The following is a 57,175-nucleotide window of genomic DNA, read 5'->3' on the forward strand; positions in this document are numbered from 1 at the left end:
AAACACTATCAATAAGTTGGAGTCATTACCGCCGTTTCTTTGTTCCAGAACGGCGTGGCACGTGTGTGGATATGATTTTGTGGAATCTGAAGCATGTCCTTCCCTCTTCCAGTCGGTAGGATGCGATTGTGAGTAAACCGCTGTTCCAGAAAGGTTACGCTTCATAACTGGCATTTTAAATACCATTTATTGGTTACTTTTTGCAGGACGCCAAAATGGACTATTCATTGGGATACCGAAACAAAAAGCCCGCCTGTGCGGCGGGCCTCCTGGCTTACGACTGCAATGTCGCCAGCCGCGCGGCGAAACCGACAAAAATCAGGCCGATTAGCGAGTTTCCGACCTTCGCCAGTTTCTTTTTGGTACGAATGTACTGCGTAACAAAGGCCCCCGAAACGATCAGGAAGCTCAGGTAGCAGAAGCTCACCACTTCAAGCGTGGTCGCTAAGATGAAGAATGACAGTCCCGCATGTGGGGCATTCACATCAATGAACTGCACAAAGAAGGAAACATAGAACAGAATAGCTTTCGGGTTCGTCAGGCTCAGCACCAACGCACGTTTAAAAATGGCGCCAAAGGGAACCGCCTCTTCAGCAGCGTCGCCGCCTTTTGCTTTAAGCGTGGCATAGAGGATTTTTGCGCCCAGATAAAGCAGGTAAAAGGCACCGAGATAGCGGACGATATTAAACAATACTGGCGTTGTTTTAATCAGCGTTGCCACCCCGGCATACGCCAGAAACATGAGCACCGCATCGCCAATAAATACGCCGCTTGCCGCAAGGTACCCGCCCTTCATTCCACGTCCGACGCTGTTTTTCAGCACAAATATCGTGTTCGGTCCAGGGACGAGGACAATAAAAATAGCCCCGACCAGATAAGTCCAATAATTCAGTACACCATACTCTGCAAACACGTTAACCTCTTCTTCCTGAAACCACTTTTTCGCTTAACCGCGAAACAATATGCTAACGGATGCCCCTGCTCAAGGGAAGCGCTTTACCGACGCCTTTATTTCAGTGAAAAGGTTGGATAGCGCTCGGCAAAATAGTGGCGTAAGAATTCCACCGTAATACGCACTTTGGCCGATGTGGCCAGTCGTGAAACATACACCGCCCAGATATTGGCCGGCTGGTAATATTCCGGCAGAACATGCACCAGATGACCGCTGGCAATGTTATCACAGACATCCCACCAGGAGCGCAGCGCAATCCCCTGCCCGTCGAGGCACCATTGGTGCACAATTTCGCCATGATTTGATGACAGCGGCCCGGTCACCTTAATGACGTGCTCCCCCTCTTTATTTTGCAATTGCCAGATCCCAAAGGGGTGGTCGCGCTCTTTGATCACTAAGCAGGAGCAGGTGGCAAGATCGGCAAGCTGTTTTGGCGTACCGTACTGCGCCAGGAACGCGGGAGAAGCGCAGAGGATTCGATAGTTCGTCCCCAACCGGCGAGCGATCAGGTTCGGCGCAATGTCATCGCCAATGCGGATGTCGAGATCGACGCCTTCATTGGCCAAATCCACCAACCGGTCTTCCACATCAAAACGCAGCTCCAGTTGCGGATACTGCCTTGCCAGTGCGGACAGCGCAGGTGCCACAACCTGCCGGCCAAACCCAAAGCTACTGATGATTCGCAACATTCCTTGCGGAACCTGACGGACATCAGAGAGTTCATCCATCATCTGATCGACATCGTGCAGAATGCGCTGCGCCCATTCATAGATGCGCTCGCCCTCTTCCGTAATGGTGACGCGACGCGTAGTGCGGTGCAGCAAAACCACATTCAGGTTCTGTTCAAGCAGCGCAATACGTTTACTGACATAGGCCGGTGAAACACCCAGTTCCTGGGCAACGGCGGCAAATCCCGCCCGTCGGGCGACCAGAATAAAGACGCGCAAATCAGTCAGCAAAGGAGGATTATTCATGATCTGTGTTTTATGTTTCACCAGTTGAAGAGATTAACTGTCGATCAGTCAATTATAGGATAAGGAGGAAGTCAATTTCGCTACCCTACAAGTGAGAACTGGTATGAAGAAAACCTGTCGTATTGCCGCGATTCCCGGTGATGGTATCGGTAAGGAAGTGCTGCCAGAAGGCATTCGCGTTTTGCAGACGGCCGCCAGACGTTGGGACCTGTCGCTCAGCGTGGAGACGTTCGAATGGGCCAGCTGTGATTATTACCTTGAGCACGGGAAAATGATGCCGGATGACTGGCGCGAGCAGTTATCCTCCTTTGACGCCATTTACTTTGGCGCCGTCGGCTGGCCGGACACGGTTCCGGACCATATTTCCCTGTGGGGTTCGCTGCTAAAATTCCGTCGGGAATTCGATCAGTATGTGAATCTGCGCCCGGTTCGCCTCTTCCCCGGCGTGCCCTGCCCGCTGGCCGGCAAGAAGCCGGGCGACATTGATTTCTACGTCGTGCGTGAAAACACCGAAGGGGAATATTCTTCGCTGGGCGGACATATTAATCCGGGCACCGAGCATGAGGTGGTCATCCAGGAATCCGTTTTCACCCGCCGGGGCGTGGATCGAATTCTGCGTTATGCGTTTGAATTAGCTCAAAGCCGTCCGCGAAAAACGCTGACGTCAGCGACCAAATCCAACGGTCTGGCGATCAGTATGCCGTTCTGGGATGAACGCGTGGAGCTTATGGCGCAGCACTATCCCGATATCCACTGGGACAAGCAGCACATTGATATTCTTTGCGCCCGCTTTGTGATGCAACCGGAGCGCTTCGATGTGGTGGTTGCCTCGAACCTGTTTGGCGACATTCTTTCCGATCTCGGCCCGGCGTGTACCGGCACCATCGGCATTGCCCCCTCGGCTAACCTGAACCCTGAGCGCACTTTCCCGTCGTTATTCGAACCGGTACATGGTTCCGCCCCGGATATTTATGGCAAAAACCTCGCCAATCCGATTGCGACTATCTGGGCTGGGGCGATGATGCTCGATTTCCTCGGCGCAGGAGATGCGAAGTACACCGCCGCACACGACGGGATTCTGGCGGCGATTGAGCAGGTGATCGCCAGCGGACCTAAAACACCGGATTTGCAGGGGAGTGCCTCAACACAACAGGTCGGTGAAGCGATCTGCGCGAGGATATAAGGGTTCAATGCCTGATGGCGCTGCGCTTATCAGGCCTACGGTTGAGAGTCTGTAGGCCTAATCAGGCGTAGCCACCATCCGGCAAAAACATTAAAGCGGATACTCTGCCAGCAACGCGTTGAGCGTCGTCGCCATCAACGCCGCCCGCCAGCCAGAAATCAATTCAGGCTCTGTATTCTGCGGTTTTAACTTCCAGTGCCAGTTGAGCAACTGGTTGATCTGACGGCGCGACGCCAGCAGCTCTGCGCTGACGTTATGTTCCGCACTCACTTGCGTGACAAGCGCCTTGATCGCCTTAAACGCTTTACGATAACCCGGCATGTCCATCAGATTCAGCAGCGGTTCCGGCAGGGCCTCTTCCGGCAGCGCCTGCGCTTGAGCCACCAGTGAAAGCAGCGTCTTACCGTGGAAGCGAATTTCACTGCCGGAAAGCCCCAGGCTATCGAGTTCGCCCATGCTGCCAGGCATATAACGCGCCACGGACCACAGATGCTCTTCGCGAACCACGAAGTTCACGGCCAGATCGCGCTCACGCGCTTTACGCAGACGCCAGTTGGCGAGCAGTTGCAGGCAGGCCAGTTGGCGCGTGCGTAGCTGCCAGGCGTTAGTGATGTCGCGCCAGGCGTCCTCGGGCGCGAGGATTTCCTGACGACGCGTTTGCATCAGGCGGCACTCATCCAGCGCCGCAGACAACCAGCCCGCAGCCTCGGTTTCCGCCATCAGTTTTCCGGCAATCGGCAACAGATACCAGACATCCGCTGCGGCGTATTCACACTGACGCTCAGTCAGCGGTCGCGCCAGCCAGTCAGTACGCGACTCGCTCTTATCCAGCGCCACGCCGGTGTACTCTTCCACCATCGATGCAAAGCCCCACGACAGCGGGCGGCCGCAAAATGCGGCCAGGATTTGCGTGTCAATCAGCGGTTGCGGCAGTTCGCCGAACGCATTCAGAAAGACTTCCAGATCTTCACTACCCGCGTGCAGAAATTTGGTAATGGCGGTGTCGCGCAGAATCGCTTTCAGCGGCGACCAGTCGCTAATGCCGTGCGGGTCGATCAGTGCAACATGTTCGCCGTCAAACAGCTGGATCAGGCCCAACTGCGGATAATAGGTACGGGTACGAACAAACTCAGTATCCAGGGCAATCGCAGGAAACGCACGGACCGCTTCGCACAGGGTTGCCAGCGCGTCGTCAGTGGTGATCATTTGGTAATTCAAATTGCATTCTCTTCGGTTTACGCCAAAAAAAACGCCGGATTCACCCGGCGTCAGATTGCTGACAAAGAAGGGAAAAAACGTGGTTTTTCCTTCTTTGTGGTTATCAGCCGAAAATCAATAAATTGATTTTCCTGGTTTTAATAAGGTGATCTCTGCTTGTCCGGTATCGGAGCAAGGTTTGCGATCACTCTCACGCCGGATTCACCCGGCGTTTGACGTGTTGCTTAACGCTCAGCCCTTATTGTCCACTTTGGCGCGGGCTTCGTCACGCAATTCTCGACGTAAAATTTTGCCGACGTTTGATTTCGGCAGTTCATCGCGGAATTCAACCAGTTTCGGGACTTTATAGCCCGTGAGCTGACGGCGGCAGAAGGTGACCAGCGCTTCCTCAGTGAGCGAAGCCTCTTTTTTCACCACAAAAATCTTCACCGCTTCGCCACTGCTGCCGGACGGAACGCCGACGGCAGCCACTTCCAGCACCCCCGGATGCTGCATCACCACATCTTCTATCTCATTCGGATAAACGTTAAAGCCGGAGACCAGAATCATATCTTTCTTACGGTCGACAATGCGCAGGAATCCTTCATCATCCATGACCGCGATGTCGCCCGTGTGCAGCCAGCCGTTCTTGATGATCTCATCCGTCGCGTCAGGACGCTGCCAGTAGCCCAGCATCACCTGCGGTCCTTTCACGCACAGTTCACCCGGCTGATCCGGAGAAACTTCGTTGTCGTCGTCATCCACCAGTTTGGCTTCGGTCGACGGCACCGGCAAGCCGATGCTGCCACTGTGATAATCAATATCGTGCGGGTTAACACTGACCAACGGCGCACATTCGGTCAACCCGTAGCCTTCAAGCAGATACTGTCCGGTCAGCTTAACCCATCGTTCAGCCACCGCCTGTTGTACCGGCATACCGCCGCCCGCAGAAAGATGCAAAGAGGAGAAATCCAGCTGCTGGAACTCTTTATTGTTCAACAAGGCGTTAAACAAGGTATTCACGCCGGTCATGGCGGTAAACGGATACTTCGCCAGCTCTTTTACCAGACCCGGAATATCGCGCGGGTTGGTGATAAGCAGGTTCTGTCCCCCCAGTTCAATAAACAGCAGGCAGTTCATGGTCAGGGCAAAAATGTGGTACAGCGGCAGCGCGGTCACCACCAGCTCTTTACCCGGGTGCAAAAGTGGCCCGTAAGTGGCTTTCACCTGCTCCAGGTTAGCCAGCATGTTGCGGTGCGTCAGCATCGCCCCTTTCGCCACCCCGGTCGTCCCGCCGGTGTACTGCAAAAACGCCAGATCCGCAGAAACCACTTCCGGCTTCACATACTGCATACGGTAACCGGCGTGCAGCGCACTGCGAAAAGAGATCGCATCCGGCAGATGATATTTCGGCACCAGTCGTTTGATGTACTTCACAACGAAGTTCACCAGCGTGCCTTTGGCCGTGGAAAGCTGGTCGCCCATACGGGTCAGAATGACGTGCTTAACGCTGGTTTTATCAACCACTTTTTCCAGGGTATGGGCGAAGTTGGAGACAATCACAATCGCCGCCGCGCCGCTGTCGTTTAGCTGATGCTCCAGTTCGCGCGGGGTATAAAGCGGGTTGACGTTCACCACGATCATCCCGGCGCGCAAAATGCCAAACAGCGCCACCGGATATTGCAGCAGGTTTGGCATCATCAGCGCGACGCGGTCGCCTTTTTTCAGCCCCAGCCCCTGCTGCAGGTAAGCAGAGAAGGCGCGACTACGCTCCTCCAGCTTGCGGAAGGTCATCACCTCCCCCATGTTCATAAACGCCGGCTGATCGGCATAGCGCGCGACAGCATGTTCAAACAGTTCCACCAGGGATTGATAACGGTCAGGATTGATCTCCGCAGGCACATCCGCGGGATAACGGTTTAACCAAACCTTCTTCACTGCATCACCTCTAAAATGAGTGTTCGTCGTCATCTCAACCCCAGATAATAAACAAGTCGTTAACATAATATTAACTCAGCGTACCAGTTTATTAATCACTCAACTGAAAGGTTGCGAAGCGCGTCACTATTTATTTTTGTTATGACGTTAATAAAACAGAAACAGCGGACCAGCCGCTGTTTCTTTTACTGATAATACAACGCGTTACTCTGTGACTATCGTTTGAACCTGTGCTGGGCCCGGGTTATACCATCCCCAACCGCCATAGCCATACGGCCAGCCTCTTCTCCCGCCGTAGAACCATGGGTCGATCGGTTGCGGTGGCATCACCACCTGCTGAGCAAGCCGCCAGCGCTTGTAACCCGACACGTCCATCGTCATGAATTTGTACGGCGTATTACCCACTTTGCCTTCGACGGTACCGGTAATCGGTCCCACAACGGTCACCAGTTGCCCCCGGAAATCGACCGGATCAAGGAACCCATTCACATTGGCGTAAATACGCCCGCGCGAGGGTTCGCCCAGAATGGGGCGCGCACCGCTATCGAGCGGAACGGTCGCAATTTCCAGCCGGGTTTTCCCCTGCTGGTTTTGAATGTCCACCACTTTGCCGCCAAAGCGCGCTTCCTGACCCACGTACAGTTGCGGGGCATTCATCACTCGTACCAGATCGTCTTGTGGCGTGGGGCTGGAGCCCTTAATCGCATCCGGAACCGTGACGCACCCGCTCAACATGAGCGCAATCGCTCCCGCGAGCAGGCCTTTAACAACTTGTTTTTGAACCGCCATACTGCGACTCCTTTTCTCAGCGCATTGACCCGGTTTTTACTGGTCATGCTACTGAGATTCATTCTTTTCCGGGAAGTTTCTTCCAGGCTACGTTGTTACGTAAATAAACCGGTTCAGCGTGCTCGACCGCCACGGTTTTGCCGTCGGCGAACATCTGACAGGCGATCGGCAGCATATCTTCCGCCGCTGGCAGCAGGACGTCACCGTCACGCAGCGTCGATTTGCTCTCTTTACCGAGTTCAGGCCAGGCAGGCCAACCCGTCCCGACGGTCACCCAGTCACCGGAAAGCTGTTGTAAACGTTCGGACACCTGCTCAGGTTTCAACACGGCCTCCGTCTCTTCACCGTGCCAGACGCCATGTTCATCGCGCTGATACTCGGCCCAGTAGACCTCACCCATTCGCGCGTCAATGGCCGCCAGGACACGGGTAGCACCGGTTTTACGCCACGCGCCCTGCGCCATCGTCATCAGCGTGGAGACGCCAATCATCGGCAGGTCTGCACCTAACGCCAGCCCCTGGGCAATGCCAATCCCAATGCGCACACCGGTGAAACTACCCGGTCCACGCCCGTAGGCCAGCGCATTAAGTTCCGTCAGAGAGGTGCCGTTAGCGGCAAGGATATCCTGCACCATTGGCAGGATGCGTTGAGTATGTTCTCGTGGGCAAAGCTCAAAATGAGCAGAGTGAGTACCGTCGTTCCACAGAGCCACAGAGCAGGCTTCTGTGGCGGTATCAATAGCCAGAATTCGCATGAGTCTTCGTGCTTAGATCAATAAAATGGCCCGCATCTTACCATACTCCGTAACAGATTACTCGGAGGATGGTATCGCGAGGAATCGCACGGCACGGGCGATATCCCGGGTGCGCGGTGCCGGTGGCAGACTGGCAAGAAACGTGGCGCCGTAAGGTCGCATCACCAGCCGGTTATCACAAATCACCAACACGCCGCGATCGTCAGCATCACGGATCAAACGCCCAACTCCCTGCTTTAGCGTAATCACCGCGTCGGGCAGTTGCACTTCATCAAACGGGTCGCCACCGCGTAAGCGACAATCTTCCATCCTCGCCTTCAGCAGCGGATCGTCCGGCGACGTAAACGGCAGTTTGTCGATGATCACCAGCGACAGCGTATCGCCGCGCACGTCCACCCCTTCCCAGAAGCTACTGGTCGCCACCAGCAGGGCATTTCCCGCACTGACGAACTGTTGTAGCAGTTGGCCTTTGCTGGTTTCCCCCTGCAGCAGTACCGGAAGCGTCATGGTGGCGCGGAACTGTTCAGCCAGATCGCGCATCATCGCGTGCGAGGTACAGAGCATAAAGCAGCGCCCGTTGTTCGCCTCGATGATCGGTCTTAACATTGCTGCCAGCTGTCGCGCCGCGCCCGGCTGATTGGTTTGCGGCAGATAGCGCGGCACGCAGAGCAGCGCCTGGCGGGTGTAATCAAACGGGCTCGGCAGCAGCATCGATTCCGCCTCGTCGATCCCCAGACGCGCCGTAAAGTGATGGAGGTCGTCATTCACCGACAGCGTTGCGGAGGTGAAAATCCAGCTCCCCGGCTTCTGTGCCATCACCTCTTTGAACTTATCCGCCACCGTCAGCGGGGTCAGCGCGAGGGTGAAATTGCGCGAGGTACATTCATACCAGTAGCTGTAGCCGGGTTGGTTGATCTCTTTCAGCCGCTTAAGACGTGCGCGATACAACGTGGCGCGCTCAAACGCGGCATCGAGCAATGCCGAACGTCCGAGGGACAATTTCGCCACGTCATAACACAACTCCAGCGTGTCATCGAGCAGTAAAAAAGCCCGCTGCACCCGCGGATCGGCCAGCAGTTCACGCAGGTTGCCGCGATATCCCGGTTCGCCCAGTTGCAAACGAAAATCCTGCGCGCTTTGCGCCAGACGGTCGGCGCATTTCTGTAACTGCTGGGTATCTTTCAGTTCGGTACGATAGGCAATGGTGATGTCCTTCGCCAGATCCATGAGCTGACGGCTGGAGAGCGACTGACCAAAATACTGGCTGGCGATATCCGGTAGCTGATGGGCTTCATCGAAAATCATCACCTCCGCTTCCGGGATCAGTTCACCGAAACCGCTCTCTTTGACCACCATATCGGCCAGAAACAGATGGTGGTTCACCACCACCACGTCTGCGTCCATCGCCTTTTTACGCGCTTTCACCACAAAGCAATCTTTATACAGCGGGCAGTCGCTGCCGAGACAGTTGTCGTTGGTACTGGTGACCAGCGGCCAGGCCTGAGAATCCTCGGCTACGCTGACGCAGGTGCTGATGTCGCCATCTACGGTCTGATTCGACCACGACCGCAGCAGGATCACATCGCTTAAGGTCTGAACGGGGAGATCGCCGCCCGCCAGCGCCTGTTGTTCGAGGCGCTCCAGGCATAAATAGTTTGAACGTCCTTTCAACAGGGCCAGTCTTCCGGTGTACTTCAGCGCTTTAGCCACCGTCGGCAGATCGCGACTATAAAGCTGATCCTGCAGCGCCTTCGAACCGGTCGAGATAATCACTTTCTTTTTTGCGCGCAGCGCCGGTGCCAGATAGGCGTAGGTTTTCCCCGTCCCCGTTCCGGCTTCGACCACCAGAGGCTGTGATTTTTGAATGGCCTGAGCGACGGCCACCGCCATCTGCCGCTGCGGTTCGCGCGGTTTAAATCCCGGTATCGCTTTAGCCAGTTGACCGTCTGGTGCAAAATCGTCCGTCACACTACCCCCTGTTGATTTGAACAGGGATTATGTCAGGCCGCAGCGGCTTACGCCAGTTGAAGAGATGACGAGGCCCTGACAATATGGCAGTCTTGCCATTTTATGCAGAACGTTAAGAGGAAGGCTTTATGACTATCATCCGTATCGATGCCGAAGATCGTTGGTCTGACGTGGTTATCCATAACAATACGCTCTACTACACTGGCGTACCGGCAAACCTCGATGCCGACGCCTTTGAGCAGACCGCTAACACGCTGGCGCAGATTGACGCCGCGCTGGAACAGCAAGGCAGCAGCAAATCACGCATTCTGGATGCCACCATTTTCCTCGCCGATAAGAACGACTTTGCGGCGATGAACAAAGCCTGGGACGCCTGGGTTGTAGCCGGTCATGCGCCGGTACGCTGCACGGTTCAGGCTGGGTTAATGAACCCAAAATACAAAGTTGAGATTAAGATAATCGCCGCGGTGTAAGCCGGGGTTACTCATCTTCTTCATCTTCAAAACGCGCCACAATCCGCTCGCCGGTATGAGTGGCGCGCAGTTCTCCTGCCACTAAGACAATCGCCTCGCCGCTGCTCATTCCCTGTGACATGAGCTCCTGAATACGCTCAACCGCTTTCTGTTGCTGCTCATGACTGAGTGAAGGTAAACCTGCAAACATCGTTAACTCCTGCTAAATTGTCAGCGCTAATTATTTCATGCAACCCGGAACATAGCCAGTACAGTCAGGATCAATGAAGACGTTATCTCCCGCTATTATCACGCTCCCCTGGCGCCAGGACGCCGCCGAACATTATTTCGCGCCAATAAGTCATCTGCCGTGGGCGATGCTGCTGCATTCCGGTCACGCGGATCACCCGCATAGCCGCTTTGACATCGTGGTGGCCGATCCGGTTTGCACCGTGAAGACGCACGGCGAGACCACACAGGTTTGCGATGCGCAAGGCTGTCGTCTTACTCACGACGACCCGCTGGCGGTATTGCAAAGCGCGCTGACTGCGCTGAACCTCCAGCCGCCGGTCAACGCCGATATACCGTTCCAGGGCGGCGCGCTGGGGTTATTCGGCTACGATCTGGGACGCCGCTTCGAAATCCTGCCCAGCCATGCCCGGCAGGATATCGCGCTGGCAGACATGGCGATCGGCCTCTACGACTGGGCACTCATTGTCGACCACCAGCGCCAGACCGTGACCCTGATCAGTCATTCGGACGTCCAGAAAAGACTCGCCTGGCTCGAAAGCGAGCAATCCCCTGTACGTGCGCCGTTCAGGTTAACCGCAGACTGGCGCTCGAATATGACGCGTGAACAGTATGGCGAGAAATTCCGCCAGGTACAGGCGTATCTGCACAGCGGCGACTGCTATCAGGTCAATTTGGCCCAGCGTTTTCAGGCGTCTTATCAGGGTGATGAGTGGCTGGCCTTTGAGCGATTGAATCAGGAGAACCGCGCCCCGTTCAGCGCATTTTTACGCCTGGATGAAGGCGCTATTCTGAGCCTGTCGCCAGAACGGTTTATTCTTCTGGCCGACGGCAACATTCAGACTCGCCCGATTAAAGGCACCCTGCCGCGACTCCCACAGGAAGAGGCAGACCGGGAGCAGGCGCAGAAACTGGCGAACTCACCGAAGGATCGGGCGGAAAATTTAATGATTGTCGATCTGATGCGTAACGACATTGGCCGCGTGGCAGTGCCCGGTTCAGTGAAAGTACCGGAGTTGTTCGTCGTCGAACCCTTCCCGGCGGTGCATCATCTGGTCAGTACCGTGACCGCGCGGTTACCGCCCACACGGCATGCCAGCGACCTGCTCCGCGCCGCGTTTCCGGGCGGTTCGATTACCGGGGCGCCAAAGGTGCGCGCAATGGAAATTATTGATGAACTGGAGCCCCATCGGCGCAACGCCTGGTGCGGCAGCATCGGTTATCTGAGCGTCTGCGGCAATATGGATACCAGCATTACCATCCGCACCCTGACCGCCGTGGCCGGTCAACTGTACTGTTCCGCTGGTGGCGGCATCGTGGCTGATAGCGAGGAACAGGCGGAATATCAGGAAACCTTTGATAAAGTTAATCGTATCCTGCAACAACTGGAGAACTAAAACGTGGATAACAAGAGCCTGACGTTGGATGATTTTTTATCGCGCTTCCAACTTTTGCGCCCGCAGATTAATCGCGAATCGCTGAACCTGCGACAGGCCGCCGTGCTCATTCCCGTGGTTCGCCGGCCACAGCCGGGACTGCTGTTGACCCAGCGTTCAGTGCATTTACGCAAACATGCCGGTCAGGTGGCCTTCCCCGGCGGCGCGGTTGACAGCACCGATGCCTCGCTCATCGCCGCCGCGCTGCGTGAAGCAGAAGAAGAAGTGGCGATCCCGCCAGAAGCCGTTGACGTGATCGGCGTACTGCCGCCTGTTGACAGCGTGACCGGGTTCCAGGTCACGCCGGTGGTTGGCATTATCCCGCCCAATCTGCCTTACCGTGCCAGCGAAGATGAGGTTTCTGCAGTCTTTGAAATGCCGCTGGCGCAGGCGCTGCATTTAGGCCGCTATCATCCGCTGGATGTCTGGCGTCGCGGTGATTCGCATCGCGTGTGGCTTTCATGGTATGAGCATTATTTCGTCTGGGGCATGACCGCCGGAATTATTCGTGAACTGGCACTACAAATTGGCGTGAAGCCCTGACTATACTTATCTTTACGCGCTGACGACACAACCTGAAGCTCCCGTCACAACATTAGTAAAAACGCGGTTACCCATTAGTTTAATTCATGTGAATAGTTAAGCCGATCCCCGCGTTCCCTCTTACACTATGCGCAGTTATTACATCGTTTCTGGAAGTTTCCAGTCACCCTGTCAGGAGTATTATCGTGATTAGTCTATTCGACATGTTTAAGGTGGGGATTGGTCCCTCATCTTCCCATACTGTAGGGCCTATGAAGGCGGGTAAACAGTTCGTCGATGACCTGGTCGAAAAAGGATTACTGGATAGCGTTACTCGTGTCGCCGTTGACGTGTATGGTTCACTGTCGCTCACGGGTAAAGGTCACCACACCGATATCGCCATTATTATGGGTCTGGCAGGTAATGAGCCCGCCACCGTGGATATTGATAGTATCCCTGGTTTCATCCACGACGTTGAGACGCGCGGTCGCCTGCTGCTGGCACACGGTCAGCACGAAGTAGATTTCCCACAAAACGACGGCATGCGTTTTCATAACAGCAACCTGTCGCTGCACGAAAACGGCATGCAGATCCATGCGTATAACGGCGATGCCGTCGTTTACAGCAAAACCTACTATTCCATCGGCGGCGGTTTTATCGTCGATGAAGAGCATTTCGGTCAGGATGCAGCGAATGAGGTGAGTGTCCCTTATCCGTTCAAATCCGCAACCGAGCTGCTGGAGTACTGTAACAGCACCGGCCTCTCTCTTTCCGGACTGGCGATGCAGAACGAGCTGGCATTACACGACAAGAAAGAGATTGAAGAGTACTTCGGTCACGTCTGGCAGACCATGCAGGCCTGTATCGATCGCGGCATGAATACCGAAGGCGTTTTACCGGGCCCGCTGCGCGTCCCGCGTCGTGCCTCTGCGCTGCGTCGGATGCTGGTTTCCAGCGATAAGCTCTCTAACGACCCGATGAATGTGATCGACTGGGTGAACATGTTCGCCCTCGCCGTCAACGAAGAGAACGCGGCGGGCGGTCGTGTGGTCACCGCGCCGACCAACGGTGCATGCGGTATCGTGCCAGCCGTGCTGGCCTACTACGATCACTTTATTGAATCCGTCAGCCCGGATATCTATACCCGCTACTTCCTGGCGGCGGGCGCTATTGGCGCGTTGTATAAAATGAATGCCTCGATTTCGGGTGCAGAAGTCGGCTGCCAGGGCGAAGTCGGTGTGGCCTGTTCAATGGCAGCGGCCGGTCTGGCAGAACTGCTGGGGGCAAGCCCGGAGCAGGTGTGCGTCGCCGCTGAAATTGGCATGGAACATAACCTGGGACTGACCTGCGATCCGGTTGCGGGTCAGGTACAGGTGCCGTGCATTGAACGTAATGCGATTGCCTCTGTTAAAGCGATCAACGCCGCGCGGATGGCGATGCGTCGTACCAGCGCGCCGCGCGTCTCACTGGATAAAGTCATCGAAACGATGTACGAAACCGGTAAGGACATGAATGCCAAATACCGCGAAACCTCGCGCGGTGGTCTGGCGATCAAAGTTCAGTGTGACTAAACCAGTCACCCTGCGCCACTAATACCTCACGCTCGCCCATCTGCAACGGATGGGCGAAATTTGCCCCCTTCCTCGTCTGTTCGCCATTTCCCCACTACACTTGCTCTGTTACGGTTGGCTTTTGTGGCTGACGGTTATCAGGTGGCCGCATGCAGACAGCACAACGGATCATAAATAAATATCGTCGCAATCGTTTTATTCTCTGTACTCTTTGTGCGCTTGTTACGCTCATCCTGACCCTGAGCGTCCGATTTATTTCGGAGCGGAATTTAAATCACCACCACACGGCGACCTTTGCCTCCCGGGCGGTCGCCACGCTCGATGAAGTACTGCGTCCGTTGCAAAATGGCCGCGATATTCTGTTGCCGCTGATTGGTCTTCCCTGTTCCGTTACGCATCTTCCACTGCGCAAACAGGCCGCCAGACTGCAAACGGTTCGCGCAATCGCCCTGGTCCAGCGCGGTATACTCTACTGCTCCAGCGTCTTTGGCTATCGCAATATCCCGGTTCACCAACTCCAACCTGAACTACCCACCGCAAATGCGCAGCTGCTGCTGTCCACCGACCCGCTGCTCATTAAAGGCAGCCCGATTCTCATCCAGTGGTACCCGGCTTCTCCCGACGGTAAGGACGGTGTACTGGAAATTGTCAATATCGACCTGCTTACCACCTTGCTACTGGAACCGCGTAAACCGCTGATTACCGGAGCCAGCCTGACGGTCGGCAACCGGCATTTGATTTACGGGAACGGCGTGGTGGAGACTCTGCCCACGCTCAAAGATGAACAGCGTTATCAACTCGCCTCGCAACATTATCCTTTTACCATTAGCGTGACCGGGCCTGCCGCAGAAGCACTGGCGCTCAAAGCCCTGCCCGCGCAACTGCCTCTGGCATTGATGCTCAGTCTGCTGGTGGGGTATCTCGCGTGGCTGGCCACTGCCAACCGGATGAGCTTTTCCTGGGAGATTAATCTCGCGCTGGCACAACGCGAATTTGAGCTTTTTTGCCAGCCGTTACTGAACGCGCGGACTAAACAGTGCGTGGGGGTGGAGATCCTGCTGCGCTGGAATAATCCTCGTCAGGGGTGGATTTCGCCTGACGTGTTTATTCCTATTGCCGAAGAACATCACCAGATCGCACCGCTAACGCGCTATGTGATAGCAGAAACCATTCGACAACGTCATTATTTTCCCATGAGCAGTCAGTTTCATATTGGCATTAATGTTGCTGCCAGCCATTTCCAACAGGGTGAATTACTGAAAGATCTCGAACAGTACTGGTTCAGTCAGCACCCCATTCAGCAACTGGTGATTGAACTCACCGAGCGGGATGCGCTGCGGGACGTTGATTATCGGATCGTTCGCGAGTTGCAACAGCAAAACATCAAGCTGGCGCTCGATGACTTTGGTACCGGCAACAGTTCGCTGTCATGGCTGGAAAAGTTGCGTCCTGACATTCTGAAAATTGATAAGTCCTTTACCAACGCCATTGGCACTGATGCCGTTAACTCGACGGTTACCGATATCATTATCGCCCTCGGGCAGCGTCTGCATATCGAACTGGTCGCGGAAGGGGTTGAAACACAGGAGCAGGCGCAGCATTTGCGCCGTCACGGTGTGGATTTGCTGCAGGGATTTTTATTTGCAAAGCCAATGCCGCTGCGCGACTTTCCGCAGTGGCTGGCGGGCAGTCACCCGCCGCCACCCAGGCATAACGGACGCATGACGCCCGCTGTGCCTCTGCGTTAGAGGAGATTACTCCTCTTCTTCATGCGCAGGTTGCTCTTTAACAATTCGCACCAGATCCACGCGGTAATCATTGGCGTCGATAATGGTAATACTCAGCGGAGGAACCTCAACCACATCACCCGTACGGGGAATGTGACCATTAACGGCAATCACCAGTCCCGCAACCGTCGCGATGTCTTCATCTTCATCGACCAGATTATCCACTGCCAGCGCCTGTTGCAGAGCATGCAGATCGGTACCGCCTTTGACTAACCAGCCATCGCCGTCAACGGTAATTTCTGGTGTTTCATCAGCATCCGGGAACTCACCGGCAATGGCTTCGAGGACATCCAGCGGCGTAACCAGCCCCTGTACCACGCCAAACTCGTTGGTGACGATAACAAAGCTACCGCGTGCACGACGCAGAACGCCCAGCAGGTTGATAGGATCCAGCGTTTCCGGCACCACAATGGCCGGTGAAGCAGACGCGATAGCCGCTACGTCGACACCCTCTTCCAGCGCCACCAGCAGCTCTTTCGCCCGTACGATACCGATTATCTCATCCAGTTCACCACGACACACCGGGAACAGGCTGTGTGGAGAAGAGAGCAACTGTTCGCGGATCTCATCGACGCTCAGACTGGCATCCACCCAGCTAATTTCACCTCGCGGGGTCATGATGCCGCGCAGCGAGCGCTGTGCCAGCGTCAGAACGCCGTTAATCATATAGCGTTCTTCTTCCGCAAATGCCCCTTCCGGGATCGGAACGGCAGCCTGGCTTTCGGATTCATGCGAGACCGCAGCCTGACGCTTTCCGCCCATCAGACGCAGGATCGCGTCAGCCGTACGCGCACGCAGCGGCAATGTTGACTGATGACGAATAAAGTTGCGACGCGCAATCTGGTTAAACACTTCTATAATGATTGAGAAGCCAATCGCGGCGTACAGATAGCCCTTCGGAATATGGAAACCAAAACCTTCAGCGACCAGGCTCAGACCAATCATCAGCAGGAAGCTCAGGCAGAGCACTACCACCGTCGGATGTTGGTTGACGAAACGCGTCAGCGGCTTGGATGCCAACAGCATCACCGCCATCGCAATCACCACCGCTGCCATCATCACGGGCAGATGGTTCACCATGCCGACGGCGGTAATGACGGCATCCAGCGAGAACACGGCATCCAGAATAACGATCTGCGTCACAACGACCCAGAAGCTGGCATACCCTTTGCCATGCCCGGAGTCATGTTCACGGTTTTCCAGCCGTTCATGAAGTTCCGTCGTGGCTTTGAACAACAGGAAGATCCCCCCCAGCAGCATAATCAGATCGCGACCGGAGAAGGTGAAATCCATGACGGAGAATAGCGGTTGGGTCAGCGTGACCATCCACGAAATAATGGATAGCAAGGCCAGACGCATCACGAGCGCCAGGGATAAACCAATCAGGCGCGCTTTGTCACGCTGCTTTGGCGGCAGCTTATCCGCAAGAATCGCAATGAAGACCAGGTTATCGATACCCAGGACAATTTCCAGGACGACAAGCGTGAGCAAACCCGCCCAAATCGAGGGGTCCATTAAGAATTCCATGACAAGCTCCTGCTTAAGGAATGGTTAACAGGCGATAAAACACGGTGCAGACAAAACGTGTGGCAAGAAATGCCAGACTGGCAGGCGCGATGCGGCCTGAAGGTGAAATGACGTCGGTGACGATCCATACAGCGGGCTAGTGCCCTATACTCCTGGTAAGTTAAACAGAACGTAAACATAACAGAGGCAATGTGTTTTTGGCAAAGATTTACCTTCCTTTGCAAAGAGTTGTAACAGAGATATTTTACTCTACGAAATTTCTCATTGGCGAAAGCTAAATTACGGATCTTCATCACATAAAATATTTTTTTCGATATCTAAAATAATTCGCGGACATCATATGTTTTTCATTGTAACCCTTATCTGAATCGATTCTGTTGCGGACGGCGATTCAAATACATCTCTCACGTTGATGTGTTAACGATAATAAAGGAGGTAGCAAGTGACCATTGCTATTGTTATAGGCACACATGGTTGGGCTGCAGAGCAGTTACTCAAGACAGCAGAAATGCTGTTAGGCGAGCAGGAAAACGTCGGCTGGATCGATTTCGTGCCCGGCGAGAATGCTGAAACGCTGATTGAAAAGTACAACGCTCAGTTGGCAAAACTCGATACCAGTAACGGCGTGCTGTTTCTCGTCGATACATGGGGAGGCAGTCCATTCAACGCTGCCAGCCGCATTGTCGTCGACAAAGAGCAGTATGAAGTCATTGCCGGGGTGAACATCCCTATGCTGGTCGAAACGCTGATGGCGCGTGACGACAACCCGAGCTTCGACGAGCTGGTGGCGTTGGCAGTTGAAACCGGTCGCGAAGGCGTGAAAGCGCTGAAAGCGAAACCGGTAGAAAAAGCCGCCCCTGCCCCTGTCGCAGCAGCCCCCAAAGCCGCGGCCCCGGCAAAACCGATGGGACCGAACGATTATATGCAAATCGGTCTTGCCCGTATTGATGACCGTTTAATCCACGGTCAGGTGGCTACCCGCTGGACCAAAGAAACCAACGTTACCCGTATTATCGTTGTCAGCGATGAAGTGGCTGCAGACACCGTGCGTAAAACGCTGTTGACGCAGGTAGCGCCTCCTGGCGTGACTGCTCACGTGGTCGATGTTGCCAAGATGATTCGCGTTTATAACAACCCGAAATATGCTGGCGAACGTGTGATGCTGCTGTTCACCAACCCGACCGATGTTGAGCGCATTGTCGAAGGCGGCGTGAAAATCACCTCCGTTAACATTGGCGGTATGGCTTTCCGTCAGGGCAAAACGCAGGTCAACAACGCCATCTCTGTCGATGAAAAAGACATCGAAGCCTTTAACAAACTCAATGCCCGCGGTATTGAGCTTGAGGCGCGTAAAGTGTCGACCGATCAGAAACTGAAAATGATGGATTTGATTGCCAAAGTGGGCAAGTAACCCCCTGGCATTGAATGAGCTTTCACACTTAAGGCTGTTATAGCAATAGGAGAAGTACAATGGAGATTACCACTCTTCAGATTGTGCTGGTGTTCATCGTCGCATGTATCGCGGGTATGGAGTCGGTACTCGATGAATTTCAGTTCCACCGCCCACTGGTGGCCTGTACGCTGATTGGTGCCGTTCTCGGAGATATGAAAACCGGTATTATCATCGGTGGTACCCTGGAAATGATCGCCCTGGGCTGGATGAACATCGGGGCTGCCGTTGCACCTGATGCCGCACTAGCGTCCATTATCTCTACCGTTCTGGTTATCGCGGGTCACCAAAGCATCGGTGCCGGTATCGCGCTGGCTATTCCGCTGGCCGCAGCAGGCCAGGTTCTGACTATTATCGTTCGTACTATCACCGTGGCATTCCAGCACGCCGCGGATAAAGCGGCGGAAAACGGTAACCTGACGGCGCTCTCCTGGCTGCATGTCTCTTCCCTGTTCCTGCAGGCGATGCGTATCGCTATCCCGGCGGTTATCGTTGCGATTTCCGTAGGGACCAGCGAAGTTCAGGGCATGTTGAATGCGATTCCGGAAGTGGTGACAGGCGGTCTGAACATCGCCGGTGGCATGATCGTTGTGGTCGGTTACGCGATGGTTATCAACATGATGCGTGCAGGCTACCTGATGCCGTTCTTCTACCTCGGCTTCGTGACTGCCGCATTTACTAACTTCAACCTGGTTGCTCTGGGTGTGATTGGTGCGGTAATGGCCATCCTCTACATCCAACTGAGCCCGAAATATAACCGCGTGGCGGGTGCACCAGCGCAGGCTGCGGGTGACAACTCCCTCGATAACGAACTGGACTAGCAGGTGAGCGAAATGGTTGATATGACTAAAACTACCACTGAGAAAAAACTCACACAGAGTGACATTCGTGGCGTGTTCATTCGTTCTAACCTGTTTCAGGGTTCATGGAACTTCGAACGTATGCAGGCGCTGGGTTTCTGCTTCTCCATGGTACCGGCTATTCGTCGCCTGTATCCCGAGAACAACGATGCGCGTAAGCAAGCCATCAAGCGTCACCTGGAATTCTTTAACACCCACCCGTACGTTGCGGCGCCAGTTCTCGGCGTAACGCTGGCGATGGAAGAACAGCGTGCTAACGGCGCAGAGATTGATGATGGTGCCATCAACGGTATCAAAGTGGGTCTGATGGGGCCGCTGGCAGGCGTGGGTGACCCGATTTTCTGGGGTACTGTGCGTCCGGTGTTTGCTGCGCTAGGTGCGGGTATCGCGATGAGCGGCAGCCTGCTGGGTCCGCTGCTGTTCTTCATTCTGTTCAACGCCGTCCGTCTGCTGACCCGTTACTACGGTGTCGCCTACGGTTACCGCAAAGGTGTCGATATTGTTAAGGATATGGGCGGCGGCTTCCTGCAAAAACTGACTGAGGGGGCGTCAATCCTCGGCTTGTTTGTCATGGGGGCGTTGGTGAACAAATGGACGCACGTGAACATCCCGCTGGTGGTCTCAACCATCACCGGTCAGGATGGTCAGACGCGCGTTACCACCGTCCAGACCATTCTCGACCAGCTGATGCCGGGTCTGGTTCCGTTACTGCTTACCTTCGCCTGTATGTGGCTGCTGCGTAAGAAAGTCAACCCGCTGTGGATTATCGTTGGCTTCTTCGTCATCGGTATCGCGGGATATGCGGTCGGCCTGTTGGGTCTGTAAGACTGTAGTACACTACCGGGGCCTTAACGGCCCCGTTTTTTTTATCTGGAGGAACAAGGATTAATGACTATTACGGACCTGGTGCTGGTTTTCTTTATTGCCGCGTTGCTGGCTTACGCCATTTACGATCAGTTCATCATGCCACGCCGCAATGGCCAGACTCTGCTTGCCATCCCCCTGCTACGCCGAAGCCGCGTGGACAGCGTCATCTTCATCGGCCTCATCGCGATTCTTATCTACAACAATGTCACCAGCCATGGGGCTATCATGACCACATGGTTATTATGTGCACTGGCGTTGATGGGGCTTTATATTTTCTGGATCCGGGTACCGAAGATCCTCTTCAAACAGGGTGGATTTTTCTTCGCCAACGTATGGATAGAATATAACCGCATTAAAGAGATGAATTTATCGGAAGATGGTGTTCTGGTGATGCAATTAGAACAAAGGCGTTTGCTTATTCGCGTACGAAATATCGACGACCTGGAAAAGATATATAAACTTCTCGTTTCCTCTCAGTGAGTTAGAAACATAGCCTGTGCTTTGTTTTTCGCAATTTAATTGTAATTAAAAACATAGCTAAGGCTATAACCCAGGCGTAAAGATGTTATTTATTTTAACGTTCTATCTACCAATAAATCTAAATGAAAATCGTTTTCAATTAGAAGTCAAATAATATTTCTCCGCAGTTGTTTTATATTCTCAAAATATGTTAAGGTTGCGCCGTCATTTGGGGAGTAGCCGATTTCCAGACTCCGGAAATGTACGTGTCAACATACTCGTTGCAAAACGTGGCACGTACGGACTGAAATCTCTTTCAGTCAGGCGAGACCATAGGCACATCAACTGCTATGCATACTGTATGAACGCCTGTGTTCAGGTGTGCATGTTTACTGGGGGCAGTGGTGTGTTTTATGGAAACCCCGGTCAGGACGCTGTCATGAATATCACTGCCACTATTATTCTCGCTTTCGGCATGTCGATGGATGCTTTCGCGGCATCAATTGGCAAAGGCGCCACCCTGCATAAACCCAAATTCTCTGAAGCGCTACGCACCGGTTTGATCTTCGGCGCAGTCGAAACATTGACGCCGCTGATCGGCTGGGCGCTGGGCATGTTAGCCAGCAAATTCGTACTGGAATGGAATCACTGGATTGCCTTCATTCTTCTGGCCTTTCTGGGCGGGCGAATGATTATAGAAGGATTTCGCGGCGCGGATGATGAAGACGATGAACCGCTGCGCCGTCACGGTTTCTGGTTACTGGTCACTACCGCCATCGCCACCAGCCTCGACGCCATGGCGGTCGGTGTAGGGCTGGCGTTCCTGCAGGTCAACATTATCGCTACCGCACTGGCTATCGGCTGTGCCACGTTGATTATGTCCACGCTGGGGATGATGGTCGGTCGCTTCATTGGCCCGCTGCTTGGCAAACGGGCTGAAATTCTGGGCGGGGTGGTGCTGATCGGTATCGGCGTCCAGATCCTCTGGACACACTTTCACGGTTAATCCGCGCGCTGCCAGAGGTGAAGACGAAAATCCGTCTGGCAGTCAAACGTTTCTCTACTCGCCAGGTGTTCCCAAACCTCTGGCTTCGCCCGCCATGCAAAAGGTGTCATCTGCAATAGCGCCACCGCTTCCTTCCCACTCAGGCTCATCGGGTACGCCAGCGCGATATCTTCCAGCAGGTTGAACCCTTCCAGTTGCTCGGTATGCGGCGCATGGAGTCGGACCTCATCGTAAATCAGCCCTTTCAACTCCATTAAATGCCGCGCTCCCGGCGTTGCAGTGAGAACCCATCCGCGCGGCTTGACCACACGCGCCAGTTCTTCTGCTTTACACGGCGCGTAAATCCGCACAATCGCGTCCTGACTGGCATCAGCAAACGGCAGACGATGACTCGATGCAACGCAGAATGTCACCTGCGGATAGCGCCTGGCCGCCGCTTTGATGGCGACCTTCGCCACGTCCAGTCCATAAGTGGTCGCCGCAGGCAGCGCATCAGCAAAGGCGTGAGTGTAATACCCTTCACCACAACCGATATCAAGAATCGAGGCCGCCGACGCGTCGAGGCGCATGGAAAGTTGTTCAACGATGGCGTCACGCAGCGGCTGATAGTGTCCGGCATCAAGAAACGCACGCCGTGCCTGCATCATCTCCGCACTGTCACCCGGATCGCGCGAACGCTTATGCTGCACCGGCAACAGGTTGACGTATCCCTCTTTTGCCACATCAAACTGATGCCGCTGCGGACAGATAAAACTGTTATTGACGTGCGCGAGAGGCTGGTGACAAAGGGGGCAGGAAAACGACATAACAACTCCGGCAGGTGAATTCAGGGCGCAAGTGTAACGCGATTTACGCCCAGGGAGAATCACTTAGCGCACAGGGAATGTCTGCGGATTGCCATGCATTACCAACAGATGACTGGAGTCGGCGGGCATGCCATCCGGTTTGACGTTTTCCAGTCGCAACACATCGCCCATAATCTGGCTAAAAACGGGTGCCGATACGGCACCGCCGTAATAGGCGCCGTTCTGCGGATCGTTAATCACCACCACCAGTGCAAACTTCGGGCTGCTGGCTGGCGCCACGCCTGCGGTGTAGGCCACATATTTATCCACGTATTTACCGTCATCACCGATTTTCTTCGCAGTCCCGGTTTTAACCGCCACGCGATAATCCCGAACCGCCGCCTTCGTTCCGCCGCCACCCGGCAGAGCAACACTTTCCATCATATGTTCTACCTGTCTGACCAACGCTTCGGACATCACGCGTTTGCCGATGACCGGCGGATCGATACGCGTGATGGAGAGCGGTCGGTAAAGGCCAAAACTGCCAATCGTGGCATAGACGTGCGCCAGTTGAAGCGGTGTCACCATCAGGCCGTAGCCAAAGGCAAATGTTGCACGATCCAAATCGCTCCAGTAGTGACGCTGTGGCATCAGCCCCTGACTCTCCCCGGTGAGTCCCAGTCCCGTGGGCTGACCAAAGCCAAAACGCTGATATGTATCCACTAACTGCTGAATGGGCATCGCCAGCGAGAGATGCGATACTCCGGTGTCACTCGATTTTTGCAAAATACCGGTCAGCGTCAGTTCCGGATAAAAACCCACGTCGCGGATGCGATGCCCGTCGAGAAAAAATGGATGGGTATCGATTACGCTGTCAGGCTGCACAATCCCCTGCTCAAGCGCCGTCATGATGACCAGCGGTTTCACCGTCGATCCCGGTTCGAAGGTATCGCTAATCGCTCGATTGCGAAAATCGTCAAGCCCCGCACCATCCCGATTATTCGGGTTAAAATCGGGGAAACTGGCCATCGCCAGAATCTCACCGGTGGCAATGTTCACCAGCACGGCGGCTCCGGATTCCGCTTTATTCCAGCTAACCGCATTGTCCAGCGCATCTTCGGTAACCGTCTGCAGTCGCTCATCAATGCTAAGCTGAAGTTCATGAGCCGGTACAGGATTGACTTCCGTGATGTTTTCAATCACATGGCCGAATTTATCCTTGCGGACCAGACGGGAACCCGGTTTACCCATTAACTGTGCGTTAAAGCTTTTCTCAATGCCTTCAATACCCTGCCCGTCAATGTTGGTAAAACCAATCAGATTCGCCGCGACATGTCCTGCCGGGTAAAACCGCCGGGATTCTTCACGCAAGTTGATCCCGGGCAAATTCAGTCTCTCTATCCACTTCGCCTGTTGAGGAGAGACCTGACGCGCAAGGTAGATAAACCGTGCCGACGGATCGTGGTTAACGCGCGCCGCCAGCGTTGTGAGCGAGAGATGCAGCGTATTCGCCAGCGCCTGCCAGCGTTCGTTGGCGCCAACGCCGCCTTTACTCAACAAGGTTTGCGGATCAACCCAGACCGCATTCACCGGTACGCTCACCGCCAGTGGCCGTCCCTGCCGGTCAGTAATCATTCCGCGCGGCGATGCCGTGGTGACTTCGCGCAACGAGCGCATATCTTCTTGCCTGACCAGGGAATCGGGTTCAACAATCTGCAACCATGCGACGCGTCCCAATAGCATTCCCAGACTCAGCAATATGGCTATACAAAGTAGTGCAAAGCGTAGCGGTGTGAAACTTCGCGCCGTACCATCACTTTTCTTTTTCACCTGTTCTCCGGCAAACATGATATTCAGGTGACTGATTTAACGGGAATAACGGCGGGAAAGCGGGGAAAACTATGCTAATAACATCACGGCTTTGCAACAAAGCGCTAACGAAGAAGGTATTCAGACATACTTTGAAGGAAGATGCATGAAAAAGCCCCGCATCAGCGAGGCTTTAAATCTGAGGTTGATGCGCAGACGCGCTTCAAATCAGTGGTGTCGATCAGATAGCTGTTACGTTAACAGCAGCCGGACCTTTCTGGCCGTCCTGAATTTCGAACTCAACGTTCTGGCCTTCAGCCAGAGTTTTGAAGCCATTACCCTGGATAGCGGAGAAGTGTACGAACACGTCTTTGCTGCCATCAGCCGGAGTAATAAAGCCAAAACCTTTAGACTCGTTGAACCACTTAACTTGACCTTTAATCTTTGCCATTTGCAAAATTCCTTAGAGTGTTTTCTTAGCCCGCAGGCCTAACATAGATAAAACTGAGACATTACTGCTTGAGGCACTAATATAAGGTTCGGCAGAGAAGCGGTATTCAACGACAACGTGTTTACTCAGGACTTCTTTACTGAAAATGCCACACATAAACAGAACTGTACCTCGTTTAACCCAAAACGTGTTATCACATACAACGTTAATTATGGCAAGCCATTTTTAAACGTGTCTCGATCGGTCGCACAAATCTCACCAGTCGACACAGAGTATCTGCACAGTTATGCGTCAATTCTCAAGCCGATATATTCCCGCGTTCTTGCTGAGCCCTTGTCAGACCAGCATCGCAACGGGGACTTTTCAACCATAGCTCAATAACTTCATGACTTCCAGATCATCGCGATGATGAAACGTGGAGTCAGGCCGTTATCACAAATTCTGCTTTGTTATGCATAATTTGTCTCAACACAAAATGGCCCGTTATCATAATAACAACACATTTCGGTCCAACCTGATATCCACTGTTCTTATGCACTCATTTAATGAAAGAATGATGACAATGCACAAAAATAGGGAAAGAAACGTTTCGATTATTATAAAGCCGATCATTCTCACAAAACGGGGAAGTTCACATTATTAACGTATGGAAAAATATAATTAAGTGTGTGCAGACAATAACCAACGGAATGACTCAGGAAGGAACGGATATAGCGAAGAGATATGTAACTGCACTAATAGCGTGCAGGATAATGACCCAGGAAGGAAAGACCGGCGGGATGCCAGTCCATTCGCTTCCTGTTTTACAAAGGATTAACGCTCTGCGACCAGACGGATGATGTCATCATCCTCTTGCGGGTCATTGGCCTTCAGCGATGCCTCAGCCACTTTTTCCGGTTCGTTCGCTTCACAGAGACGACGCAATAAGGCATTTTGTCGCTTCTGCTGATCTAACAACGCTTCAAGCAGCTCAATCTGCTCATTGGTTCGCGAGCTTGCACGGTTGATAAAGAACCACAGCACCAGCCCAACAACCAGAACCCCCACCGATACAATCAACGACGCAAAATTAAGCACGCCGGAATTCACTACTTCGTTCATTTCACCACCTCAATGTAGACGCATCATTTTACCACCGCGCCACAGGAAGGTAATCAACAGATGAAAAAATGATCTCACCAGGGGATAAATTTATTGATGGCGCAAATTCCGCTGAAAAATTGTACATCCTGGTCACACATGATGTTGAACACTTGGGCCCATAGCAACAGGCACACAAGCACCACCACCACCAGAATTATCCATCGAAACTTTTTCACTCCACTCTCCGCATCAACATCTTATGCCACCAAAATATCATGTGTATCTTAAACCAGGACTAACTACAGAGAACATTCGCGATTTTTTAAGAATCATTTACTTGTATCAATGCGCGTAGACGCTAAGCTCAGTCTAACTTATAGAAGAAAAGAGGTCATAATGCGTTTGATTATTCGCGCTATCGTGTTGTTTGCGCTTGTCTGGATTGGATTATTACTCAGCGGATATGGTGTTCTGATAGGCAGTCAGGAGAATGCGGCCGGATTGGGGCTGCAGTGTAAGTATCTCACCGCGCGAGGAACCGCCACCGCGCAATATGTTCATACCGATAGCGGTATCATTGGGTTAACGGATTGCCCGCTATTGCGTAAAAGTACCGTGGTCGTCGATAACGGTTAAGATCCGCCGCCGTGATGACCGCAACGCGTAATCCTAAGCAGGATGTCATCAGGATAAAACTGCCGGCGCGAAAGTCGGCAGTTTCTTAATATCGCCATCATGACGTCATCAGAATGGATAATGGTTGTAACCCATCTGTTCAGAAATTTTACGCGCCGCAGTATGCAGCATCGAAACGTAGTCATGCAGGTTTTCTTCGGAAAAACGCAGCGTCGGGAAGGAGATGCTCAGGCCAGCAATCACGACACCGAAACGGTCAAATACCGGTACGCCAATGCAGCGTAAACCTTCTTCTTGTTCTTCGTTATCTTCGCCATAACCCTGTTCACGAACTTTATCCAGCACGGGCAACAATGCTTCCGTGGTGGTGATGGTGCGCCCGGTACTGCGTTTGTACTCAACGCCGTCCAGAATCTGTTTCACTTCATCACGATCGCGCCAGGCCAGCAGCACTTTACCAATCGCGGTGCTATAAAGCGGGTTACGACGACCGACACGCGAATACATGCGCAGATTGTACATCGAATCAATCTTATGGATGTATACGATGCTGTCTTCATCCAGCGCACCGAGGTGCACGGTCTCTTTAGTCAGACGAGAGAGTTCACGCATCTGGATGTCCGCACTGCGGATAAGGTCAACGTTCTGTAGCGCACGCGCGCCCAGTTCAAACAGTTTCAGCGTCAGAGAATACTTCTCGGACTCCCCTTCCTGCGACACATAACCCAGCGTTTTCATGGTCTGTAAAAAGCGATAAACGGTGCTTTTTGACATCATGACGCGTTGTGATAACTCGGTAATCCCTATTTCGCGCTCTTCACCCAGCGCCTGCAGAATGCCAAAAACTTTCAGCACGGAAGATACAGAATCAGGCTGTTTATCCAGATCTGCGTTAGCCATCTATCACCTCATTACGAGTGTTTTATAAAAATCAGAACGATTTTTTATTATAATTTCATGGTCAGGCGCCCGCAATCCATCTTTGCTAACTTCGTTACAAATCTGCGACATAAAGCCTGAATATCAATGCTAGAATCACTACCCTGATCATATTCTTCGCAGAAACTATCAATCACATGAATAAACCCCAGGCCGACGGCCTGCCGCTTCCGCAGCGATATGGCGCCATTTTAACCATTGTTATTGGTATTTCGATGGCCGTACTGGATGGTGCCATTGCCAACGTGGCACTCCCCACCATTGCCGATGATTTACACGCCTCCGCCGCCAGCTCAATCTGGGTCGTCAACGCCTATCAGATTGCCATTGTCGTCTCGTTACTGTCGCTGTCGTTCCTGGGCGATATGTTTGGCTATCGACGCATCTACAAATGCGGACTGGTCGTCTTTCTGCTGGCTTCACTGTTCTGCGCACTCGCAGACTCGCTGCAGGTGTTGACGATGGCGCGTGTCGTGCAGGGGTTTGGCGGCGCGGCGCTGATGAGCGTCAACACCGCGTTGATCCGTCTGATTTATCCTCAGCGCCATCTGGGACGCGGGATGGGCATCAACTCCTTTATCGTTGCCGTCTCTGCAGCCGCTGGCCCCACCATTGCCGCGGCGATCCTCTCAATCGCCTCCTGGAAATGGCTGTTCCTGATCAACGTGCCATTAGGAATTATTGCGCTAATTCTGGCGATACGATTCCTGCCGCCCAATGGTTCACGCAGCAATAAACCGCGTTTTGATATCCCCAGCGCCGTGATGAACGCACTGACCTTTGGTCTGCTGATCACCGCACTGAGCGGTTTTGCACAGGGGCAGTCCCTGACGCTGGTCGGTGCTGAACTGGCGGCGCTGGTCGTGGTGGGCTACTTCTTTATCCGTCGTCAACTCTCACTACCGGTGCCGCTATTGCCGGTCGACCTGCTGCGTATTCCCCTGTTTTCACTGTCGATAGGGACATCAATCTGTTCCTTCTGCGCACAGATGCTGGCGATGGTCTCCCTTCCCTTCTACCTGCAAACGGTACTGGGTCGCAGTGAAGTTGAAACGGGTCTGCTGCTCACTCCCTGGCCACTGGCAACGATGGTCATGGCACCGCTGGCCGGGTATCTGATAGAGCGCGTCCATGCGGGATTGCTGGGGGCGCTGGGCCTGTTGGTGATGGCTAGCGGACTGTTTGCGCTGGTGCTGCTTCCTGCCGTACCGTCCGATCTCAATATCATCTGGCCGATGATCCTCTGCGGTGCCGGGTTTGGTTTGTTTCAGTCACCCAATAATCACACAATCATCACGTCAGCGCCGCGCGAACGCAGCGGTGGCGCGAGCGGCATGCTGGGAACCGCTCGTTTGCTGGGACAAAGTTCAGGCGCGGCGCTGGTCGCGCTGCTGTTGAACCAGTTCGGGGATAACGGCACGCATGTTTCTCTGCTGGCTGCGGGGATTCTGGCAACCGTGGCGGCGGTGGTGAGTGGTTTACGCATCACACAACCTCGAGCGCAGGGATAAAAAAAGCGCGTCCGTGGACGCGCTCTCTCTCTTTTGCCGACAGGCTTACTTCAGGTATTCCCCACTTCGCAGCGCTTCGATACGTTTATCCAGCGGCGGGTGAGTCATAAACAGTTCACTCAGTGATTTACCTTTACCATTAATGCAGAAGGCCATCATGCTGGATGCTTCCTGCGGTTCGTAACTGGTTTTCAGACGCTGCAGCGCGGCAATCATTTTTTCACGACCAACCAGTTTGGCGGAACCCGCGTCGGCGTGGAACTCACGATGACGAGAGAACCACATGGTAATAATGCTCGCCAGAATACCGAAGACCAGTTCCAGTACCATCGCGACAGCAAAATAGATCATCGGGTTGCCGTTGCTACCCTCGCCTTCATCACGGTTGCCACCGAGAAAACCCGCGGCGATCTGCGCCAGAATGCGCGAGATAAAGATAACAAAGGTGTTCACGACCCCCTGAATCAGCGTCATGGTGACCATGTCACCGTTCGCGATATGGCTAATTTCATGAGCAATAACCGCTTCAGCCTCATCCGGGCTCATGTTTTGCAGCAAGCCGGTACTGACCGCGACCAGAGACGCATCACGACGCGCCCCGGTGGCAAACGCGTTAATGTCCGGCGCATGGTAAATAGCAACCTGCGGCATAGCAATACCGGCCTGACGCGCCTGCGTGGCGACCGTATTCATTAACCAGCGTTCTCTTTCGTTACGCGGCTGCTCTATCACTTCCCCACCGACGGAACGTAACGCCATCCATTTGGACATCAGCAGTGAAACGAAGGAACCACCAAAACCGAACAGCAGCGCCATAATCATCAGGCCCTGAACGCTGCTCGACTGAATCCCTGTCAGGCTCAGCACCAGCCCGAAAACGACCATGACGGCAAGGTTCGTCAACAGGAAAAGCGCGATTCGCATCATAATTTTCTTTTAACCTCAACTTAACAAAACGCACTATGCGATTACCCACATCGTATGGGTCGTACCGCTATTTTCAAGTATCAATGCCCGGTAAGTCACCAGAAAGACACAACTTTACATTTTGTTGTACCAGACTGACGACTTCATGCGCTTGTTAAAAAAAACAGGCACAATTTCTTGTGCCTGTCTGAGGTTACTTCGCCGCAGCGGGTTGTTCCGCGGGCTTCGCTTTCTCAAGCGTCGCCAGATCCAGCGCAATCTTCACCGTTTCATCAAGATACGGATCCGGCTCCTGGTAATCTTTTGGCAGGTCGTCCAGTTTCTTCAGAACCGGTTTTCCTTCACGTTTAAACCGGTCATTGATTCGCGCCAGACGCATCGCATCATCTTCGTTATTCTCTTTTTCACGCTGCGCGTAATTCAGAGACGCGATGTTACGTTTGTCCTTCATCGCATTGAAACGGGCGATATCCTTCATGATGTACTGGAACTCAGGATCCTGCGCAATACGCGCGTTGTGATCTTTGAGTAACTCAGGACCGAACGGCGTCAGATCGTCTGATTTCACATACGTTGCGGCGTCGATGCTATCCCACGGCAACGCATTATCTTCAAACTTCTCGCCGGTTTCTGTCTCTTCATTCCCTGTTGGCATGATGATATCGGGCGTGACGCCTTTACGCTGGGTACTGCCGCCGTTCACGCGATAAAACTTCTGGATCGTGTACTGGACGGAACCCAGTGCAGGCCATTCCGGACGCAGCATCTGATCGTAAATACGGTTCAGCGAACGATACTGCTGCACGGTACCTTTACCGAAGGTCGGTTCACCGACGATCAGCGCGCGACCGTAATCCTGCATGGCGGCTGCAAAAATTTCCGATGCCGACGCGCTGAAGCGATCGACCAGCACCACCAGCGGACCTTTGTAGTAAACAACGCCATCCGTATCGCTGTCCTCACGGACTTTGCCATTATTGTCGCGAACCTGAACCACCGGACCAGAAGGAATAAACAGACCCGACAGCGAAACCGCTTCCGTCAACGCTCCGCCACCATTGCTGCGCAGATCGATTACGATGCTGCTGACATTCTGTTTTTCCAGTTTCTGCAACTGAACTTTGACATCGTCAGTCAGGCCAACATAGAAGCCCGGGATATCCAGTACGCCGACTTTCTCTTTACCCACCGTCTTCACAGACATCTTAACCGCACGGTCTTCCAGACGAATGCGCTCACGCGTCAGTGTGACCGTTCGGGTTTTTGTTCCTTTGCCGGCAGGCAGAACTTCAAGACGAACCTTGCTGCCTTTTGGCCCTTTGATGAGCGCAACAACGTCATCCAGACGCCAGCCGATCACATCGACCATGCTTTTGCCCGTCTGACCCACACCGACAATGCGATCGCCAACGCTAATCGCTTTGCTCTTCGCCGCCGGACCGCCGGCTACCATGGAGTTGATGACCGTATAGTCATCGTCCATCTGCAACACGGCACCAATCCCTTCAAGGGACAGGCTCATTTCAGTATTAAACTGTTCGGTGTTTCGTGGTGAGAGATAGTTGGTATGTGGATCAATTTCGCGAGCAAACGCCGTCATCGCCAGTGAGAAGACGTCTTCACTGTTGGTTTGCGTCAGACGACGGATCGCGGATTTATAACGACGGGTCAGCGTCTCACGAATTTCTTTGTCGTCTTTGCCGGTCAGTTTCAGACTTAACTCATCGAACTTCACCTTACCGTCCCACAGCGCATTAAGCTCAGCCTCGTCTTTCGGCCAGGGCGCTTTGCTGCGATCGAGATTAAAGGTATCAGTCCCGGTGAAATCCATCGGACGTTCCAGCACTTTCAGTGCGTACTGAAAGCGCTCGAAACGGCGCTTTTGCGCCAGATTATAGAGATCGTAAAAAACGTCGAGCTTACCCGAGCGCAGTTCGTCGCCCAACTGCCCTTTCTTCTTCGCAAACTGCTCGACATCCCCCGCCAACAGCACGTTGTGGCTGTAGTCGAGTAAATTCAGATAGCGGTCGAAAATTTTGGCGGAAAAGGCCGAATCGAGATCGAACTGACGATAGTGAGAACGCGTAAAACGCGACGTAACGCGTTCACTCACCGTCGCGTGCTGTGTCTCTTCCTTAAGAACAGGAATCTGATCGGCACGCGTAATGTCGTCCACAGCGAAGGTCTGGCCTGCTATTGCAAGCAGGCCAGCTAACGCGGTAAGCCTAAAAAATGTGTTCATGCCAGGCCTGGCCTCCGTTTCAGAACACCAGGTGTTCTGCGCGTACAATCAAAGACATACCCGAATTCAGCTGTACACGGACGCCATCTTTGGTGATTTCTAATACGGTGGCATCCATCGCATCATTGCCCGCTTTCACCTTCAGAGACTGTCCAACGCTCAGCGCTGAAATATCCGAAACCGGAGTCAATTTCTCTTCACGAGGTGCGCGCGGCGCTTTCGCGGCCGGTTTATCAGCACGCGGTTTACGCTCAGTCGCTTCTTTGCGGCGTGGTGCAGGACGCGGCTTACGTTCACGGCGAGGTGCGTCTTCGGTTTCACCTGCGGCAGCGGCAGCTTCGCGTTTTTTCGCTTGCTGTTCAGCACGCTGCGCCTGAACGCGAGCTTTCGCTTCTTCAAGCTGTTTACGCGCATGTTCAACGTGCTGCTCATCCAGCTCCCCACAAGGGTTGCCGTCGAGATCGACACGCGTTGCGCCCGGCTTAACGCCGTACAGGTAACGCCAGCTCGAAGTATAAAGACGTAAAGCGGAACGAAGTTGCGTTTTGCTGAGGTTCATTTCGCCCTCAATACGCTCTACCAGATCCTGAAAAATGCCAATTTTCAGTGGGCGCGCTTCGCCTTCCGCACTAAAGCACTGCGGAAAACGCTCGGCCAAAAACGCGATTACTTCTTTACTGCTATTCAACTTAGGTTGATTTTCCATGAAATTTCCTGATTACAACGGACGTAGCCAACAAGCCGCAGGCATGAACAGGCGTCATTATAATGACGCCATCAGTAATTGCTACGGTATCCGTTGATTATCCTGCGATGCTCGCAAAGAATTTTTTGTAATCCGTCATTGCAAGCACGGTTTCAAGCTGCGCGACGAGCCGGCAAAGACCTTGTTCATCCTCAGCGGTGAAGCGCCCAAACGCCGTACTGTCGATGTCCAGCACGCCAATAATATGGCCCTTAACGGTTATTGGCAGGACAATCTCCGCATTACTGGCCGCATCGCAGGCAATGTGGCCATCAAACGCGTGAACGTCGTCAATCCGCTGCACCTGGTTTAGGGCAACAGCTGTGCCGCACACGCCGCGACCCACCGGGATCCGTACACAAGCAATTTTGCCCTGAAACGGACCTAATACCAGCGTATCGCCCTCAAGCAGGTAAAATCCCGCCCAGTTCACTTGCGAAAGACGTTCGTACAACAGCGCGCTGGTGTTTGCCAGCGTGGCCAGAAAACTGGTTTCTCCTGCCATTAATGCCTGAAAATCGCGGTTCAGATCCGCGTATAGCTCTGTCTTGTTCATTATATAATCACTTAGTTGTCTTACTCTGATACTGCCAGCCTATTAAAATAAGCATTAAATGCGTTAATGCTCAAGATCATTCCCGTCATGAGTTAAGATTACATAATTCTAACACTTTGATTCGCGATACATGGCTCTCAAGACACCCCAGATCACGCCAACGAAAAAAATAGCGATCCGATCCATCAGCGAAGCACTGCCTAGTGCGCACTATCAGCGTTGCCCTCAGTGTGACCTGCTGTTTAGTCTGCCGAAGATGCGCTCTCACCAGAGCGCGTACTGTCCCCGCTGCCAGGCGAAAATTCGTGATGGTCGCGACTGGTCGCTGACGCGCCTGGGGGCGATGGCTGTCACCATGCTGTTGCTGATGCCCTTCGCCTGGGGCGAGCCTCTGCTGCATATCTATCTGCTGGGCATCCGCATTGATGCCAACGTGATGCAGGGGATCTGGCAGATGACGCAGCAAGGCGATCCCATTACCGCGACGATGGTGCTGTTTTGCGTTGCGGGCGCGCCGCTGATCCTCGTGAGCGCGATTGCCTACCTGTGGTTCGGCAATATTCTCGGCATGAATTTGCGCCCGGTGCTGCTGATGCTGGAAAAACTCAAAGAGTGGGTGATGCTGGACATCTATCTGGTGGGCATTGGCGTGGCATCGATCAAAGTTCAGGATTACGCCTTTTTGCAGCCTGGCGTGGGGCTTTACGCCTTCATCGCACTGGTGATCCTTAGCATCCTGACGCTGTCGCATCTGAACATTGAACAGCTGTGGGAACGCTTTTATCCGCAGCGACCGGCAAAACGCCCGGACGAGCAGTTGCGTATTTGCCTCGGTTGTCATTTTACCGGTTATCCGGACCCGCGTGGACGCTGCCCGCGCTGCCATATTCCCTTGCGTGAGCGCCGAAATCAGAGCGTACAAAAATGCTGGGCGGCGTTGTTGGCATCGATTGTTTTGCTGCTGCCTGCTAACCTGATGCCTATCTCGGTTATCTACGTGAACGGTGGACGACAGGAAGACACGATCATGTCCGGTATCCTGTCGCTGGCGAACAGCAATGTCGCCGTGGCCGCCGTGGTCTTTATCGCCAGTATTCTGGTGCCATTCACCAAAGTGATCGTCATGTTTACGCTGTTGCTCAGCATTCAGTTCAAATGCGAACAGGGTTTACGCACGCGTATGCAACTCTTGCGCCTGGTCACGTGGATCGGTCGCTGGTCGATGCTGGACCTTTTTGTTATCGCCTTAACCATGTCGCTGATTAACCGCGACCAGATTCTTGCTTTTACTATGGGACCGGCTGCGTTTTATTTCGGCTCAGCGGTCATTTTGACTATTCTTGCAGTGGAATGGCTGGACAGCCGCTTACTTTGGGATGCACATGAGTCAGGAAACGCCCGCTTCGCAGACTGAAGCGCAGATTAAAACTAAACGCCGTATCTCACCATTCTGGCTTCTCCCGCTGATTGCGTTAATGATCGCGGGATGGATGATTTGGAACAGTTATGAAGATCGCGGTAACACCGTGACCATCGATTTCATGTCTGCGGATGGCATCGTACCGGGCCGTACGCCCGTTCGCTATCAGGGCGTAGAGGTGGGTACGGTTCAGGACATCAGCCTGAGTCAGGATCTGCGAAAAATTGAGGTGCGAGTCAGCATTAAGTCGGACATGAAAGATGCCCTGCGCGAAGACACGCAGTTCTGGCTGGTGACGCCCAAAGCGTCGCTCGCGGGGGTTTCAGGCCTTGATGCGTTGGTTGGCGGTAACTATATCGGCATGATGCCCGGTAAAGGTAAAGAGCAGGATCATTTCGTCGCCCTTGATACCCAGCCGAAATATCGCCTGGATAACGGCGACCTGATGATCCATCTTAATGCGCCCGATCTGGGGTCGCTGAACAGCGGTTCGCTGGTCTATTTCCGTAAGATCCCGGTCGGCAGGGTTTATGATTACAGCATTAACCCAAACAAACAGGGCGTCACTATCGATGTTCTGGTTGAACGCCGCTTTACCAACCTGGTGAAGAAAGGCAGTCGTTTCTGGAATGTTTCAGGGGTCAATGCCGACATCAGTCTGAGCGGTGCGAAGGTCAAACTGGAGAGTCTGGCTGCCCTGGTCAACGGGGCCATTGCCTTTGACTCCCCGGACGACTCAAAGGTCGCGGATCAGGATGATACCTTTGGCCTGTACGCCGATCTGGCGCACAGCCAACGCGGCGTCATTGTTAAGCTGGAACTGCCCAGCGGCGAAGGGCTGAAAGCGAACGCCACCCCGCTCATGTATCAGGGGCTGGAAGTCGGTGAACTCACCAAACTGAATTTAGAGCCGGGCGGTAAAGTCACCGGCGAAATGACCGTTGATCCCAGCGTTGTGACGCTGCTACGCGACGGCACTCGCATTGAACTGCGCAGTCCCAAACTGTCGCTAAGTGACGCTAACATCAGTTCGTTGCTGACGGGCAAAACCTTTGAACTGGTGCCCGGTACCGGTGAATCGCGCAGCGAGTTCGTGGTTGTCCCTGGTGAAAAAGCCCTGCTTCATGAACCTGACGTTCTGACGTTTACCCTGACCGCGCCCGAAAGCTACGGTATCGAGGCGGGTCAACCGCTGATCCTCCACGGTGTCCAGGTAGGCCAGGTGATCGAACGTAAGCTAACCAGCAAAGGGGTCGAGTTCACCGCGGCGGTCGATCCACAGCATCGCGACCTGGTTAAGGGTGACAGTAAATTCGTGGTCAACAGTCGTGTGGATGTCAAAGTGGGTCTGGATGGCGTTGAATTTCTTGGTGCCAGCGCCAGCGAATGGATAAGCGGCGGTATCCGCATATTGCCGGGCAGCAAAGGAGAAATGAAGTCCAGTTATCCGCTGTATGCCAACCTGGAAAAAGCGGTGGAGAACAGTCTGAGCGATCTGCCGACCACCACCCTGAGTCTGCGTGCGGAAACGCTGCCGGACGTGCAGGCCGGTTCCGTGGTGCTGTACCGTAAATTTGAGGTGGGCGAAGTGATCACCGTACGCCCCCGCGCCGACGCCTTTGACATCGATCTCCACATTAAGCCTGAGTACCGCAACCTGCTGACCAGCAACAGCGTATTCTGGGCGGAAGGCGGGGCTAAAGTGCAGCTCAACGGCAGCGGTCTGACCGTGCAAGCCTCTCCCCTGTCGCGCGCGCTGAAGGGTGCAATCAGCTTTGATAACCTGAGCGGCGCCAGCGCCAGCCAGCGCAAAGGCGATAAGCGTATTTTGTACGCCTCTGAAACCGCCGCGCGTGCGGTCGGGGGGCAAATTACACTCCACGCTTTTGATGCCGGGAAACTGGCTGCCGGGATGCCGATTCGCTACCTCGGCATTGATATCGGACAGATTCAGACGCTTGAACTGCTCACCTCGCGCAACGAGGTACAGGCGAAGGCGGTACTGTATCCGGAGTACGTGCAGACCTTTGCCCGTGGCGGGACGCGCTTCTCCGTGATTACACCGCAGATCTCGGCCGCTGGCGTGGAGCATCTCGACACTATCCTGCAACCCTACATCAACGTCGAGCCGGGTCGGGGTAATCCACGTCGAGACTTCGAACTGCAGGAAGCGACCATTACTGACTCGCGCTACCTTGACGGGCTGAGTATTGTGCTCGAAGTCCCCGAAGCAGGCTCGCTGGCGATCGGTACGCCGGTGCTGTTCCGTGGGATTGAAGTCGGTACGGTAACCGGCATGACGCTCGGCACATTGTCTGACCGCGTGATGATCGCCTTGCGCATCAGTCAACGCTATCAGCATCTGGTCCGCAATAACTCCGTCTTCTGGCTGGCCTCCGGATACAGTCTGGACTTTGGCCTGACGGGCGGCGTCGTGAAGACCGGCACCTTTAATCAGTTCATTCGCGGCGGCATTGCGTTCGCCACGCCGCCAGGCACCCCGCTGGCACCGAAAGCGCAGGCCGGGAAACACTTCCTGCTGCTGGAAAGTGAGCCGAAAGAGTGGCGTGAATGGGGCACCGCGCTGCCACGTTAATATCAGGCTCCGGCGTGCTCGCGCCGGGGCCTTTATGCTACACTGCGCGCTTGTTTTACTGCCGGTGGTGCTCCCCCGTGACTCAACACGCTGTTTATTTTCCTGACGCCTTTTTGACGCAAATGCGCGAGGCAATGCCTGCACACCTCTCTTTTGATGATTTTCTCGCCGCCTGCCAGCGCCCGTTACGCCGCAGCATCCGCGTTAATACCCTTAAGATTTCGGTTGCCGATTTTCTCACTTTAACCGCCCCGTATGGATGGTCGCTGACGCCGGTTCCCTGGTGTGAAGAGGGCTTCTGGATTGAGCGCGACGACGAAGAAGCATTGCCCTTAGGCAGTACCGCCGAGCATCTGAGCGGCCTGTTTTATATTCAGGAAGCCAGTTCCATGCTGCCGGTTGCCGCCTTGTTTGCCGATGATAATTCGCCGAACCGCGTGATGGACGTTGCCGCCGCGCCGGGTTCAAAAACCACGCAAATCGCAGCGCGCATGGGCAACCGCGGGGCGATTCTTGCGAACGAGTACTCCGCCAGTCGGGTGAAAGTGCTGCATGCCAATATCAGTCGTTGCGGGATCAATAACGTGGCGCTGACCCATTTTGACGGCCGCGTATTCGGTGCAGCACTGCCGGAAATGTTCGACGCGATTTTGCTTGATGCCCCCTGCTCGGGTGAAGGCGTTGTGCGAAAAGATCCGGATGCGCTGAAAAACTGGTCCGTGGAAAGCAATCATGAGATTGCCGCAACCCAGCGCGAACTGATCGAAAGTGCGTTTCACGCCCTGCGCCCTGGCGGTACCCTGGTCTATTCGACCTGTACGTTAAATCGTGATGAAAACGAATCGGTGCTTGCCTGGCTGAAAGAGACCTGGCCTGAGGCAGTGGAATTTTTACCGTTAGACGATCTTTTTCCTGAGGCAACGCAGGCGCTAACAGCCGAAGGTTTCCTGCATGTCTTTCCGCAGATTTATGACTGCGAAGGATTCTTCGTTGCTCGTCTGCGTAAAACAGCGTCCATTCCCGCGCTGCCTGCGCCGAAGTACAAAGTGGGTAACTTCCCTTTCACCCCCGTCAAAGGTCGCGAAGGCGCGAATATAGCCCAGGCGGCTAGCGCCCTCGGCCTGCTCTGGGATGAAAACCTGCACCTCTGGCAGCGCGATAAAGAGGTCTGGCTTTTCCCGGCGGAGATTGAACCGCTGATCGGTAAAGTCCGCTTCTCTCGCCTCGGCATTAAGCTGGCAGAAACCCATAACAAAGGTTATCGCTGGCAGCACGAAGCGGTCATCGCGCTGGCTGATGTGAATCACCGCAGTGCGTTTGAACTGTCGCACCAGGAGGCGCAAGAGTGGTATCGCGGGCGCGATGTTTACCCGCAGACCGCCCCCGCCACTGACGATGTGCTGGTGACCTTCCAGCATCAGCCGATTGGCCTCGCCAAACGGATCGGTTCACGGCTGAAAAACAGTTACCCGCGAGAACTGGTTCGTGATGGCAAATTGTTTACCGGTAACGTCTGAAATCGGGAAATTTGCGCATTTTTTGACTGGCGCTTTTGCCTGCGTTGTCTACGCTGAGAAATGGACGGCCTAACTGGTCGTACCACAATCAGCAAACCAACGGAGAGCACGATGATGAAAACCAGTGTGCGCATTGGCGCCTTTGAAATTGACGATGCCGAGTTACACGGCGAGTCGCCGGGAGACCGAACGTTAACCATTCCGTGTAAATCCGATCCGGATTTATGCATGCAGCTGGATGCCTGGGACGATGAGACCAGCATTCCTGCCCTTCTCAACGGAGAACATTCGGTCCTCTTTCGCAACCATTACGATCGTAAGTCTGATGCCTGGATCATGCGTCTTGCCTGATTCAAAAAGAACCCGTCTATCGGCGGGTTATTTATTTCCCCCTTCCCGCCTGCGTTAATTCCTCCTACACTTTTGTCAGAGCTGTACAAAATGAGGATAGGATGTTCGCACTGGTTCTGTTTGTCTGTTATCTGGATGGCGGTTGCGAAGATATCGTAGTGGATGTTTACGATACCGAGCAGCAGTGTCTGTATTATATGGACGATCAACGAATTCGCCAGGGTGGCTGCTTCCCGGTAGAGGATTTTATCGATGGATTCTGGGCACCCGCGCAGCAATACAGTGACTTTTAATCACTGCAGTCGTACCAGCGTTAACTCACCGCCGAATACCGCCCCCGTGTCGATGTAGTGAAGATTGTAGCTGTCAACGCGTTGATGCAGCGGCGTATGACCAAACCAGAAATGGTCAGCGCCGACAATAGCGGCCCCATCTCCCGCAAGATGCGCACTCAGTCGTGCACGTCGCCACAGCACCTCCGTAAGGTTAACCGGTTTTTGCCACTGATAAACGTCTTCCGGGTAATCAGCGTGGGCAACCACATGCGTCCCCTCGCGGCAATGCAGCTCCAGGATCCACGGCAATTGCTGGCAGTACTCCAGTGCCAGCGTGGCCTGATGCCGTTTCTGCTCAGGCAACATCGTAAACCAGCCTCCGCCATTCATCGTCCACAGCGACCATTGAGACGTGCGCAAGGCATCTATCGCCATCTGTTCATGATTCCCTCTGACCGCCACCATCCAGCGCTTATGCAGCAGTTGCAGACAGCGCAAACTGTCAGGACCACGATCGATGAGATCGCCCACCGAAACCAGCAGATCCTGCCAGGGGTCAAAGCGACAGGCCCGTAATTTCGCCATCAACAGCGCAAAACAGCCGTGGATATCCCCGACTACCCAGATGTGCCGCCAGTGCGCCCCCTCGATCATTTGGTAACTCTTTTCAGGCTGTTTCATGAGAGTTTTTGTCCTCAGTCACGCCCTAACACAAATTTAACAATAGCAGCAAAAAACGCTGGACGTTTATGCCTGGGTGTAGGTATGGTTTACTCAGAATGATAGGTGCGAAACGCCGTTTGGCTCAGGAAAAGCATCCGTTCTACAGATAAAAAGAGACCGAATACGATTCCTGTATTCGGTCCAGGGAAATGGCTCTTGGGAGAGAGCCGTGCGCTAAAAGTTGGCATTAATGCAGGCTAAGTCGCCTTGCCTTTTAAGAATAGATGACGACGCCAGGTTTTCCAGTCCGCGGCTTATGCGGCCGGAAAAAAACGGTGGTAGTCACTGACTGAAATGTAAAAACCGCAAGACCCTCAGCAGAAGGCTTGCGGTTTTTTATTGGAAATCAGAAAGATACTTTTGGGAATTAACAGAGTTTTTCTGCTCGTTCGATAAACGGTGCCAGGCTCATTTTTTCACCCGGTTTTGCCGGATCGTCAATCTGAATCACCGACAGAGGTTGTGCATTCGTTTTGCCGCTTGCCACCTGCTCTTGCGCGATATCATTCAACGGATACTGAACGAGCGTGCTGGGGTTAATCACATACAGCGCGTTTCCGGGCCGACAGGTCAGCATGACCTCTTCGCGATTGAACGCCCACTTATCTTTGCCGATTTCAAAACGGCTCACGGTAATGACCTGCGGTGCCGCCAGTGCAACCCCTGAACTGGTCAGAAGCAGCAAAGAGAGAATCATTTTTTTCATGAGTTTTGCCTGTCCCTCAGAACGGTTCCAGCGTCGCAAACAAACTGACAATTGCCAGCACGACGGCGCCGATTCCCCATTCGATCTTCGTCATCCAAATAAAGTACAGATTGATGCGTCGACTATCCTGGCGCATTCGTGGTACGAGAAGATACCGATTCGCCAGTGCGATTGCCACCATTAGCAGGACAAGTGCACATTTTAGCAAAAGCAGTTGCCCCCAGACGGTCCGCCATGGAAGTGAAAAACCCTGTATAAACAACACATTGGCGATACCGGTAAGCAACACACCTGCCACGGCGAGATGCCCATAGCGTGAAAAACGCATCATGGTGTAAACCGCCTGCTGCTGCCAGCGTCCTCTTGCCATGTCCATGCAGTAAATCACCGGTAACAGACCGCCAAACCAGGCCGCAGTGCAAATCAGATGCAGTGCATGATTTGTCTGCTGGAGCGCGCCAATAACGCCAGAGTGCAGCGTGGCATGCCCAACTCCCGTCAGTAGTGCAAACTGCGCGAGGGTTAAGAGCAGTAATAGTCGCGGTAAATTACGCGGCACAATCAGCGCGGCAACCAGCGTGACCAGCGCCAGAACGATCTGCCAGAGCCACACCCCGCCAAACTGGGTTTGCAATACGGCAACCCAGATCGGAACGGAGATAACATCCTGCCAGCCGGAGCCCATGAGCCCGCCCTGGATCGCCAGCATCAGTAACGCACTCAGAAAACTCCACCATGCAGCATGCTGTTGCAGACGTAAGAACCGTCGGCTCATCAGACGGCGGATAGAGAGCGGTGCCAGCCACGCGCCGTAAAGCGCAGAGCCAAACACCAGCATCAGGGCGGTAAAATGGATGAAGCGGAGTGCAACCCAGGTCAGCGTCAGCATGTTTATTTCACGCTAAAAGTATACTGTCCTTTGGTTTTGTGTCCATCGACGGACACCACGTGCCAGTTCACCGTGTATTGACCCGGCTTCAGCGTTTCATCGAGCGGGACGATCAGCTGTTTCTTATCCTGTTCATTACGCTTTGCCGGACGGGTTTTGATTCCCTCTTGTTTCGGACCGGTAATCGTCGCCCCGCTGAATCCAGGCTCGATACCTTCAGAGAAATTAAGCGTCAGCGCCTGTGGCGCGGCGGCAACTTCGGCCTCCGCGGCCGGATACTGGTGGGTCAGATGCGCATGGGCCCATACGGTCGGAGCCGCCAGGGCTGAAGCCAGAAAAAGGAGCGTATAGCGAAAAGTACGTGCAGGAGAGACCATATCAACTATTCCCTTTTGTAATGCCTTATCCTGTGAGGATAACCTTCTATAATGTTCGCGTCGACAATCTTCAATTGCGGCTTGCCATTATGGCAGACTCTTAGTAACTTTTGCGCGCAATACCAAAGGAGAAGCCCATGCACAAAAATTTGGCTCAGCTTGAACAGGCTGAAATGGACAAGGTAAACGTTGACCTGGCCGCTGCTGGCGTCGCGTTTAAAGAGCGCTACAACATGCCCGTTGTCGCCGAAGTCGTAGAACGCGAGCAACCCGCTCATCTGCGCGAATGGTTTCGCGAACGTCTGATCGCCCACCGTCTGGCGTCCGTTTCGTTGTCACGCTTACCGTATGAGCCCAAACCTAAGTAATATCTTTGATGTAAAGTTACGTATCCTTACATATTGGCTGCTACAGTATAAGTACATTCTTATTCTATGATTTAAGGATGATTGTAGACACTATGAAAAGGAAGTCATTATGTCACGCTGGAAAATAGCCGCAGCACAGTATGAACCGCTAAAAACGTCTATTCGCGAACATATCTCTCATCATCTGAATTTCATCGAGGCGGCAGCCAGACAACAGTGTGAACTGTTAGTGTTTCCCTCACTTTCATTACTCGGTTGCATGGACGAATCGCAGTCGCTGCCCGCACCGCCGGATATCAGTCTGCTACAGCCGCTCTCTCAGGCCGCCCACGCGCACCGCATGACGATCATTGCCGGTCTTCCAGTCGAGCATAACAACCGCTTCGTCACCGGGATTGCCGTTTTCGCCCCGTGGGTAACCTCACCGCGCATGTTTCATCAAAGCCACGGCGCGTGTCTGTGTGAAGACCTGAAAACCATCAGCGTGGTGGATGAACAACCGGAAGGTGTTGATATGGATCCGGCGTGTTCTCTGTTTACAACCAGTCAAAGCGTCAGCGAATCCGAGTTGCTCACCTCAACGTCACGATTACAACGCTTCTCGCATAAATTCTCGATTGCCGTACTGATGGCCAATGCGCGGGGAAGTAGCGCATTGTGGGATGAAAGCGGGCAATTAATTGTCCGTGCCGACCGCGGTTCACTGTTATTAACAGGACAGCGCACAGCGCAGGGTTGGCAAGGTGATATCATTCCATTACGCTAATCGTTTTCGGTCAGGAGTTTTACATGCTGCGCATCATCGATACTGAAACCTGTGGCCTGCAGGGCGGGATTGTAGAGATCGCCTCTGTCGACGTGGTTGACGGTAAGATAGTGAATCCTATGAGCCACCTGGTGCGCCCTGACCGACCTATCTCGCCGCAGGCCATGGCGATTCACCGCATTACTGAAGCGATGGTGGCCGATAAACCGTGGATTGAAGAGGTCATTCCCCACTATTACGGCAGTGAATGGTATGTGGCACATAACGCCAGCTTTGACCGCCGCGTGCTGCCAGACATGCCGGGCGAGTGGATTTGCACCATGAAGCTTTCCCGCCGCCTCTGGCCGGGTATTAAGTACAGCAATATGGCGCTCTACAAGTCACGCAAACTGAATGTGCAAACCCCTGTGGGACTTCACCATCACCGCGCACTCTATGACTGCTATATCACCGCCGCGCTGCTCATCGATATTATGAATACCTCCGGCTGGACGACAGAACAGATGGTCGACATCACCGGGCGACCGGGGTTGCTGACCACCTTTACCTTTGGTAAGTATCGTGGCAAAGCTGTCTCGGATGTCGCTGAGCGCGATCCGGGCTACCTGCGCTGGCTGTTTAACAACCTTGACAGCATGAGCCCGGAGCTGCGTTTAACTCTCAAGCACTATCTGGATAACGCTTAAGCCGCACGGTTGCCAGGCAACGTCCCCTGCGCCAGGCCAATCAGGAAAGCAAATTCCAGCGCAACCCCCTCCCAGGATTTATAACGGCCTGATTTTCCGCCGTGCCCGGAATCCATGTCGGTACACAACAGCAGCAGATGGTCATCCGTTTTCAGTTCGCGCAGTTTCGCCACCCATTTCGCCGGTTCCCAGTACTGAACCTGCGAGTCATGCAGCCCGGTGGTGACCAGCAGATGCGGGTATGCCTGCGCCCTGACGTTATCGTACGGGCTGTAGCTTTTCATGTAGGTGTAATACTGCGGATCTTTCGGATTCCCCCACTCTTCAAACTCGCCGGTCGTCAGGGGGATCGACTCATCGAGCATCGTGGTCACCACATCCACAAACGGTACCTGGGCAACCACGCCATGAAAACGTTCGGGACGTTCGTTGATTGCCACACCCATTAGCATTCCTCCCGCGCTCCCTCCCATGCCATAACACAGGGAGGGCGAGCCGTAGCCCTGGGCTATCAGCGCATCGCAGGCATCAAGATAGTCGTTGAAGGTATTACGCTTTTTCAGGAATTTACCGTCTTCATACCACTGCTGCCCCAGCTCGCCTCCGCCACGCACGTGGACGATGGCATAAACAAAGCCGCGATTCAGCAAACTTAAGCGGCTGCTGCTGAAATCGGCATCTATGCTGGCACCGTAGGAACCGTAGCCGTACACCAGGAGAGGATTTTGTCCCTTGCGAAAATGCTTCTGATGATACACCAGCGAGACAGGCACCTCGACGCCATCACGCGCGGTGATCCACAGGTGTTCGCTGCGATAGTTCGCGGCGTCAAATCCCGCCACCACCGTCTGTTTAATCACCCGTCGTTCGCCGGTATCCATATCCAGTTCAAACAGCGTGTCCGGCGTGGTCATTGAGGAGTAGCCATAGCGCAGGCGCGACGTTTCCGGTTCCGGGTTGTAAGCAAGCCAGGTGACATAGGCCGGATCGTCAAAGGCGATCCCTACGACCTCGCCGGTTTTACGATTGATCTGCCGCAGGCTGGTTAAGCCGCGCTGGCGCTCTTCCACCACCAGCCAGTCGGTAAAGGGGTAAACCCTTCCAGCATGATAGCTTCCCGCGCCGGGATCAGCGTTTCCCACCGTTTCTCATCGCGCACACGGGTGCGATAGAGGCCAAAATTTTTACCCTCGCGATTCGAGCGCAGGTAAAACTTATGCTGATAGTGATCGAGGCTGTATTCGTGGTCCTTGCGGCGTGGCAGGAAGATGAACGGTTCGGCATCGGCCAGTTCGGCATCCAGCAGCAAAACTTCGCTGGTCGTTGCGCTAGCCAGATGAATGACGATGTAATGTTGGGATGTCGTTTTGTGCAGACTAACGTAGAAGGTGTCGTCTTTTTCTTCGTAAATCAGTTCGTCCTGCGTCGACGGTGTACCGATGGTGTGTCGCCAGACCTGCCAGGGTAACAGCGTCGTCTCATGCTTACGCACATAGTAGAAGGTCAGCGAGTCATTCGCCCAGACAAGCTCGGGTTCCACGTTATCCAGCATCTCCGGATACCAGTTACCGTTTTCCAGATTGCGAAAACGGATCCCGTACTGACGGCGAGAAAGGTAATCTTCCGCCAGCGCCATGATGGTGTTATCCGGCGTGATCGCCAGTCCCCCCAGGGTGTAAAACTCGCTGTGCGCCGCCCGCTTGTTGCCGTCGAGCAGCGTTTCCCAGTCATCCCACTCCTCGCTTAGCGCCGACTGACGTTGATAAATGGCGTACTCACATCCGGGTTCATAGAGATGGCGATAGCGATAACCGTTTTTCACATACGGTGCAGAAGTATCACGGGGAGGAATGCGATCGATAATTTCTTTCAACACACGTTCCTGCAACGCCTGCTGCGTAGACATAACCTGATGTCCGTAGCAGTTTTCCTGTTTCAGGTAATCCAGCACATCCGGCTGCGAACGGGTGTCGTCCCGCAGCCAGTAGTAATTATCAATGCGTGTGTCGCCATGGAGAGTCATGGCGTGGGGAATGCGATTGGCTTTCGGCAGCATGTCATTGTTCTTTCGTCTTTATACACCCTCTAAGGGTGGCAAAACTGACGAATGATGCAAGCGAAACATGCCGCCGACGGTATTCGGTTAACCGGGTAGCGCCTGTTTTTGCTGTTTCAGATCCTGCTCAATGCCGTCGCGGACATCCTGTGGGATCTTCAACGCATCGCCCAGCGCGTTCAGGTAGCTACGTTCCATAAAGTGGTCGATGTCAATGGCTGCACAACTGAGGAAATAGATCTCCAGCGCCTCTTCCTCGTTGCGGATCCCCTGCGCCAGACGCTGTGGATCCAGCGGTTGTTCAATCGCCTGTTCGATGAATGCGCGCCCCTGTTCTTCAACGCCCGCTTCACGTAGCTGCTGTTCGATTGCCGCCCGTTCTTTGGCGTCGATGTGACCGTCGCTTTTCGCCGCGAAAACCAGCGCCAGAATCAGGCGTTCGGTACGGACATCCAGCGGTGTGCTTTGCGCGCCAAACTGCGGTTCATCCTGATGAGCCGCGCGAACTTTATCCTTGTACTTGTTCCACAACACGCTACCCGCCACCGCGCCGCCACCGACCAACAGCGCACTGGTGCCGTATTTGCTGAGCAGTTTGCGGGAAGATTTGTTGGCGAGCAGTAACCCTGCCAGGCCACCCAGCGCACCGGGTACCAGCAGCTTACTTAATCCCTGTTCCCCCGAAGAGGACGAAGACGATCCGTTTTGCCCGAGAAGAGAGTGTAATTGATTAAGCCAGTTAGCCATTTTATCCCTCAAGTACTGACAATGAATTCTCAAAGCGTACCCGAGGGGATGTCAGGAAATGTCTGCCAGCGCTAAAGATGCGCAAATGTTCGCGCTATTGCTGGCGGTATTGCGCCGTGCCGGCCTTGCAGTCGACCTTCACCTGATAATGAATATCCGCGCTTTTTCCACGCACGGTCAGTGGCACCGTCCATTTCCCGTCCTGCCCTGTAATCTCTTTCGGATTAGCCCAGACAACCGGATCGGCCTGCCCCACCCGTTTTTGATCGTCTGCCCAGCGCACCACGCGATTTTGCTGATAATCACGTTTCACACTTGCGGCAATGCCTGCCGCATCGAGACCCTCACACGGGGGGAATTTCACGGTTTTACTGTCAGTGTCCGCAGCAGATACCGACAGACTGGCGCCTAACAACAGCAGGCTGATTAACGCACCTGTTCTTTTCATACTTTTCCTTTACCCAATAGCACATTGATTCAGGAAAAAGCATGGTACAAAACGTCAGGAGCGCAAGTCAGATTCAGGCCGCCTGAGTATCGTCTCCGGCAGAGGCGTCGTTCTCAACCGCCTGCGGAGAAGGCAACTTACCGGTTTTGAGGATGGTGCTCAGCACCTCTTTTTGTTCTGCCAGCCACAACGACAGCGCTTCACGCTGTTCGTCTTCCAGTGCTAACGGCGACTGTTCAAGCCAGGTGTCGAGCAGATCCGCCGTATCCAGCATCTTGTCATACGCATCGGCTTCCTTTTTGCTGGTAAATGACATTTTTTCCTCACCTTCCCGAATGACTACGTATTTAACTTCAACCGCCATGTTGCAGCCTCTCAATATTACTGTATTTATGTACAGTATATTCTATTTTACCGCTGAAATCAACCTGGCAATAAAGACAGACGCAAACGTTTTCGTATATACTGCGGCCAAATTTGTTGGGGGATATATTCATGACGTTATTAGGCACAGCGCTGCGTCCGGCAGCAACTCGAGTGATGTTATTGGGTTCAGGCGAACTGGGTAAAGAAGTGGCCATCGAGTGCCAACGCCTCGGTGTGGAAGTCATCGCGGTGGACCGGTATGCCGACGCGCCGGCAATGCACGTCGCGCATCGTTCACACGTCATCAATATGCTGGATGGCGACGCGCTTCGCCGCATCGTTGAACTGGAAAAACCGCACTATATCGTACCGGAGATTGAAGCCATCGCCACGGACATGCTGGTGACGCTGGAACAGGAAGGGTTGAACGTCGTACCCTGTGCACGCGCGACAAAGCTGACGATGAACCGTGAAGGTATCCGCCGTCTGGCGGCGGAAGAACTGGCGCTGCCCACCTCGACCTTCCGTTTCGCCGACAGCGAAGCCACCTTCCGCGCCGCCGTGGCTGAAATCGGTTATCCCTGCATTGTAAAACCGGTGATGAGTTCTTCCGGCAAGGGGCAAAGCTTCATTCGTACTGAAGCGCAACTGACGCAGGCGTGGGACTACGCGCAACAGGGCGGTCGCGCGGGTGCAGGTCGGGTGATCGTTGAAGGCGTCGTGAAGTTTGATTTTGAAATTACCCTGCTCACCGTAAGCGCCGTCGACGGCGTCCACTTTTGCGCCCCGGTAGGTCATCGTCAGGAGGACGGCGATTATCGTGAATCCTGGCAGCCGCAGCAGATGAGCGCGCTGGCGCTGGAACGCGCTCAGGAAATTGCCCGTAAGGTGGTGTTATCTCTGGGAGGTCATGGTCTGTTTGGCGTGGAGCTGTTTGTCTGCGGTGATGAAGTTATTTTCAGCGAAGTCTCCCCTCGCCCGCACGATACCGGCATGGTGACGCTGATTTCTCAGGATCTGTCGGAGTTTGCCCTGCATGTGCGCGCCTTCCTTGGCCTGCCCGTGGGTGCCATTCGTCAGTATGGTCCGGCCGCCTCTGCGGTAATTTTACCGCGACTGACCAGTCAGGACGTGACGTTTGGCAATGTTCAGAACGCCGTCGGTGCCGGTTTGCAGGTTCGTTTCTTTGGTAAGCCGGAAATTGATGGAACGCGTCGCCTGGGTGTGGCGCTGGCAACGGCTGACAACGTTGATGAGGCGATTGAACGTGCGAAGAACGCGGCGGCACAGGTGAAAGTGGCAGGTTAAGGAACAGATCTGTAGGCCGGATAAGGCATTAGCGCCACCATCCGGCAAAGCCCGATACTGGCGCTAACGCGTCTTATCGGGCTCACGGCTTACACGTTGATAGCTTACAGCTTCGCGCCTTCAACCGCTTCACGCGCCAGTTTGGTGATGCGATCGTAATCACCGGCTTCCAGCGCGTCGTTCGGCACCAGCCAGGAACCGCCGATGCACAGCACGCTTTTCAGCGCCAGGTAATCACGGTAGTTGGCCGGGGAGATGCCGCCAGTCGGGCAGAAACGCACCTGAGAGAATGGACCCGCAATAGCCTGCAGCGCTTTCGTACCGCCGTTGGCTTCTGCCGGGAAGAATTTGAACTCTTTCAAACCGTAGTCCATGCCCAGCATCAGTTCAGAAACGGTGCTGATGCCCGGGATCAGCGGGATTGTGCCTTCGGTTGCCGCTTTCAGCAGTGGCTCGGTCAGACCCGGGCTGATTGCGAACTGTGCACCGGCAGCGGTGACGTCTGCCAGTTGCTGCGGATTCAGCACCGTACCGGCTCCCACAATGGCTTCCGGAACTTCTTTGGCGATAGCACGGATAGCATCCATCGCGCAGGCGGTACGTAAGGTCACTTCCAGTACGCGCACCCCGCCCGCAACCAGCGCTTTTGCCATCGGCACCGCGTGTTCCAGTTTATTCACAACGATCACCGGGACTACCGGGCCGGTGGTCAGGATTGTTTCTGCACTTGTTTTCCAGTTTTTCATCAGAGTTCTTCTCTCGACTGATTACAAAATATGCCTTAAAAATGAATACAGGTTGCGCCCTGTTCCGCGCCGGACAACTTCTCACGCAGCGCGCTGAACATTTCACGCCCCGTTCCAATGCGCGATGCGCTCAGATCCGGGATGTGAGCCTGACGAGCGGCAAGCTCCGCCTCATCAACCAGCAGCGTCAATTCACCTGTCTGTCCGTTCACCCGAATAATGTCGCCATCGCGTACTTTTGCCAGCAAACCGCCATCATAAGCCTCCGGGGTGACATGGATGGCTGAAGGCACTTTACCGGAAGCACCGGAAAGTCGACCATCGGTAACCAACGCAATTTTGAAACGACGGTCCAATAATACACCAAGTGGCGGCATGAGTTTATGTAATTCTGGCATTCCGTTCGCTTTTGGTCCCTGATGACGCACAACAACCACGCAGTCACGGTCCAGCAGACCCGCTTCAAAAGCCGGTAAAACATCATGCTGACTTTCAAAAACAATGGCCGGCGCTTCAATCACCTGATTCTCAACCGGTACAGCGGACGTTTTCATGACCGCACGACCGAGGTTACCACTCAGCACTTTGGTGCCACCATGATGGGAGAACGGCTGGTCGAAAGAGGCAATCACATTGCTGTCCAGCGATTTGGCCGCGCCTTCACGCCAGTCAAGTTCGCCATTGTTCAGCCACGGCTCCAGGGTGTAGCGCTTCAGACCAAAGCCGGCTACCGTGTTGACGTCTTCATGCAGCAGACCCGCGTTCAGCAGTTCGCGCATCAGGACCGGAACGCCGCCCGCAGCCTGGAAGTGGTTAATATCCGCCGGACCGTTAGGATAGAGACGCGCCATCAGCGGCACGACGTCGGAAAGATCGGAGAAGTCATCCCAGTTAATCTGGATACCTGCAGCACGAGCCATCGCCACCAGGTGCATGGTGTGGTTTGTTGAACCGCCGGTCGCCAGCAGCGCGACAATCCCGTTCACTACCACTTTCTCATCAATCATTTTGCCGATTGGCATCCATTCGTTGCCGTTACCGGTCAGACGCGTCACCTGGCGCGCCGCCGCCGCCGTCAGCGCTTCACGCAGCGGAGCATCCGGGTGGACAAAAGAAGATCCCGGCAGTTGCATCCCCATGAACTCCACCACCATCTGGTTGGTGTTCGCGGTACCGTAAAATGTACACGTACCCGGCGCATGGTAGGAGGCCGCTTCAGATTCCAGCAGCGCCATACGGTCAACTTTACCTTCGGCATAGAGTTGACGAATACGGACTTTTTCTTTATTGGCCAGGCCGCTCGCCATCGGACCTGATGGCACGAAGATGGACGGCAGATGACCGAATGACAGCGCCGCCATCGCCAGACCCGGGACAATTTTGTCACAAACACCGAGGAACAGCGCGCCGTCGAACATGTTGTGGGACAGCCCGACCGCGGCGGACATCGCGATCACTTCGCGGCTCAGCAGCGAAAGCTCCATACCATCCTGACCCTGCGTCACGCCGTCGCACATTGCCGGAACGCCGCCCGCTACCTGCCCGACCGCGTTCGCGTCATGCAGCGCTTTGCGAATGATGTCCGGGTAATGTTCGTAGGGTTGATGTGCGGAGAGCATGTCATTGTAGGAGGTGATGATCGCAATATTGTTACGCAACATGCTTTTGAGAGAGGCTTTATCGTCTGGCTGGCAGGCCGCGAATCCGTGCGCCAGATTCCCGCATGCCAGTTGTGAACGGTGAACGGTTGAGGATTTAGCCTGTTCTATACGAGAGAGGTAGGCAGAACGGGTCTCACGGGAACGTTCAACAATACGTTGTGTTACGCGTAACAAATTAGGATTCATAGAAGCTCCTGAAATTTATCTGTCAGAGCGGTAGGTTTGGCAAGTTCATTTACTGTGGTTTAAAACACAGGAAACGCTTGTTAGCCGGAGCTCTGGGGCAAAATCGTTTCAGGCAGTGTAATAAAAAAAACCTCGTGGGTGAATCCACACGAGGCTTAAAAGTGCAAAAATTGTTCAACAATCTGTGTTAGATCATGTTACCGGTAAAATAACACGGAAGAGTTAGACGCTTTTTTACTCAAATTCATTCCAGGAACGACCATCACGGGTAATCATCGCCACGGAGGCGACCGGTCCCCATGTCCCTGCCTGATACGGTTTCGGCGCATCGTTATCCATCGCCCACGCTTCGGTGATGGAGTCGACCCACTTCCACGCCTCTTCCACTTCATCACGGCGCACAAACAGCGCCTGAATACCGCGCATGGTTTCCAGCAGCAGGCGCTCGTAAGCATCCGCCAGGTGCGTCTGATTGAAGGTTTCGGAGTAGCTCAGATCCAGCTTGGTAATTTGCAGGTTATGCTTGTGGTCAAGACCCGGGACTTTGTTCAGAACCTGAATATCCACGCCTTCATCCGGCTGCAGACGAATGGTCAGTTTGTTCTGCGGCAGATCCTGCCAGGACTCTTTGAACAGGTTTAGCTCAGGGGTTTTGAAATAAACCACAACCTCAGAGCATTTCGTCGGCAGACGCTTACCGGTACGCAGGTAGAACGGTACGCCCGCCCAGCGCCAGTTATCAATGTCCACGCGGATAGCCACAAACGTTTCGGTGTTACTGCTCTTGTTCGCGCCCTCTTCTTCCAGATAACCCGGCACTTTTTTGCCCTGCGCAAAGCCGGTGGTGTACTGACCGCGTACGGTCTTTTCGCGTACATTGGAACGATCAATGCGACGTAGCGACTTCAGTACCTTCACTTTTTCATCACGAATGGCGTCAGCGGTCAGATCCGACGGCGGCGACATCGCAATCATGCACAGAATTTGCAGCAGGTGGTTCTGGATCATGTCGCGCATCTGGCCGGCCTGGTCGAAATAGCCCCAGCGTCCTTCAATGCCCACCTCTTCTGCCACGGTGATTTCCACATGATCGATCGTGCGGTTATCCCAGTTATTGACAAACAGGGAGTTGGCAAAACGCAGCGCCAGCAGGTTCAGAACTGTCTCTTTCCCCAGATAGTGGTCAATACGGTAAACCTGGCACTCTTCAAAATACTCACCGACCTGATCGTTGATCTCGCGAGAGGTCGCCAGTGAAGTTCCGAGCGGTTTTTCCATCACTACGCGCGCCGGTTTGGCATTCAGTTTCGCTTCGCCGAGCCCCTTACAGATTGCGCCAAAAGTGCTTGGTGGCATCGCGAAGTAGTTGATCGTAGTGCGATTTTTCTGATCAAGCATCTCTCCCAGACGGGTAAATGCCGCAGTGTCGTTCACGTCCAGATTGCAGAAATCCAGGCGAGCGCTCAGGGTGTCCCACAATCCTTCATCGATCTTCTCTTTCATGAAGGTTTCGAGCGCTTCGCGCACGACCTTCGTGTAGGCATCTTTGTCCCAGTCGGCACGGCCTACCCCAATAATGCGGGTATCCGGGTTGAGCTGACCGGCTTTTTCCAGTTGATACAGGGAAGGCAGCAATTTACGACGCGCAAGGTCGCCTTTCGCGCCGAAAATGACCAGGTCACATGCCTGGGCTGTTTGCGTTACCGCCATGTCATTCTCCTTAGTTAGCTATCCTGGTACTTTGCCAGGCATTACTTGTAATTTTATTACAGTGCACTGTACTGCTTTTACGTGATTCCGGAAACCGTAAACGCTTAACCCACCGTGCGGTTGGCGTTTAACGGCGCAAAATGGTCAAAAACGTCGTCGATTTGCGACGCATAACGTTGAGTCAAAACACGATGCTGATCATGTAATGAAAAAAAACAACAACTATTCTGACCATTTTGCCCCCTTCTCAGGTTAGCAGGGGTACTATCTACCAAAATTGCCTCTCGATTTCTTGTATTGCTGAAATCGTCATATCTTTGAGTCTACATCATGAATATGCTGGAAAAGATCCAGTCTCAGCTGGAACATTTGAGCAAATCTGAACGCAAAGTCGCCGATGTCATCATTGCCTCGCCTGAACGGGCCATCCATTGCAGTATTGCCACGCTTGCACAAGAAGCCGACGTCAGCGAACCGACGGTGAATCGCTTTTGTCGCAGCATGGAAACCCGTGGCTTCCCTGATTTTAAACTGCATCTGGCACAAAGTCTGGCAAATGGTACCCCTTATGTTAATCGTAATGTGGATGAAGATGACAGCGTCGAGTCCTATACGGGCAAAATTTTCGAATCGGCGATGGCCAGTCTTGACCACGTTCGCCAGTCGCTGGACAAATCGGCGATCAACCGCGCGGTGGATCTGCTGACGCAGGCAAAGAAAATCGCGTTCTTTGGGCTGGGGTCTTCTGCCGCCGTCGCGCATGATGCCATGAACAAGTTTTTCCGTTTCAACGTCCCGGTTATCTACTCCGACGACGTCGTTTTGCAACGGATGAGCTGTATGAATTGTAGCGACGATGACGTGGTGGTGCTGATTTCACACACTGGTCGCACCAAGAGTCTGGTCGAACTGGCACAGATTGCGCGTGAAAACGATGCCATGGTGATTGCGTTAACCTCCGCCGATACGCCGCTGGCACGTGAAGCAACGCTGGCAATTACCCTCGATGTGCCGGAAGATACTGACATTTATATGCCCATGGTCTCTCGACTTGCGCAGTTGACCGTGATAGATGTGCTGGCTACGGGATTTACTTTGCGTCGTGGGGCAAAATTCAGAGATAACTTGAAGCGTGTCAAAGAAGCGCTCAAGGAATCGCGTTTTGATAAAGAACTGCTCATCAAGAGTAATGACCGCTAACAGCAATAATAAGTCCGACTTAAATTCATCATCCGGTTTTGTTCGCTATGCTTTGTAGACCCTAAATAATTCGCGTTGCGGGAAGGCGGCAACGCAGCGAATCCCCAGAAGCTGACTTAAGGTAGTGACTGGAGTGAGCGAGGAAGCCAACGCACAGGCAACGTGAAGTATGGCGGGTGTAGAAGGTTTTCAGAACGACCGGTTTATTGTTCACGCAACACCTAGTTGTTTCAGTCAACGGAGTATTACATGTCCAGAAGGCTTCGCAGAACCAAAATCGTTACGACATTAGGCCCGGCTACTGACCGCGATAACAATCTTGAGAAGATTATCGCCGCTGGCGCTAACGTCGTACGAATGAATTTCTCTCACGGTTCGCCAGAAGATCATAAAATGCGCGCGGATAAAGTTCGTGAGATAGCTGCCAAACTGGGACGCCACGTGGCCATTCTGGGTGATCTCCAGGGGCCAAAAATTCGCGTCTCTACCTTTAAAGAAGGCAAAGTATTCCTCAACATCGGTGACAAATTTCTCCTGGATGCCAACCTGGGTAAAGGTGAAGGCGACAAAGAAAAAGTCGGTATTGACTACAAAGGTCTGCCGGCAGACGTGGTACCTGGCGATATTCTGCTGCTCGACGATGGACGCGTGCAGTTAAAAGTGCTGGAAGTTCAGGGCATGAAAGTGTTCACGGAAGTGACCGTGGGCGGCCCGCTTTCCAATAACAAAGGCATTAACAAACTGGGTGGCGGTCTTTCCGCAGAAGCCCTGACCGAAAAAGACAAAGCCGACATCGTTACCGCCGCCCTGATTGGCGTTGACTACCTGGCGGTCTCTTTCCCGCGCTGCGGTGAAGATCTGAACTACGCTCGCCGCCTGGCGCGCGATGCAGGCTGCGATGCCAAAATTGTGGCAAAAGTTGAGCGTGCTGAAGCGGTCTGCGATCAGAATGCGATGGATGACATCATTCTGGCCTCTGACGTGGTGATGGTCGCACGTGGCGATCTCGGCGTTGAGATTGGCGATCCGGAACTGGTCGGCATCCAGAAAGCCTTGATTCGTCGTGCACGTCAGTTGAACCGTGCCGTGATTACCGCGACCCAGATGATGGAGTCGATGATTACCAACCCAATGCCGACCCGTGCGGAAGTGATGGACGTCGCAAACGCCGTGCTGGATGGTACCGATGCGGTCATGCTGTCAGCCGAGACGGCCGCAGGCCAGTACCCGGCGGAGACCGTCGCGGCGATGGCTCGCGTCTGCCTGGGTGCAGAAAAAATCCCCAGCATCAACGTCTCTAAACACCGTCTGGATATTCAATTCGACAATGTTGAAGAAGCGATTGCAATGTCCGCCATGTATGCAGCGAACCACCTGAAAGGGGTTACCGCGATCATTACCATGACCGAATCCGGTCGTACTGCGCTGATGACCTCTCGCATCAGTTCTGGCCTGCCGATTTTCGCCATGTCCCGACATGAGCGTACGCTGAACCTGACCTCGCTTTACCGTGGCGTTACGCCGGTCTATTTCGACAGCGCGGCGGATGGCGTTGTCGCGGCAAGCGAAGCGGTGAATCTGCTGCGTGACAAAGGCTACCTGGTATCAGGCGATCTGGTTATCGTGACTCAGGGTGACGTGATGAGCACCATCGGTTCGACCAATACTACGCGTATTCTGACCGTCGAGTAATTGTCTACTGATGCAAAAGGCCTCTCTTTCGAGAGGCCTTTTTTATTTGAGAGGGTAGAGATCTTTGCGCTTATAAGGCTGGATTTCACCCGGTTTTCGGGTCTTCAGCAGTTTCAGGATCCAGGTATATTGCTCGGGATGAGGGCCAACAAAAATTTCCACCTCTTCGTTCATTCGCCGGGCAATGGTGTTGTCGTCTGCGGTTAACAGATCGTCCATCGGCGGGCGCACCTGAATCGTCAACCGATGAGTGTCACCGTTATACAGCGGGAACAGCGGGATCACGCGCGCACGGCACACTTTCATCAGTCGACCAATGGCGGGTAGCGTCGCTTTATAGGTGGCAAAGAAATCAACAAATTCGCTGTGCTCAGGACCATGATCCTGATCCGGCAGATAATATCCCCAGTAACCCTGTCGTACGGACTGGATAAACGGTTTAATGCCGTCATTACGCGCATGCAAACGACCGCCAAAGCGGCGACGAACCGTGTTCCAGACGTAATCAAACACCGGATTTCCCTGATTATGGAACATTGCCGCCATCTTCTGTCCCTGTGATGCCATCAGCATCGCCGGAATATCCACGCCCCAACCGTGCGGCACCAGGAAGATCACCTTCTCATTGTTGCGGCGCATTTCCTCGATGATTTCAAGGCCTTCCCAGTCAACGCGCGACTGTATTTTCTCCGGGCCGCGAATCGCCAGTTCCGCCATCATCACCATGGCCTGCGGCGCAGTAGAAAACATGGCATC

At 53.9% G+C, this 57,175-nt stretch carries 56 protein-coding genes and 2 pseudogenes (1 of these 58 cut by a window edge); 24 read left to right on the forward strand and 34 right to left on the reverse strand.

Translation table 11 applies throughout. The features are described 5' to 3' along the window. Nucleotides 1-29: 29 nt before the first annotated feature. The 3 genes and pseudogenes from QQZ17_RS16140 to QQZ17_RS16150 all read right to left on the reverse strand — a co-directional run. Nucleotides 30-95, reverse strand: a pseudogene (locus tag QQZ17_RS16140) (hypothetical protein); the annotation flags it as partial. Nucleotides 96-274: 179 nt separating this feature from the next. Beyond that, on the reverse strand, nt 275-913 hold the full coding sequence (leuE, locus tag QQZ17_RS16145) for a leucine efflux protein LeuE (RefSeq protein WP_152404196.1): 639 nt from the start codon (nt 911-913) through the stop codon (nt 275-277). A gap of 95 nt (nt 914-1,008) precedes the next feature. Next, nucleotides 1,009-1,926: a LysR substrate-binding domain-containing protein gene (locus QQZ17_RS16150; protein ID WP_152404194.1), complete on the reverse strand. Its 918-nt coding sequence runs from the start codon at nt 1,924-1,926 to the stop codon at nt 1,009-1,011. A 103-nt stretch (nt 1,927-2,029) separates the two neighbouring features. Here QQZ17_RS16150 and QQZ17_RS16155 point away from each other — a divergent pair, with 103 nt between their 5' ends. Continuing rightward, nucleotides 2,030-3,109: a tartrate dehydrogenase gene (locus QQZ17_RS16155; protein ID WP_152404192.1), complete on the forward strand. Its 1,080-nt coding sequence runs from the start codon at nt 2,030-2,032 to the stop codon at nt 3,107-3,109. A 90-nt stretch (nt 3,110-3,199) separates the two neighbouring features. Here the strand turns inward: QQZ17_RS16155 and rnd are convergent, their stop codons facing one another. The 5 genes from rnd to QQZ17_RS16180 form a co-directional block, all read right to left on the reverse strand. Next, complete coding sequence (gene rnd, locus QQZ17_RS16160; protein ID WP_152404190.1) at nt 3,200-4,327, reverse strand: ribonuclease D; 1,128 nt, start codon at nt 4,325-4,327, stop codon at nt 3,200-3,202. A 231-nt stretch (nt 4,328-4,558) separates the two neighbouring features. Then, complete coding sequence (fadD, locus tag QQZ17_RS16165) at nt 4,559-6,244, reverse strand: long-chain-fatty-acid--CoA ligase FadD (RefSeq protein WP_152404188.1); 1,686 nt, start codon at nt 6,242-6,244, stop codon at nt 4,559-4,561. A 204-nt stretch (nt 6,245-6,448) separates the two neighbouring features. Next, nucleotides 6,449-7,033: a Slp family lipoprotein gene (locus QQZ17_RS16170; protein WP_152404186.1), complete on the reverse strand. Its 585-nt coding sequence runs from the start codon at nt 7,031-7,033 to the stop codon at nt 6,449-6,451. 58 nt (nt 7,034-7,091) lie between these two features. Next, nucleotides 7,092-7,787 carry a tRNA (adenosine(37)-N6)-threonylcarbamoyltransferase complex dimerization subunit type 1 TsaB gene (gene tsaB / locus QQZ17_RS16175; protein WP_152404183.1) on the reverse strand — a complete coding sequence of 232 codons (696 nt, stop codon included), beginning with the start codon at nt 7,785-7,787 and terminating at the stop codon, nt 7,092-7,094. A 57-nt stretch (nt 7,788-7,844) separates the two neighbouring features. Then, nucleotides 7,845-9,755, reverse strand: coding sequence for an ATP-dependent DNA helicase (locus QQZ17_RS16180; protein WP_152404181.1), 1,911 nt, complete (start codon nt 9,753-9,755; stop codon nt 7,845-7,847). Between the two features lie 128 nt (nt 9,756-9,883). On the opposite strand from QQZ17_RS16180, the gene QQZ17_RS16185 reads away from it, so the two are divergent. Next, complete coding sequence (locus QQZ17_RS16185) at nt 9,884-10,228, forward strand: RidA family protein (protein WP_042318496.1); 345 nt, start codon at nt 9,884-9,886, stop codon at nt 10,226-10,228. Nucleotides 10,229-10,235: 7 nt separating this feature from the next. On the opposite strand, the gene QQZ17_RS16190 is transcribed toward QQZ17_RS16185, so the two are convergent. Next, complete coding sequence (locus QQZ17_RS16190; protein WP_152404179.1) at nt 10,236-10,418, reverse strand: YoaH family protein; 183 nt, start codon at nt 10,416-10,418, stop codon at nt 10,236-10,238. A 73-nt stretch (nt 10,419-10,491) separates the two neighbouring features. Here QQZ17_RS16190 and pabB point away from each other — a divergent pair, with 73 nt between their 5' ends. The 4 genes from pabB to QQZ17_RS16210 all read left to right on the forward strand — a co-directional run bounded on the left by pabB (nt 10,492) and on the right by QQZ17_RS16210 (nt 15,733). After that, on the forward strand, nt 10,492-11,853 hold the full coding sequence (gene pabB, locus QQZ17_RS16195) for an aminodeoxychorismate synthase component 1 (protein ID WP_152404177.1): 1,362 nt from the start codon (nt 10,492-10,494) through the stop codon (nt 11,851-11,853). Between the two features lie 3 nt (nt 11,854-11,856). After that, nucleotides 11,857-12,435, forward strand: coding sequence for a CoA pyrophosphatase (locus tag QQZ17_RS16200; protein ID WP_152404175.1), 579 nt, complete (start codon nt 11,857-11,859; stop codon nt 12,433-12,435). Nucleotides 12,436-12,620: 185 nt separating this feature from the next. Beyond that, nucleotides 12,621-13,985, forward strand: a complete 1,365-nt coding sequence (gene sdaA / locus QQZ17_RS16205) for an L-serine ammonia-lyase (RefSeq protein ID WP_152404173.1) — start codon at nt 12,621-12,623, stop codon at nt 13,983-13,985. A gap of 149 nt (nt 13,986-14,134) precedes the next feature. Continuing rightward, nucleotides 14,135-15,733, forward strand: coding sequence for an EAL domain-containing protein (locus QQZ17_RS16210; protein ID WP_152404171.1), 1,599 nt, complete (start codon nt 14,135-14,137; stop codon nt 15,731-15,733). A gap of 6 nt (nt 15,734-15,739) precedes the next feature. Here QQZ17_RS16210 and yoaE read toward each other — a convergent pair whose 3' ends face one another. Beyond that, nucleotides 15,740-17,299, reverse strand: coding sequence for a CNNM family cation transport protein YoaE (gene yoaE / locus QQZ17_RS16215; protein ID WP_152404170.1), 1,560 nt, complete (start codon nt 17,297-17,299; stop codon nt 15,740-15,742). Next, nucleotides 17,287-17,592: a protein YoaL gene (locus QQZ17_RS26475; protein WP_371305669.1), complete on the reverse strand. Its 306-nt coding sequence runs from the start codon at nt 17,590-17,592 to the stop codon at nt 17,287-17,289. Before QQZ17_RS26475 ends, yoaE begins: the two co-directional genes overlap by 13 nt. 149 nt (nt 17,593-17,741) lie before the next feature. Between QQZ17_RS26475 and manX the strand changes: the two genes are divergently transcribed. The 5 genes from manX to mntP all read left to right on the forward strand — a co-directional run bounded on the left by manX (nt 17,742) and on the right by mntP (nt 21,941). Then, complete coding sequence (gene manX / locus QQZ17_RS16220) at nt 17,742-18,710, forward strand: PTS mannose transporter subunit IIAB (RefSeq protein WP_044264749.1); 969 nt, start codon at nt 17,742-17,744, stop codon at nt 18,708-18,710. A gap of 59 nt (nt 18,711-18,769) precedes the next feature. Continuing rightward, nucleotides 18,770-19,570 carry a PTS mannose/fructose/sorbose transporter subunit IIC gene (locus QQZ17_RS16225; RefSeq protein ID WP_042318487.1) on the forward strand — a complete coding sequence of 267 codons (801 nt, stop codon included), beginning with the start codon at nt 18,770-18,772 and terminating at the stop codon, nt 19,568-19,570. A 12-nt stretch (nt 19,571-19,582) separates the two neighbouring features. Then, entirely contained in the window at nt 19,583-20,434 is an 852-nt protein-coding gene (locus tag QQZ17_RS16230; RefSeq protein WP_042318485.1) for a PTS mannose transporter subunit IID, read from the forward strand. A 63-nt stretch (nt 20,435-20,497) separates the two neighbouring features. Next, nucleotides 20,498-20,956 (forward strand): DUF986 family protein, encoded by a 459-nt coding sequence (locus tag QQZ17_RS16235; RefSeq protein WP_152404168.1) that lies wholly within the window; start codon nt 20,498-20,500, stop codon nt 20,954-20,956. Between the two features lie 418 nt (nt 20,957-21,374). Further along, nucleotides 21,375-21,941, forward strand: a complete 567-nt coding sequence (gene mntP, locus QQZ17_RS16240) for a manganese efflux pump MntP (RefSeq protein WP_152404166.1) — start codon at nt 21,375-21,377, stop codon at nt 21,939-21,941. On the opposite strand, the gene rlmA is transcribed toward mntP, so the two are convergent. From rlmA to mgrB, 6 genes are all read right to left on the reverse strand, one after another. Continuing rightward, complete coding sequence (rlmA, locus tag QQZ17_RS16245; protein WP_152404164.1) at nt 21,938-22,747, reverse strand: 23S rRNA (guanine(745)-N(1))-methyltransferase; 810 nt, start codon at nt 22,745-22,747, stop codon at nt 21,938-21,940. The genes mntP and rlmA overlap by 4 nt on opposite strands. Nucleotides 22,748-22,810: 63 nt before the next feature. After that, nucleotides 22,811-24,556: a peptidoglycan glycosyltransferase FtsI gene (ftsI, locus tag QQZ17_RS16250; RefSeq protein ID WP_152404162.1), complete on the reverse strand. Its 1,746-nt coding sequence runs from the start codon at nt 24,554-24,556 to the stop codon at nt 22,811-22,813. Nucleotides 24,557-24,776: 220 nt separating this feature from the next. After that, on the reverse strand, nt 24,777-24,986 hold the full coding sequence (gene cspE, locus QQZ17_RS16255) for a transcription antiterminator/RNA stability regulator CspE (RefSeq protein WP_001062678.1): 210 nt from the start codon (nt 24,984-24,986) through the stop codon (nt 24,777-24,779). 12 nt (nt 24,987-24,998) lie between these two features. Continuing rightward, complete coding sequence (locus QQZ17_RS16260; protein WP_042318481.1) at nt 24,999-25,142, reverse strand: DUF2627 domain-containing protein; 144 nt, start codon at nt 25,140-25,142, stop codon at nt 24,999-25,001. A gap of 657 nt (nt 25,143-25,799) precedes the next feature. Then, nucleotides 25,800-26,087 (reverse strand): YebO family protein, encoded by a 288-nt coding sequence (locus QQZ17_RS16265; protein ID WP_152404160.1) that lies wholly within the window; start codon nt 26,085-26,087, stop codon nt 25,800-25,802. 74 nt (nt 26,088-26,161) lie between these two features. Next, on the reverse strand, nt 26,162-26,305 hold the full coding sequence (mgrB, locus tag QQZ17_RS16270; protein WP_042318479.1) for a PhoP/PhoQ regulator MgrB: 144 nt from the start codon (nt 26,303-26,305) through the stop codon (nt 26,162-26,164). A 160-nt stretch (nt 26,306-26,465) separates the two neighbouring features. Here mgrB and QQZ17_RS16275 point away from each other — a divergent pair, with 160 nt between their 5' ends. Continuing rightward, nucleotides 26,466-26,705, forward strand: coding sequence for a YobH family protein (locus QQZ17_RS16275; protein WP_042318478.1), 240 nt, complete (start codon nt 26,466-26,468; stop codon nt 26,703-26,705). 108 nt (nt 26,706-26,813) lie between these two features. Here QQZ17_RS16275 and kdgR read toward each other — a convergent pair whose 3' ends face one another. Then, complete coding sequence (kdgR, locus tag QQZ17_RS16280) at nt 26,814-27,605, reverse strand: DNA-binding transcriptional regulator KdgR (protein ID WP_046481145.1); 792 nt, start codon at nt 27,603-27,605, stop codon at nt 26,814-26,816. Between the two features lie 176 nt (nt 27,606-27,781). Here kdgR and QQZ17_RS16285 point away from each other — a divergent pair, with 176 nt between their 5' ends. After that, nucleotides 27,782-29,155: an MFS transporter gene (locus QQZ17_RS16285; RefSeq protein WP_152404158.1), complete on the forward strand. Its 1,374-nt coding sequence runs from the start codon at nt 27,782-27,784 to the stop codon at nt 29,153-29,155. Nucleotides 29,156-29,200: 45 nt separating this feature from the next. Here QQZ17_RS16285 and htpX read toward each other — a convergent pair whose 3' ends face one another. From htpX to QQZ17_RS16305, 4 genes are all read right to left on the reverse strand, one after another. Beyond that, the gene (gene htpX, locus QQZ17_RS16290; RefSeq protein WP_042318474.1) at nt 29,201-30,082 is read right to left on the reverse strand and encodes a protease HtpX; all 882 of its coding nucleotides are present in this window, start codon (nt 30,080-30,082) and stop codon (nt 29,201-29,203) included. Between the two features lie 193 nt (nt 30,083-30,275). Next, entirely contained in the window at nt 30,276-32,324 is a 2,049-nt protein-coding gene (gene prc, locus QQZ17_RS16295; protein ID WP_152404157.1) for a carboxy terminal-processing peptidase, read from the reverse strand. A gap of 19 nt (nt 32,325-32,343) precedes the next feature. Further along, complete coding sequence (gene proQ, locus QQZ17_RS16300) at nt 32,344-33,030, reverse strand: RNA chaperone ProQ (protein ID WP_152404155.1); 687 nt, start codon at nt 33,028-33,030, stop codon at nt 32,344-32,346. A 97-nt stretch (nt 33,031-33,127) separates the two neighbouring features. Continuing rightward, nucleotides 33,128-33,625: a GAF domain-containing protein gene (locus QQZ17_RS16305; RefSeq protein WP_152404153.1), complete on the reverse strand. Its 498-nt coding sequence runs from the start codon at nt 33,623-33,625 to the stop codon at nt 33,128-33,130. Between the two features lie 130 nt (nt 33,626-33,755). On the opposite strand from QQZ17_RS16305, the gene yebS reads away from it, so the two are divergent. The 5 genes from yebS to QQZ17_RS16330 all read left to right on the forward strand — a co-directional run bounded on the left by yebS (nt 33,756) and on the right by QQZ17_RS16330 (nt 39,802). Beyond that, on the forward strand, nt 33,756-35,039 hold the full coding sequence (gene yebS / locus QQZ17_RS16310) for a membrane integrity lipid transport subunit YebS (RefSeq protein ID WP_152404151.1): 1,284 nt from the start codon (nt 33,756-33,758) through the stop codon (nt 35,037-35,039). Then, nucleotides 35,008-37,641 (forward strand): PqiB family protein, encoded by a 2,634-nt coding sequence (locus QQZ17_RS16315; RefSeq protein ID WP_152404149.1) that lies wholly within the window; start codon nt 35,008-35,010, stop codon nt 37,639-37,641. Before yebS ends, QQZ17_RS16315 begins: the two co-directional genes overlap by 32 nt. Nucleotides 37,642-37,718: 77 nt before the next feature. Beyond that, a complete protein-coding gene (rsmF, locus tag QQZ17_RS16320; protein ID WP_152404148.1) occupies nt 37,719-39,158 on the forward strand; it encodes a 16S rRNA (cytosine(1407)-C(5))-methyltransferase RsmF in 1,440 nt (479 codons plus the stop codon). A gap of 114 nt (nt 39,159-39,272) precedes the next feature. Next, nucleotides 39,273-39,509 carry a YebV family protein gene (locus QQZ17_RS16325; protein ID WP_167382411.1) on the forward strand — a complete coding sequence of 79 codons (237 nt, stop codon included), beginning with the start codon at nt 39,273-39,275 and terminating at the stop codon, nt 39,507-39,509. A gap of 101 nt (nt 39,510-39,610) precedes the next feature. After that, complete coding sequence (locus QQZ17_RS16330; RefSeq protein WP_042318465.1) at nt 39,611-39,802, forward strand: YebW family protein; 192 nt, start codon at nt 39,611-39,613, stop codon at nt 39,800-39,802. Here the strand turns inward: QQZ17_RS16330 and pphA are convergent, their stop codons facing one another. The 4 genes from pphA to yobA form a co-directional block, all read right to left on the reverse strand. After that, nucleotides 39,803-40,465 (reverse strand): protein-serine/threonine phosphatase, encoded by a 663-nt coding sequence (pphA, locus tag QQZ17_RS16335; protein WP_152404146.1) that lies wholly within the window; start codon nt 40,463-40,465, stop codon nt 39,803-39,805. 409 nt (nt 40,466-40,874) lie between these two features. After that, entirely contained in the window at nt 40,875-41,213 is a 339-nt protein-coding gene (locus QQZ17_RS16340) for a YebY family protein (protein WP_152404144.1), read from the reverse strand. Between the two features lie 16 nt (nt 41,214-41,229). Further along, a complete protein-coding gene (copD, locus tag QQZ17_RS16345) occupies nt 41,230-42,102 on the reverse strand; it encodes a copper homeostasis membrane protein CopD (protein ID WP_152404142.1) in 873 nt (290 codons plus the stop codon). Nucleotides 42,103-42,104: 2 nt separating this feature from the next. Then, a complete protein-coding gene (gene yobA / locus QQZ17_RS16350; protein WP_152404140.1) occupies nt 42,105-42,479 on the reverse strand; it encodes a CopC domain-containing protein YobA in 375 nt (124 codons plus the stop codon). A gap of 137 nt (nt 42,480-42,616) precedes the next feature. Between yobA and QQZ17_RS16355 the strand changes: the two genes are divergently transcribed. The 3 genes from QQZ17_RS16355 (at nt 42,617) to exoX (ending at nt 44,299) form a co-directional block, all read left to right on the forward strand. Next, nucleotides 42,617-42,847: a DNA polymerase III subunit theta gene (locus tag QQZ17_RS16355; protein ID WP_046481161.1), complete on the forward strand. Its 231-nt coding sequence runs from the start codon at nt 42,617-42,619 to the stop codon at nt 42,845-42,847. 109 nt (nt 42,848-42,956) lie between these two features. Beyond that, a complete protein-coding gene (locus QQZ17_RS16360) occupies nt 42,957-43,613 on the forward strand; it encodes a carbon-nitrogen hydrolase family protein (RefSeq protein ID WP_152404138.1) in 657 nt (218 codons plus the stop codon). Nucleotides 43,614-43,636: 23 nt separating this feature from the next. Then, on the forward strand, nt 43,637-44,299 hold the full coding sequence (exoX, locus tag QQZ17_RS16365; RefSeq protein WP_152404136.1) for an exodeoxyribonuclease X: 663 nt from the start codon (nt 43,637-43,639) through the stop codon (nt 44,297-44,299). Here exoX and ptrB read toward each other — a convergent pair. From ptrB to yebG, 4 genes and pseudogenes are all read right to left on the reverse strand, one after another. Further along, a pseudogene (gene ptrB, locus QQZ17_RS16370) lies at nt 44,296-46,355 on the reverse strand (oligopeptidase B). The gene exoX and the pseudogene ptrB sit on opposite strands and share 4 nt — an antisense overlap. Before the next feature lie 87 nt (nt 46,356-46,442). Then, complete coding sequence (locus tag QQZ17_RS16375) at nt 46,443-47,102, reverse strand: tellurite resistance TerB family protein (protein WP_152404135.1); 660 nt, start codon at nt 47,100-47,102, stop codon at nt 46,443-46,445. Nucleotides 47,103-47,196: 94 nt separating this feature from the next. Further along, a complete protein-coding gene (gene yebF, locus QQZ17_RS16380) occupies nt 47,197-47,550 on the reverse strand; it encodes a protein YebF (RefSeq protein ID WP_152404133.1) in 354 nt (117 codons plus the stop codon). A gap of 73 nt (nt 47,551-47,623) precedes the next feature. Continuing rightward, entirely contained in the window at nt 47,624-47,914 is a 291-nt protein-coding gene (gene yebG, locus QQZ17_RS16385; protein ID WP_046481167.1) for a DNA damage-inducible protein YebG, read from the reverse strand. A gap of 131 nt (nt 47,915-48,045) precedes the next feature. On the opposite strand from yebG, the gene purT reads away from it, so the two are divergent. Then, nucleotides 48,046-49,224 carry a formate-dependent phosphoribosylglycinamide formyltransferase gene (gene purT, locus QQZ17_RS16390; protein ID WP_152404131.1) on the forward strand — a complete coding sequence of 393 codons (1,179 nt, stop codon included), beginning with the start codon at nt 48,046-48,048 and terminating at the stop codon, nt 49,222-49,224. A 104-nt stretch (nt 49,225-49,328) separates the two neighbouring features. Here the strand turns inward: purT and kdgA are convergent, their stop codons facing one another. The 3 genes from kdgA to zwf all read right to left on the reverse strand — a co-directional run bounded on the left by kdgA (nt 49,329) and on the right by zwf (nt 53,527). Further along, nucleotides 49,329-49,970, reverse strand: coding sequence for a bifunctional 4-hydroxy-2-oxoglutarate aldolase/2-dehydro-3-deoxy-phosphogluconate aldolase (gene kdgA / locus QQZ17_RS16395; protein ID WP_152404129.1), 642 nt, complete (start codon nt 49,968-49,970; stop codon nt 49,329-49,331). 35 nt (nt 49,971-50,005) lie between these two features. Beyond that, entirely contained in the window at nt 50,006-51,817 is a 1,812-nt protein-coding gene (edd, locus tag QQZ17_RS16400) for a phosphogluconate dehydratase (RefSeq protein ID WP_152404128.1), read from the reverse strand. Between the two features lie 234 nt (nt 51,818-52,051). Then, complete coding sequence (gene zwf, locus QQZ17_RS16405) at nt 52,052-53,527, reverse strand: glucose-6-phosphate dehydrogenase (protein WP_152404126.1); 1,476 nt, start codon at nt 53,525-53,527, stop codon at nt 52,052-52,054. A gap of 330 nt (nt 53,528-53,857) precedes the next feature. Between zwf and QQZ17_RS16410 the strand changes: the two genes are divergently transcribed. After that, complete coding sequence (locus QQZ17_RS16410) at nt 53,858-54,727, forward strand: MurR/RpiR family transcriptional regulator (RefSeq protein ID WP_152404124.1); 870 nt, start codon at nt 53,858-53,860, stop codon at nt 54,725-54,727. 249 nt (nt 54,728-54,976) lie between these two features. Beyond that, on the forward strand, nt 54,977-56,419 hold the full coding sequence (gene pyk, locus QQZ17_RS16415) for a pyruvate kinase (protein ID WP_152404122.1): 1,443 nt from the start codon (nt 54,977-54,979) through the stop codon (nt 56,417-56,419). A gap of 42 nt (nt 56,420-56,461) precedes the next feature. Here the strand turns inward: pyk and lpxM are convergent, their stop codons facing one another. Further along, a protein-coding gene (gene lpxM / locus QQZ17_RS16420) for a lauroyl-Kdo(2)-lipid IV(A) myristoyltransferase (protein ID WP_152404120.1) crosses the window boundary here: on the reverse strand, nt 56,462-57,175 show its 3' portion. The gene runs 258 nt beyond the window's last position; 714 of the gene's 972 nt are visible here — the last part of the coding sequence; the start codon falls outside the window, past its right edge; its stop codon occupies nt 56,462-56,464.

Origin of the sequence: Citrobacter sp. T1.2D-1 (assembly GCF_950098555.1) — a bacterium.
Classification (GTDB): Bacteria; Pseudomonadota; Gammaproteobacteria; order Enterobacterales; family Enterobacteriaceae; genus Citrobacter_A; species Citrobacter_A telavivensis.

Excerpts from the sequence above, each read along its gene's own strand:
- tsaB (WP_152404183.1), bottom strand. The coding sequence starts at position 7,787 with ATGCGAATTCTGGCTATTGATACCGCCACAGAAGCCTGCTCTGTGGCT.
- yebS (WP_152404151.1), top strand. The coding sequence starts at position 33,756 with ATGGCTCTCAAGACACCCCAGATCACGCCAACGAAAAAAATAGCGATC.
- QQZ17_RS16155 (WP_152404192.1), top strand. The coding sequence starts at position 2,030 with ATGAAGAAAACCTGTCGTATTGCCGCGATTCCCGGTGATGGTATCGGT.
- pabB (WP_152404177.1), top strand. The coding sequence starts at position 10,492 with ATGAAGACGTTATCTCCCGCTATTATCACGCTCCCCTGGCGCCAGGAC.
- QQZ17_RS16305 (WP_152404153.1), bottom strand. The coding sequence starts at position 33,625 with ATGAACAAGACAGAGCTATACGCGGATCTGAACCGCGATTTTCAGGCA.
- cspE (WP_001062678.1), bottom strand. The coding sequence starts at position 24,986 with ATGGCAAAGATTAAAGGTCAAGTTAAGTGGTTCAACGAGTCTAAAGGT.
- QQZ17_RS26475 (WP_371305669.1), bottom strand. The coding sequence starts at position 17,592 with ATGAAGATCCGTAATTTAGCTTTCGCCAATGAGAAATTTCGTAGAGTA.
- QQZ17_RS16285 (WP_152404158.1), top strand. The coding sequence starts at position 27,782 with ATGAATAAACCCCAGGCCGACGGCCTGCCGCTTCCGCAGCGATATGGC.
- kdgR (WP_046481145.1), bottom strand. The coding sequence starts at position 27,605 with ATGGCTAACGCAGATCTGGATAAACAGCCTGATTCTGTATCTTCCGTG.
- QQZ17_RS16330 (WP_042318465.1), top strand. The coding sequence starts at position 39,611 with ATGTTCGCACTGGTTCTGTTTGTCTGTTATCTGGATGGCGGTTGCGAA.
- proQ (WP_152404155.1), bottom strand. The coding sequence starts at position 33,030 with ATGGAAAATCAACCTAAGTTGAATAGCAGTAAAGAAGTAATCGCGTTT.
- prc (WP_152404157.1), bottom strand. The coding sequence starts at position 32,324 with ATGAACACATTTTTTAGGCTTACCGCGTTAGCTGGCCTGCTTGCAATA.
- QQZ17_RS16375 (WP_152404135.1), bottom strand. The coding sequence starts at position 47,102 with ATGGCTAACTGGCTTAATCAATTACACTCTCTTCTCGGGCAAAACGGA.
- exoX (WP_152404136.1), top strand. The coding sequence starts at position 43,637 with ATGCTGCGCATCATCGATACTGAAACCTGTGGCCTGCAGGGCGGGATT.
- QQZ17_RS16185 (WP_042318496.1), top strand. The coding sequence starts at position 9,884 with ATGACTATCATCCGTATCGATGCCGAAGATCGTTGGTCTGACGTGGTT.
- QQZ17_RS16235 (WP_152404168.1), top strand. The coding sequence starts at position 20,498 with ATGACTATTACGGACCTGGTGCTGGTTTTCTTTATTGCCGCGTTGCTG.
- yebF (WP_152404133.1), bottom strand. The coding sequence starts at position 47,550 with ATGAAAAGAACAGGTGCGTTAATCAGCCTGCTGTTGTTAGGCGCCAGT.
- QQZ17_RS16225 (WP_042318487.1), top strand. The coding sequence starts at position 18,770 with ATGGAGATTACCACTCTTCAGATTGTGCTGGTGTTCATCGTCGCATGT.
- yobA (WP_152404140.1), bottom strand. The coding sequence starts at position 42,479 with ATGGTCTCTCCTGCACGTACTTTTCGCTATACGCTCCTTTTTCTGGCT.
- QQZ17_RS16230 (WP_042318485.1), top strand. The coding sequence starts at position 19,583 with ATGGTTGATATGACTAAAACTACCACTGAGAAAAAACTCACACAGAGT.
- QQZ17_RS16170 (WP_152404186.1), bottom strand. The coding sequence starts at position 7,033 with ATGGCGGTTCAAAAACAAGTTGTTAAAGGCCTGCTCGCGGGAGCGATT.
- QQZ17_RS16340 (WP_152404144.1), bottom strand. The coding sequence starts at position 41,213 with ATGAAAAAAATGATTCTCTCTTTGCTGCTTCTGACCAGTTCAGGGGTT.
- pyk (WP_152404122.1), top strand. The coding sequence starts at position 54,977 with ATGTCCAGAAGGCTTCGCAGAACCAAAATCGTTACGACATTAGGCCCG.
- QQZ17_RS16150 (WP_152404194.1), bottom strand. The coding sequence starts at position 1,926 with ATGAATAATCCTCCTTTGCTGACTGATTTGCGCGTCTTTATTCTGGTC.
- mntP (WP_152404166.1), top strand. The coding sequence starts at position 21,375 with ATGAATATCACTGCCACTATTATTCTCGCTTTCGGCATGTCGATGGAT.
- QQZ17_RS16315 (WP_152404149.1), top strand. The coding sequence starts at position 35,008 with ATGAGTCAGGAAACGCCCGCTTCGCAGACTGAAGCGCAGATTAAAACT.
- yebG (WP_046481167.1), bottom strand. The coding sequence starts at position 47,914 with ATGGCGGTTGAAGTTAAATACGTAGTCATTCGGGAAGGTGAGGAAAAA.
- QQZ17_RS16360 (WP_152404138.1), top strand. The coding sequence starts at position 42,957 with ATGTCACGCTGGAAAATAGCCGCAGCACAGTATGAACCGCTAAAAACG.
- QQZ17_RS16260 (WP_042318481.1), bottom strand. The coding sequence starts at position 25,142 with ATGTGTGGCATTTTCAGTAAAGAAGTCCTGAGTAAACACGTTGTCGTT.
- QQZ17_RS16210 (WP_152404171.1), top strand. The coding sequence starts at position 14,135 with ATGCAGACAGCACAACGGATCATAAATAAATATCGTCGCAATCGTTTT.
- edd (WP_152404128.1), bottom strand. The coding sequence starts at position 51,817 with ATGAATCCTAATTTGTTACGCGTAACACAACGTATTGTTGAACGTTCC.
- QQZ17_RS16265 (WP_152404160.1), bottom strand. The coding sequence starts at position 26,087 with ATGAACGAAGTAGTGAATTCCGGCGTGCTTAATTTTGCGTCGTTGATT.
- yoaE (WP_152404170.1), bottom strand. The coding sequence starts at position 17,299 with ATGGAATTCTTAATGGACCCCTCGATTTGGGCGGGTTTGCTCACGCTT.
- copD (WP_152404142.1), bottom strand. The coding sequence starts at position 42,102 with ATGCTGACGCTGACCTGGGTTGCACTCCGCTTCATCCATTTTACCGCC.
- zwf (WP_152404126.1), bottom strand. The coding sequence starts at position 53,527 with ATGGCGGTAACGCAAACAGCCCAGGCATGTGACCTGGTCATTTTCGGC.
- htpX (WP_042318474.1), bottom strand. The coding sequence starts at position 30,082 with ATGATGCGAATCGCGCTTTTCCTGTTGACGAACCTTGCCGTCATGGTC.
- purT (WP_152404131.1), top strand. The coding sequence starts at position 48,046 with ATGACGTTATTAGGCACAGCGCTGCGTCCGGCAGCAACTCGAGTGATG.
- QQZ17_RS16190 (WP_152404179.1), bottom strand. The coding sequence starts at position 10,418 with ATGTTTGCAGGTTTACCTTCACTCAGTCATGAGCAGCAACAGAAAGCG.
- QQZ17_RS16355 (WP_046481161.1), top strand. The coding sequence starts at position 42,617 with ATGCACAAAAATTTGGCTCAGCTTGAACAGGCTGAAATGGACAAGGTA.
- QQZ17_RS16325 (WP_167382411.1), top strand. The coding sequence starts at position 39,273 with ATGAAAACCAGTGTGCGCATTGGCGCCTTTGAAATTGACGATGCCGAG.
- kdgA (WP_152404129.1), bottom strand. The coding sequence starts at position 49,970 with ATGAAAAACTGGAAAACAAGTGCAGAAACAATCCTGACCACCGGCCCG.
- pphA (WP_152404146.1), bottom strand. The coding sequence starts at position 40,465 with ATGAAACAGCCTGAAAAGAGTTACCAAATGATCGAGGGGGCGCACTGG.
- QQZ17_RS16410 (WP_152404124.1), top strand. The coding sequence starts at position 53,858 with ATGAATATGCTGGAAAAGATCCAGTCTCAGCTGGAACATTTGAGCAAA.
- rlmA (WP_152404164.1), bottom strand. The coding sequence starts at position 22,747 with ATGTCGTTTTCCTGCCCCCTTTGTCACCAGCCTCTCGCGCACGTCAAT.
- QQZ17_RS16275 (WP_042318478.1), top strand. The coding sequence starts at position 26,466 with ATGCGTTTGATTATTCGCGCTATCGTGTTGTTTGCGCTTGTCTGGATT.